37 protein-coding genes are annotated in these 45477 nt (G+C 72.3%); 19 read left to right on the top strand and 18 right to left on the bottom strand.

The features are described 5' to 3' along the window. Positions 1–37 precede the first annotated feature (37 nt). Both IG88_RS0133265 and IG88_RS0133260 read right to left on the bottom strand, forming a co-directional pair. Positions 38–1525 carry an NCS1 family nucleobase:cation symporter-1 gene (locus tag IG88_RS0133265; RefSeq protein WP_031049347.1) on the bottom strand — a complete coding sequence of 496 codons (1488 nt, stop codon included), beginning with the start codon at positions 1523–1525 and terminating at the stop codon, positions 38–40. Positions 1526–1756: 231 nt separating this feature from the next. Then, positions 1757–2800, bottom strand: a complete 1044-nt coding sequence (locus tag IG88_RS0133260; RefSeq protein ID WP_031049345.1) for a LacI family DNA-binding transcriptional regulator — start codon at positions 2798–2800, stop codon at positions 1757–1759. Positions 2801–2954: 154 nt separating this feature from the next. On the opposite strand from IG88_RS0133260, the gene IG88_RS0133255 reads away from it, so the two are divergent. The 4 genes from IG88_RS0133255 to IG88_RS0133240 all read left to right on the top strand — a co-directional run bounded on the left by IG88_RS0133255 (position 2955) and on the right by IG88_RS0133240 (position 8083). Beyond that, positions 2955–4328: an extracellular solute-binding protein gene (locus tag IG88_RS0133255; protein ID WP_031049343.1), complete on the top strand. Its 1374-nt coding sequence runs from the start codon at positions 2955–2957 to the stop codon at positions 4326–4328. Positions 4329–4349: 21 nt separating this feature from the next. After that, positions 4350–5291 carry a carbohydrate ABC transporter permease gene (locus tag IG88_RS0133250; protein WP_031049341.1) on the top strand — a complete coding sequence of 314 codons (942 nt, stop codon included), beginning with the start codon at positions 4350–4352 and terminating at the stop codon, positions 5289–5291. A 2-nt stretch (positions 5292–5293) separates the two neighbouring features. Then, positions 5294–6193, top strand: a complete 900-nt coding sequence (locus IG88_RS0133245) for a carbohydrate ABC transporter permease (RefSeq protein WP_031049340.1) — start codon at positions 5294–5296, stop codon at positions 6191–6193. Between the two features lie 66 nt (positions 6194–6259). After that, positions 6260–8083, top strand: a complete 1824-nt coding sequence (locus tag IG88_RS0133240; protein WP_031049338.1) for a glycoside hydrolase family 2 protein — start codon at positions 6260–6262, stop codon at positions 8081–8083. 64 nt (positions 8084–8147) lie between these two features. Here the strand turns inward: IG88_RS0133240 and IG88_RS0133235 are convergent, their stop codons facing one another. The 7 genes from IG88_RS0133235 to IG88_RS0133205 form a co-directional block, all read right to left on the bottom strand. Continuing rightward, complete coding sequence (locus tag IG88_RS0133235; RefSeq protein ID WP_031049336.1) at positions 8148–9086, bottom strand: TauD/TfdA dioxygenase family protein; 939 nt, start codon at positions 9084–9086, stop codon at positions 8148–8150. A 303-nt stretch (positions 9087–9389) separates the two neighbouring features. Beyond that, the gene (locus IG88_RS0133230; protein WP_031049334.1) at positions 9390–10223 is read right to left on the bottom strand and encodes a class II glutamine amidotransferase; all 834 of its coding nucleotides are present in this window, start codon (positions 10221–10223) and stop codon (positions 9390–9392) included. Between the two features lie 41 nt (positions 10224–10264). Then, entirely contained in the window at positions 10265–11743 is a 1479-nt protein-coding gene (locus IG88_RS0133225; protein ID WP_031049332.1) for a glutamate-cysteine ligase family protein, read from the bottom strand. Between the two features lie 149 nt (positions 11744–11892). Then, positions 11893–12390 carry a peptidylprolyl isomerase gene (locus IG88_RS0133220; protein WP_031049331.1) on the bottom strand — a complete coding sequence of 166 codons (498 nt, stop codon included), beginning with the start codon at positions 12388–12390 and terminating at the stop codon, positions 11893–11895. 49 nt (positions 12391–12439) lie between these two features. Then, positions 12440–13438: a type I glyceraldehyde-3-phosphate dehydrogenase gene (gene gap, locus IG88_RS0133215; RefSeq protein WP_031049330.1), complete on the bottom strand. Its 999-nt coding sequence runs from the start codon at positions 13436–13438 to the stop codon at positions 12440–12442. 123 nt (positions 13439–13561) lie between these two features. Then, on the bottom strand, positions 13562–14518 hold the full coding sequence (locus tag IG88_RS0133210) for a GlxA family transcriptional regulator (protein WP_031049328.1): 957 nt from the start codon (positions 14516–14518) through the stop codon (positions 13562–13564). Between the two features lie 30 nt (positions 14519–14548). Then, positions 14549–15424 (bottom strand): SGNH/GDSL hydrolase family protein, encoded by an 876-nt coding sequence (locus IG88_RS0133205; RefSeq protein WP_031049326.1) that lies wholly within the window; start codon positions 15422–15424, stop codon positions 14549–14551. Positions 15425–15661: 237 nt separating this feature from the next. Between IG88_RS0133205 and IG88_RS0133200 the strand changes: the two genes are divergently transcribed. The 3 genes from IG88_RS0133200 to IG88_RS0133185 all read left to right on the top strand — a co-directional run bounded on the left by IG88_RS0133200 (position 15662) and on the right by IG88_RS0133185 (position 19931). Next, positions 15662–16159, top strand: coding sequence for a DUF2975 domain-containing protein (locus IG88_RS0133200; protein WP_031049325.1), 498 nt, complete (start codon positions 15662–15664; stop codon positions 16157–16159). Positions 16160–16464: 305 nt separating this feature from the next. Further along, positions 16465–18378, top strand: a complete 1914-nt coding sequence (htpG, locus tag IG88_RS0133190; protein WP_031049324.1) for a molecular chaperone HtpG — start codon at positions 16465–16467, stop codon at positions 18376–18378. A 254-nt stretch (positions 18379–18632) separates the two neighbouring features. After that, positions 18633–19931, top strand: coding sequence for a YeeE/YedE family protein (locus IG88_RS0133185; protein WP_031049323.1), 1299 nt, complete (start codon positions 18633–18635; stop codon positions 19929–19931). A gap of 60 nt (positions 19932–19991) precedes the next feature. Here the strand turns inward: IG88_RS0133185 and IG88_RS0133180 are convergent, their stop codons facing one another. From IG88_RS0133180 to IG88_RS0133170, 3 genes are all read right to left on the bottom strand, one after another. Beyond that, positions 19992–20567, bottom strand: coding sequence for a TetR/AcrR family transcriptional regulator (locus IG88_RS0133180; protein WP_031049321.1), 576 nt, complete (start codon positions 20565–20567; stop codon positions 19992–19994). A 10-nt stretch (positions 20568–20577) separates the two neighbouring features. After that, on the bottom strand, positions 20578–21159 hold the full coding sequence (locus tag IG88_RS0133175) for a sugar O-acetyltransferase (protein ID WP_031049320.1): 582 nt from the start codon (positions 21157–21159) through the stop codon (positions 20578–20580). Between the two features lie 64 nt (positions 21160–21223). After that, positions 21224–22438 (bottom strand): MFS transporter, encoded by a 1215-nt coding sequence (locus IG88_RS0133170; protein WP_031049318.1) that lies wholly within the window; start codon positions 22436–22438, stop codon positions 21224–21226. Positions 22439–22569: 131 nt separating this feature from the next. Between IG88_RS0133170 and IG88_RS0133165 the strand changes: the two genes are divergently transcribed. From IG88_RS0133165 to IG88_RS0133145, 5 genes are all read left to right on the top strand, one after another. After that, the gene (locus IG88_RS0133165) at positions 22570–25083 is read left to right on the top strand and encodes an ATP-dependent Clp protease ATP-binding subunit (RefSeq protein WP_031049316.1); all 2514 of its coding nucleotides are present in this window, start codon (positions 22570–22572) and stop codon (positions 25081–25083) included. Further along, positions 25080–25598: an SRPBCC family protein gene (locus IG88_RS0133160; RefSeq protein WP_031049314.1), complete on the top strand. Its 519-nt coding sequence runs from the start codon at positions 25080–25082 to the stop codon at positions 25596–25598. The genes IG88_RS0133165 and IG88_RS0133160 overlap by 4 nt, the downstream gene beginning before the upstream one ends. 59 nt (positions 25599–25657) lie before the next feature. Further along, positions 25658–27952: an FdhF/YdeP family oxidoreductase gene (locus IG88_RS0133155; protein ID WP_031049313.1), complete on the top strand. Its 2295-nt coding sequence runs from the start codon at positions 25658–25660 to the stop codon at positions 27950–27952. Between the two features lie 99 nt (positions 27953–28051). Then, the gene (locus IG88_RS0133150; RefSeq protein ID WP_031049312.1) at positions 28052–29260 is read left to right on the top strand and encodes a Cmx/CmrA family chloramphenicol efflux MFS transporter; all 1209 of its coding nucleotides are present in this window, start codon (positions 28052–28054) and stop codon (positions 29258–29260) included. A 164-nt stretch (positions 29261–29424) separates the two neighbouring features. Next, the gene (locus IG88_RS0133145; RefSeq protein ID WP_234332419.1) at positions 29425–30552 is read left to right on the top strand and encodes a winged helix DNA-binding domain-containing protein; all 1128 of its coding nucleotides are present in this window, start codon (positions 29425–29427) and stop codon (positions 30550–30552) included. A gap of 36 nt (positions 30553–30588) precedes the next feature. Here IG88_RS0133145 and IG88_RS0133140 read toward each other — a convergent pair whose 3' ends face one another. Both IG88_RS0133140 and IG88_RS0133135 read right to left on the bottom strand, forming a co-directional pair. Then, a complete protein-coding gene (locus IG88_RS0133140) occupies positions 30589–31665 on the bottom strand; it encodes a MerR family transcriptional regulator (protein ID WP_031049308.1) in 1077 nt (358 codons plus the stop codon). Positions 31666–31880: 215 nt separating this feature from the next. Next, positions 31881–33194, bottom strand: a complete 1314-nt coding sequence (locus IG88_RS0133135; protein WP_031049306.1) for an aspartate aminotransferase family protein — start codon at positions 33192–33194, stop codon at positions 31881–31883. A 106-nt stretch (positions 33195–33300) separates the two neighbouring features. On the opposite strand from IG88_RS0133135, the gene IG88_RS0133130 reads away from it, so the two are divergent. Then, positions 33301–34260, top strand: coding sequence for a LysR family transcriptional regulator (locus tag IG88_RS0133130; protein WP_031049304.1), 960 nt, complete (start codon positions 33301–33303; stop codon positions 34258–34260). An 8-nt stretch (positions 34261–34268) separates the two neighbouring features. Here the strand turns inward: IG88_RS0133130 and IG88_RS0133125 are convergent, their stop codons facing one another. The 3 genes from IG88_RS0133125 to IG88_RS0133115 all read right to left on the bottom strand — a co-directional run bounded on the left by IG88_RS0133125 (position 34269) and on the right by IG88_RS0133115 (position 38585). After that, complete coding sequence (locus IG88_RS0133125; RefSeq protein ID WP_031049302.1) at positions 34269–34940, bottom strand: CBS domain-containing protein; 672 nt, start codon at positions 34938–34940, stop codon at positions 34269–34271. Next, positions 34937–37093, bottom strand: coding sequence for a SpoIIE family protein phosphatase (locus IG88_RS0133120; RefSeq protein WP_031049300.1), 2157 nt, complete (start codon positions 37091–37093; stop codon positions 34937–34939). The genes IG88_RS0133125 and IG88_RS0133120 overlap by 4 nt, the downstream gene beginning before the upstream one ends. A 142-nt stretch (positions 37094–37235) precedes the next feature. Beyond that, positions 37236–38585, bottom strand: a complete 1350-nt coding sequence (locus IG88_RS0133115; RefSeq protein ID WP_031049298.1) for a family 43 glycosylhydrolase — start codon at positions 38583–38585, stop codon at positions 37236–37238. Positions 38586–38821: 236 nt separating this feature from the next. Here IG88_RS0133115 and IG88_RS0133110 point away from each other — a divergent pair, with 236 nt between their 5' ends. The 6 genes from IG88_RS0133110 (at position 38822) to IG88_RS0133085 (ending at position 45384) form a co-directional block, all read left to right on the top strand. Continuing rightward, on the top strand, positions 38822–40087 hold the full coding sequence (locus IG88_RS0133110) for an ROK family transcriptional regulator (RefSeq protein ID WP_031049296.1): 1266 nt from the start codon (positions 38822–38824) through the stop codon (positions 40085–40087). Then, complete coding sequence (locus IG88_RS0133105) at positions 40074–40958, top strand: ABC transporter permease (protein WP_031049294.1); 885 nt, start codon at positions 40074–40076, stop codon at positions 40956–40958. Before IG88_RS0133110 ends, IG88_RS0133105 begins: the two co-directional genes overlap by 14 nt. After that, positions 40955–41767 (top strand): ABC transporter ATP-binding protein, encoded by an 813-nt coding sequence (locus tag IG88_RS0133100; RefSeq protein WP_037837253.1) that lies wholly within the window; start codon positions 40955–40957, stop codon positions 41765–41767. The genes IG88_RS0133105 and IG88_RS0133100 overlap by 4 nt, the downstream gene beginning before the upstream one ends. After that, a complete protein-coding gene (locus IG88_RS0133095) occupies positions 41764–42804 on the top strand; it encodes an aliphatic sulfonate ABC transporter substrate-binding protein (RefSeq protein WP_107452378.1) in 1041 nt (346 codons plus the stop codon). Before IG88_RS0133100 ends, IG88_RS0133095 begins: the two co-directional genes overlap by 4 nt. A gap of 83 nt (positions 42805–42887) precedes the next feature. Continuing rightward, positions 42888–44366, top strand: a complete 1479-nt coding sequence (locus IG88_RS0133090) for a sulfatase-like hydrolase/transferase (protein ID WP_267884678.1) — start codon at positions 42888–42890, stop codon at positions 44364–44366. Positions 44367–44406: 40 nt separating this feature from the next. Continuing rightward, the gene (locus IG88_RS0133085; protein ID WP_037837251.1) at positions 44407–45384 is read left to right on the top strand and encodes a formylglycine-generating enzyme family protein; all 978 of its coding nucleotides are present in this window, start codon (positions 44407–44409) and stop codon (positions 45382–45384) included. Here the strand turns inward: IG88_RS0133085 and IG88_RS42015 are convergent. Then, the coding region (locus IG88_RS42015; protein WP_267884677.1) for a glycerophosphodiester phosphodiesterase family protein at positions 45371–45477 on the bottom strand (107 nt) is incomplete at its 5' end. The two genes, IG88_RS0133085 and IG88_RS42015, sit on opposite strands and share 14 nt — an antisense overlap.

The raw sequence follows: 45477 nt of genomic DNA, 5'->3' as shown, positions 1-45477 counted from the left end.
GGGGTGGGGTGGGGGTGGGGTGAGGTGACGTGCGGGACTACTCCGCGGCGACGGCGATCGACTCGCCGTCCACGTCGCGGAAGACGGAGGCACGGTCGGCGATCAGCGCGTACAGCACGGCGGCGGTGACCGCTCCGACGAACCAGGAGAACCCGGCCGCGGCGTGGAAGAAGGGGACGAGGGCGACGACGACGGCGATCGCGGCGCTCGGGACGAAGGCGGCGACGGCACGCGGGTTGTAGCCGCGCCGGTAGTGGTACTCGGCGCCCGCGTCCTCCGTGTAGAGGGCCGGCACGTTCACGCGCGACCTCCGCAGCAGCCAGTAGTCCGCCATGATCACCCCGAACAGGGGTCCGAGCAGCGCACCGAGTCCGCCGAGGAAGTAGTTCACGACGACCGGACTGTTGTAGAGGTTCCAGGGCGTGATCACCAGGCCGAGGACCGCGCTCACCAGTCCCGCGCGGCGGAAGTCGAGCCGGTGCGGGAAGAGGTTGACCAGGGCGTAGATGGGCGCGACGAAATTGGCCAGCAGGTTGACCGCCACCGTGAGGGCGATCAGACAGAGCGAGGCGACGGCGAGCAGGAACATGTTGGGGACGGTCCTGACGATGTCCGTCGGACTGGTGATCACGTGCCCGTCGAGGGTGAACTGGGCTCCGCTGAGGACCGCCACGATCACGGCGAAGAAGAGCATGTTCACCGGGATGCCGATCACGTTGCCGCGCACGATGGAGCCGCGGCTGCGCGCCGACCGGGTGAAGTCGCAGAAGTTCAGGACGAACGTCCCGTAGATGACCACCCAGAGCGCGGCGGCCTGGAGCACCTGCAGCCACATCGCGCCGCCGGTGAGCGGGTCGTCGACCGACACGGAGACCGAGCCGTCCGCGCGGACGAACATCCACACCGCGAGGGCGCACATCGTCAGCAGCGTCGTGGGCGCGGCGAAGGCCATGTACCGGCGGATCATCTGCATCCCGTAGCTGACGATGAGCACCTGGAGCGCCCACAGCGCCAGGAAGGTGATCCAGCCGAGTGTCGACTGGCCGAGCAGGGAGTTGGTGTCCAGGGAGGTCAGGGACGGGAACATGGCCACCAGGAGTGTGCTCAGTACGGCGGCGGCCAGGTAGGTCTGGATACCAAACCAGGCAATGGCCACGGCGCCCCGGACGGCCGCCGGAATCTTCGCTCCCCGGATGCCGAACGCAATGCGGCTCATGACGGGGAACGGCACGCCCGTCTTGTGGCCCATGAAGCCGGACAGGGTGAGCAGGAGGAAGAGCAGGACCGAGGCGAGCGCGAAGGCGGCGAGGATGCCCCACACGTTCAGACCGAGGGCGAACAGTCCGATGGCGAAGGCGTAATTGCCCAGGCTGTGCACGTCGTTGGCCCACAGCGTGAAGACGTTGTAGGCGCCCCAGCGACGCCCCTCCCGCTTGGTCGGGGCCAGGTCGTACGTGTAGAGGCCGGTGCTGGTGGCGGTGCCGTCGGTCCGGCCGGACGAACGGCGGTCTTCCAGGGCAGTCATACGGGACTCCTGGGATCAGGTGCGGGGAGTGGGAGGCTTCCATGAAGCGGAAGCGGCTTTCCGGTGCCCAGAACGTAGTTTTCGCCAAACCGCACCGTCAAGGGGTCTGCGGCAAATGGAATACCATTTTTGAGCCCATGGGCAGTCCGGTCGCAAACCCGGTCGCGGAAAAACGGAGCCGGCGCGGGGAGAGGCTCCCGGATGCCTCCCTCCGTGCCGGCCGGTGACCCGTCAGTGCCGCTCGCGGCCCTCCGTGCTCTCCCGCAGGACGAGCCGGTGGTCCACGACGAGATCCCGGGGCGCCTGCGCCTGCGACCCGGTGCCGTCCGGTGCCGTCGCCTCCTCGATGCGGTGCTGGAGCAACCGCACGGCGACCCGGGCCACCGCCGCCTTGTCCGGAGCCACCGTGCTCAGCGTCGGGATGCTGAACCGGCCGCCCTCCACGTCGTCGAAACCGATGACGGCCACGTCCTCCGGCACCCTGACCCCGTGCTCGTGCAGGGCGCGCAACGCACCCAGCGCGAGCTGGTCGTTGAGGCAGAGCAGGGCGTCGGGCCGGGCCCCCCGGGCGAGCGCCCGCGCCACCGCCCGCGCGCCGTCGGGCATCCGGAAGGAGTCGACCGGCAGCAGGGCGGCCGGATCGTGGGCGATGCCCGCCTCCGCCAGGGCGACCCGGTAACCCCGGGTGCGGGCCTGGGCCGTCCCCATGCCGGGGTCGTCGTGCCCGCCGACGGCGAGGATCGTGCGGCGCCCGAGCCCGATCAGGTGACGGGTCGCCTCGCGCGCGGCGCCCTCGTTGTCGATGGCCACGTGGTCGGCGCCCTCCTCGAGGAGTTCCCCGAGCAGCACCGTGGGCGGGAAACCCGCGCGGTCCCGCAGGTCGTCGGCGGTCAGGGCGAGCGGGCTGAGGATGATCCCGTCGACGAAGGCGGAGCCGAACCCGGCCAGCGCCGCCAGCTCGTGGGCGCGGTCCGCGCCGGACTGATGGATGAGGACGGTCAGGGACCGCTCCTCGGCCTCGCGGACGACGTGCCGGGCCAGCTCGGCGAAGTACGGCACGTCCAGCTCCGGAACGACGAGCGCGATGATGCCGGTTCTGCCCTTGCGCAGATGACGGCCGGCCAGATTCACCCGGTAGCCGAGGTGTTCGATCGCCTCGCGCACCACCTGCCTGGTCCGGTCCGAGACATGGGCGTAGTCGTTGATGACATTCGACACCGTCTTCTCCGAAACGCCCGCGTGACGTGCGACGTCCTTGATCCTGGGCCGTGCCACCGAGACCTCCCTGCCTCTTTTGCGCTGCCCGAGTCTATGTCCCGGCAGGGCGGGGCTTCGGTGGGGTCCGCGGCCGCCCAGCTCTTTACAGTCGATGTACATCGATGTAAAAACTAGCCACCGCATGAGCGATCCGGCCGTCGAAAGGTCCGCGATGAGTTCCCGTTTGCCTGCCCAGGGGGTGCCGGCCGTGACCGACCCGGTCCGCCGCCCCAGCCGCCGCCGGTTGCTGCGCAACGCCCTGGGCGGGGCCGGAGCTCTGCTCGCCGCGGGCCCGCTGTCCGGCTGCGCCTCACCGGCCTCGGCCTCCGGGGCCTCCTCGCTGAGCGTCTGGGACCTCTTCCAGGGCGGCGACGGCATGCTGATGGACGACATGATCGAGGCCGTCTCCAAGGGGGCCGGGGGAGCCGAGGGCTTCGACGTCGACCGGACCATCCTGGACTGGGGCCCGTCGTACTACACGAAGCTCGCCATGTCCGCGGCCGGCGGACGGGCCTCCGACGTCGCCGCCATGCACCTGTCCCGGCTCGCGGGCTACGCACCCGGCGGCCTGGTGGACGCCTTCGACCTGGACCTGCTCGCCGAGTACGGCGTCACCGACCAGGACTTCGCCCCGGCCGTGTGGTCGCGCACCCAGCACGAGGGGACCGTCTACGCGATCCCGCTGGACGTCCACCCCTTCATCGTGTTCTACGACAAGAAGGCCGCCGAGAAGGCCGGACTCCTGGACACCTCCGGCGAACTGGCCCCCATGGGCTCGCCCGAAGCCCTGCTGGAGGCGGGCAGGGCCCTGGCCGAGGCGACCGGGGCGGCGGGCATCCTCTTCGGCCACGTCACCGACACGGCACAGACCTGGCGCCTGTTCGCCGGGCTCTACGCGCAGACCGGGGCCGAGTTCACCCTGCCGGACGGCGGCCCCGCGGAGATCGACATCGATGCGGCCGTACGCGTGGTCACCTTCATGACCCGGCTCTTCGACGGCCGGACCAACCCCAACAACCTCGACTACTACGGTTCGGTGGCCGCCTTCACCAACGGCCGCGGCGGCATGGCCATGCTCGGCGAGTGGGAGCTGCCGACACTCAAGAAGTCCCGCATCGACCTGGGCGCCGCACCCTTCCCGCAGGTCTTCGACAAGCCGGCCGTCTACACGGACAGCCACAGCTTCATCCTCCCGCACCAGGACAGCCCCGACCCGGCCCGGCGCCGAGAGGCCCACCGCTACGTCGCGCAGATCCTCAAGCAGAGCCTCACCTGGGCGAGCGCCGGCCACATCCCCGCCTACCGGCCCGTCCTCGCGGAGCCGGGGTACGCGGCGCTCGACCCCCAGTCCTCCTACGCCGACGCCGCGAAGGTGGCGGTGCTCGACCCGCCCAACTGGTTCGCGGGCGCCGGTTCGAACTTCCAGAACCGGATGTGCCAGCCGCTCCAGTCGGCCCTGCTGGGCAACACCACCCCCGAGAAGGCGGTGCGGCAGATGGTCCGCGAGGCGGACACGCTGCTGCGGCAGCCCAACCCGGTGGCCTGACCAGCGAAAGGAGTGACCGACGTGACCACCACCGCACCCCTCGGCACCGAGGACCGGACCCAGTCGCCCGCCGTCCCCGCGAGCAGCCGCCGTACCGCCCTGGGCCGCATACGCACCGGCAAGGGACTCGTGTTCGTCCTGCCGTTCCTGCTCGTGTTCGCCCTCTTCATGGTCTGGCCGATCGTGCAGGGGATCTGGATGAGCTTCACCGACAGCTCACTCGCCCTGCGCGACACGCACTTCGTCGGCCTCGACAACTACACCGAGGCGTTCGGCGACCCGGACGTGTGGAGCAGCCTCGGCAACACCGTCTTCTTCACCGTCGTCTCCAGCGTCCCGCTCGTGGTGGTCGCGCTCGCGATGGCCCTGCTGGTACACAGCGGACTCGCCGGGCAGTGGGCGTGGCGCCTGTCCTTCTTCGCGCCCTACCTGCTGCCCGTGACCGTCGTGACCATGATCTGGACCTGGCTCTACCAGCCCGAACTGGGCATGGCCAACCAACTCCTCGACACCTTCGGCATCGCTCCGGTCGGCTGGCTGTCCGACGAGTCCGTCGCCATGTGGTCCGTGGCCGCGCTCACCGTGTGGTGGACGGTCGGCTTCAACTTCCTCCTCTACCTCGCCGCGCTCCAGTCCCTGCCCACGACCTTCGACGAGGCCGCGGCACTCGACGGTGCCGGGGCCTGGCGCCGCCTGTGGTCCATCACCCTGCCCCAACTGCGCAGGACCACCGGCCTGGTGGCCATGCTCCAGGTGCTGGCCTCGCTCAAGGTCTTCGACCAGATCTACATCCTCACCAAGGGCGGGCCCAACGGCTCCACCCGGCCGGTCCTGGAGTACGTCTACGACGTGGGCTTCACCGGCTACCGCCTCGGCTACGCCTCCGCCGTCTCCTACCTGTTCTTCGCCCTGATCGTCCTCGTCTCGCTCGTGCAGCTCCGTCTCTTCCGCCGGGAGGACTGACCGTGTCCGCAACCGCCACGCCCCTGCGCACCCGGCGCCGCCCACCCCGCGAGACGGCCGGCTCCCCCCTGCTCCTCGGCCACGGCCGGCTGCCCCGCGTCCTGGCCGGGACCGCGCTCGTCGTCCTCGCCGTCGTCTGGCTGCTGCCGTTCGTGTGGGCCGTCCTGACCTCGGTGCAGAGCGAGGAGGACATCAACACCCCCGGACTGTCCCCGCTCAAGGGCGCCTTCACCCTGGACGCCTACCAGCGGATACTGGAACGCGGCAACGTCACCGTCTGGGCCTTCAACAGCCTGCTGATCTCCGCCCTGGTCACGCTCGTCACCGTCGTGGTCTCCACCCTCGCGGCGTACGGCTTCTCCCGCGGCACCTTCCGCGGCCGCCGTGCGCTGCTGGCCGTCACCGTGGCCGCCATCATGGTCCCGCCGCAGTTGCTCGTCGTGCCGCTGTTCGACCAGATGACCCTGTTCAACCTGGTCGACACCTACGCGGCCGTCATCCTGCCCCAAGTCGTCGCGCCGATGATGGTGTTCATCCTCAAGCGGTTCTTCGACGCCATCCCCAAGGAGCTGGAGGAGGCGGCCCGCATCGACGGCGCCTCCGAGTTCCGGGTCTTCCGGTCGGTCGTCCTGCCGTTGTCACGGCCGATCGTGGCCGCGGTCGCGATCTTCGTCTTCATCGGCGCCTGGAACAACTTCATGTGGCCGTTCATCGTCACCAACGACCCGGACCTGATGACCCTCCCGGTGGGCCTGGCCACCGTGAAGGACGCCTACGGCATCCAGTACGCGCAGTCCATGGCCTCCGCGCTGCTGGCCGCGCTGCCGCTGATCGTGGTCTTCCTCCTCTTCCAGCGCCGCATCGTCAACTCCGTCGCCACCACCGGCCTCGGCGGTTCCTGAACCTGTACAGCCGCACCCACGGGCCCGGCGCTCGCGCGTCCGGCCCACCGATCGACTGGAGCATGTGTGCCCACTCACTCCGTACCGCGCCCGGAGTACCCGCGTCCGCAGTTCGTGCGCCGCGACTGGCTCAACCTGAACGGCGCCTGGCAGTTCGAGACCGACCGGGGGGACAGCGGCCTCGAACGCGGTCTGCTCGACCGCGAGCTGCGCGGGGAGATCCTCGTCCCCTTCCCGCCCGAGTCCGAGCTGTCCGGCATCGGCGACACCGACTTCCTGGAGGCCGTCTGGTACCGGCGGGCCGTCACCCTGCCCGCCGCCTGGTCCGGACGGCGCGTCCTGCTGCACTTCGGCGCCGTCGACCACGACACCACCGTGTGGGCGAACGGCGAGGAGGTCGCCCGGCACCGCGGCGGCTTCACCCCCTTCACCGCCGACCTCGGCGACATCGCCGGCGCGGGGGAGGAGGTCGTGATCACCGTCCGGGCCCGCGACCCCAAGTCCGGCCCGCAGGCGCGCGGCAAGCAGGCGATCCAGTACGCCAACCACGACTGCAACTACACGCGCGTCACCGGCATCTGGCAGACCGTCTGGCTGGAGCCCGTCCCCGACACGCACCTGCGCCGTCCCCGGATCACCCCGGACCTCGCCGGTTCCGCCTTCCACCTCGAACTGCCCCTGTCCGGCAACCGCCCCGGGCACCGGGTGCGCGCCGTCCTCAGCGACGCCGACGGCGAGGTGAGCCGCGCCGAGGCCCGCGCCGACCTCGACCTCGCCCCGCGCCTGCACCTGCCGGTGCCGGACGACCGGCGGCGCGCATGGGGCCCGGGGGACCCGCACCTGTACGACCTGCGCCTCGAACTCCTCGACGCCGCCGGGCAGGTGGTCGACAGCGCCGGGAGCTACGCCGGTCTGCGCGCCGTGGGCCTGCGCGGCAAGGCCGTCCTGCTCAACGGCCGCCCCGTCTTCCAGCGCCTCGTCCTCGACCAGGGCTGGTACCCGGACGGCCTGATGACCGCCCCCACCGACGAGGCCCTGGCCAAGGACATCGAGCTGGCCATGGCGGCCGGGTTCAACGGCGCCCGGCTGCACCAGAAGGTCTTCGAGGAGCGCTTCCTTTACCACGCCGACCGCCTCGGCTACCTGGTCTGGGGCGAGTTCGGCGACTGGGGCTGCGAGACCGGCGGCTCCTCGGGCGACAACCAGAAGCCCGACGCCTCCTACGTCGCCCAGTGGCTGGAGGCGCTGGAGCGCGACTACTCGCACCCCTCGGTCATCGGCTGGTGCCCGCTCAACGAGACCTACCAGAAGCTGCACGACCGGATCACCCAGCTCGACGACGTGACCCGCGCGATGTTCCTGGCCACCAAAGCCATGGACACCACCCGTCCGGTCGTGGACGCCTCCGGCTACGCCCACCGCGTCGCCGAGACCGACGTCTACGACTCCCACAACTACGAGCAGGACCCCGCCGCCTTCCGGGAGCTGATGTCCGGCCTCGCCGAGGACGCGCCGTTCGTCAACGCCCACGAGAGCGGCGCCCCCTACTCCCGGCCCTACCGGGGACAGCCGTACTTCGTCAGCGAGTTCGGCGGCATCTGGTGGGACCCGGAGGCCGCGGCCGACCTCTCCGGCGAGGACCGCACCGTCTCCTGGGGCTACGGGGAACGGGTGCGCAACGAGGACGAGTTCCACGAGCGGTTCAGCGGCCTGACCGGGGTCCTGCTCGGCGACCGGCACATGTTCGGCTACTGCTACACGCAACTGACCGACGTCTTCCAGGAGCAGAACGGCGTCTACCGCTTCGACCGGAGCGAGAAGCTGGACGTCTCGCGCATCCGCGCCGCGCAACTGCGCCCCGCGGCCATCGAGGAGGCGCAGGAACAGTAAACCGGTGCGGGGCCGGAGGGGGGAGGCCCCGCCTCCGGCCCCGTGGCCCGCGACCGGCCCCGGCTCAGAAGGGCCGGTCGCCCGCGACGGCGACGCGTTCGGCGACCCGCCGCCCGGAGCCGTAGTCACCGACGGCGTAGTGCTGGGTGGCGCGGTTGTCCCAGAAGGCGACGTCGCCGGCCTGCCAGCGCCAGCGCACCTGGTACTCGGGCACGTGCGCCTGCTGGAAGAGGAAGCGCAGCAGGCGGTCGCTCTCCTCGCGGTCCATGCCGATGATGTGCGTGGTGAAGGACGTGTTGACGAACAGCATGCGCCGACCCGTCTCCGGATGCGTGCGCACGACCGGGTGCTCCACCGGCGGGAACAGGTCCTGGTACGGCAGCAGCCGCTCGGGTCCGTAGAACCGCGCGAAGCCCGGGATGAAGTCGTGCACCGCGCGGGCGCCGTCGACGCGGTCCTTCACCTCGCGGGGCAGGTTGTCGTAGGCCGCGGCCATGTCCGCCCACAGGGTGTCCCCGCCGAACGGCGGCACCTCCCGGAGCTGGAGCACCGCGCCGAGCGCGGGCCGCTCGCGGAAGGTGACGTCGGTGTGCCACACGTTCTCGTACGTGGGTGCGGCCCCGGCACCCTTGTCGAACCGGACGACGTCGTCGCTCGAACCCGCGGCGAGCAGGGGATTGGTCTCCAGCTCCCCCCAGTTGCGGGCGAAGTCGCGCTGCTGAGCGGAGGTGAGGTGCTGGGCCCGGAAGAACAGCACCTTCCACTCCAGCAGGGCGCGGTTCAGCTCCTCCCGCAGCGCGGGAGCGAGCGGACGGGAGAGGTCGACGCCGCGGATCTCGGCGCCGATGGTGCGCGTCTGCGGGACCACCTCGAAACGGGTGCAGGGCCGCTCCTCCCACCCCTCGGGCAGGCGGCGCAGGACGCGCCGGCCCTCGTACAGCCCGTCCCCCGGGATACGTGCTTCGCGCAGGACGGTGCTCGGGCCGGTGGCCGTGACGGTCATGGGAGTCCTCTCCTCGGGTGACGGGTACGCGTGGAAGTCCGGCGGGCGGGGCGGCGCGCGAGGCGCCACCGGCCGGCCGGTGACATGGGGGGTGTGACGGATGCTCCGGGCGGTGGGCCGCGGAGGGGGCCGACGGGCTACGACGCGACGGGGCGTCGGGCGGTCGGTGGAAAGAGGGCCGTCAGAGGCCGGAACGCTCACATCCGGTGCGCTCGGGCACGCGGGGACACTCCGCGATGGTGCCGAACCGGTATGTGGTCATGGGACCGATTGTGTGATCTTCTCCCGTCCCTGTCAACGGGGTCAGGGACGGCGGGGAACGAAGGGGCGCAGCTCGTCGCCCTCCGGCTGGACCACCCCGTAGCTGCTCTCGGGCACCTTGTTCCACGCGCCGGGCAGGTCGCCCAGCGGTTCCGAGACGATGAGGCGGCTGTCGTCGGAGGCGTCCTTCAGGAAGGGCAGGTCCGGGTGGAGCGCGCGCAGGCTCTCCACCCGGCTGCTGTAGTAGAGCGAGCGCGACCGGCCCTGGCTGGAGTAGCGGAAGGCCCACAGCCGCCGGCCGTCGGTCACGGCGACGGTCATCTGCAGCGGGAACCCCACGCCGTGCTCGTGGCCGATCTCCTCCACCAGGCCCGCCATGCGGGCCACGGCCGAGGGCGGGTCCTCCTCCAGACCGAGGGTGAGCGCCAGGTAGAACATCATCTCGGAGTCCGTCGAGCCCTCGATGTCGAGGTAGAGCTGCGGGTCGACGGCCAGGGCGAGGTCCCGGCGCAGCCGGTGGAACCCGTCGATCGCGCCGTTGTGCATCCACATCCAGCGGCCGTGGCGGAAGGGATGGCAGTTGGTCTGCTGCACCGCACTGCCCGTGGAGGCCCGTATGTGCGCGAAGAACAGCGGGGAGCGGACATGGCTCGCGATCTCCCGCAGGTTGCGGTTGCTCCAGGCCGGCCCGATCTCCCGGACGATCGCGGGGGTGGCCATTTCCGGTCCGAACCAGCCGACGCCGAACCCGTCCCCGTTCGTCGTCTCGACGCCCATGCGGGCGTGCAGGCTCTGGTCGATGAGTGAGTGTTCGGGCTGGTACAGCAGGGACTCCAGCAGGACCGGCGTCCCCGAGTAGGCGAGCCATCGGCACATCGCTCCGTCCGCCTCCCCAGTGGTCTGCGGCGCCCCGGACGTCAGTCGACCGGCCAGGTGTGGACCGGGGCGTTGAGGTGCATGTAGTCCATGTACTGCTGGGTCATCCGGCGCAGCGCCTCGTGGCGGCCGGGCCGGGCCCCGGCGTCGATGTGGTGGAACATCTCCTTCTGCCAGACCGCGCCGTTGCGGCCGGTGACGCAGCGCTGCTCGATGATGCCGAGCAGGGGCTCGCGCCAGGCGGAGTCCATGCCCGACAGCTCCAGGCCCCGGTGCGCCAGCGGCAGCAGCCGGCGCAGGACCAGTTCGGGCACGGTCACCTCGCCCGCGCCGGGCCAGTACAGGTGGGCCTCCATGCCGTGCCGGGCGGCGGTGTGCAGGTTGTCCTCGGCGACCGAGAAGGACATCCGGGACCACACCGGCCGCTCCTCCTCCACCAGGGCCCGGGTGAGTCCGTAGTAGAAGGCGCCGTTGGCGAGGGTGTCGGCGACGGTCGGGCCGGCCGGCAGGACCCGGTTCTCCACGCGGACGTGCGGCTTGTCGTGGGCGACGGCGTAGACGGGCCGGTTCCAGCGGTAGATGGTGCCGTTGTGGAGGGTGAGCTCGCCCAGTTCCGGGACGTCCCCGCGGTCGAGGGTCTCGGCGGGGTCCTGCTCGTCGCACAGCGGCAGCAGCGCCGGGAAGTAGCGCAGGTTCTCCTCGAACAGGTCGAAGACGCTGTTGATCCACCGCTCACCGAACCAGACCCGCGGCCTGACCCCCTGGGCCTTGATCTCCTGCGGCCGGGTGTCGGTGGCCTGCTCGAACAGGGGGATGCGGCTCTCGTGCCACAGCTCCTTGCCGAGCAGGAAGGGGGAGTTGGCCGCGAGGGCGACCTGGACACCGGCGACGGCCTGTGCGGCGTTCCAGTAGTCGGGGAACTCCTCCGGCGCGACCTGGAGGTGGAACTGCGTGCTCGTGCAGGCGGCCTCGGGCGTGATGGTGTCCGCGTAGGTCCGCAGGCGGTCGACGCCGTCCACCTCGATGTGCAGGTCCTCGCCCCGGGCTGCGAACACCTGGTCGTTGAGCAGCCGGTAGCGCGGGTTCTCCGACAGGGCGGCCTCGCCCACGTCCGACTGGCGCAGGGTGGGCAGGGTGCCGACCATGATCAGGTGGGCGCCGACCGACGCGGCACGGTCCTCGGCGTGGTTGAGGGCGGCCCGGATCTCGGTCTCCCAGGCGTCGGGGCCGCCCGCCGTGAGCTGCCGGGGAGGGATGTTGATCTCCAGGTTGAAGCGGCCCAGCTCGGTGGACCAGGCCGGGTCCGCGATCGCTTCGAGGGCGTCGCTGTTGCGCATGGCCGGTTCGCCCCGGTCGTCGACCAGGTTCAGTTCGATCTCCAGGCCGACCTGGGGACGCTCGGTCTCGAAGCGGGACTCGCGCAGCATCTGCGCGAAGGCGTCGAGGCACTCCTGCATCTTGATGCGGTACCGGCGGCGGTCCTCGCGGGTGAAGACCAGCGCCGGGACGTCCCGTCCCATGGGTCCTCCCGGGGTTGCCTTCCTCGGACGCTCCTCCACCCCAGCGTCGCACCACCCGGCGCACCCCACCAGACGAAACGGAAGGGGGCCCGCCGCACCGTGTGCGGCGGGCCCCCTGTCCTCAGGTCCTGGCGGGGCCGACCCGCGCTTTACAGCTTGCCGGAGGCGCGCACCGTGATCTTCGCGGAGGTCTTGCCCGTCGGCGAGGAGCCGTAGCCCTCGACCTTGTCGACGACGTCCGTGCCCTCGACGACCTTGCCGAAGACGACGTGCTTGCCGTCCAGCCACGGGGTGGCCACCGTGGTGATGAAGAACTGCGAGCCGTTGGTGTTCGGCCCCGCGTTGGCCATCGAGAGCAGGTACGGGCCGGTGTGCTTGAGCTGGAAGTTCTCGTCCTCGAACTTCGCGCCGTAGATGCTCTTGCCCCCGGTGCCGTTGCCCTCGGTGAAGTCGCCGCCCTGGAGCATGAACTGCGGGATCACGCGGTGGAACGGAGAACCGGCGTAGCCGAAGCCGTGCTCGCCGGTCGCCAGCTCGATGAAGTTCTTGGCGGTCTTGGGGGTGACGTCCTCGAAGAGTTCGAAGACGATGCGGCCCGCATCCTGGCCGTCGATGTCGATGTCGAAGTAAACCTTGGAATTGCTCATCGCACCATTGTGACGTGTGACCCCCGGTGATGCCGAACCGGCTTCCCGTTCAGCGCGCGGCGAGCAGCGCGAGGGTGTCGATCACGCGGTTGGAGAAGCCCCACTCGTTGTCGTACCAGGCGACCACCTTGACGTGCCGGCCGTCGACGCGGGTCAGGGCCGAGTCGAAGATCGACGAGGCCGGGTTGCCCGTGATGTCGGAGGAGACCAGCGGGTCCTCCGAGTACTCCAGCACCCCGGCGAGCGGCCCGTCGGCGGCGGCACGGTAGGCGGCGAGCACGTCCTCGCGCGTCACGTCGCGGGCGACGGTGGTGTTCAGCTCGACGATCGAGCCCACCGGGACCGGCACGCGGATCGAGTCGCCCGAAAGCTTGCCGTCGAGACCCGGCAGGACGAGGCCGATCGCCTTGGCGGCGCCCGTGGTGGTCGGCACGATGTTCACGCCGGCGGCGCGGGCGCGGCGCGCGTCGCGGTGCGGGCCGTCCTGGAGGTTCTGCTCCTGCGTGTAGGCGTGCACCGTCGTCATGAACCCGTGCTCGATGCCGGCCAGCTCGTCCAGCACCGCGGCCAGCGGCGCGAGGGCGTTGGTGGTGCAGGAGGCGTTGGAGACGATCGTGTGGGCCGCCGGGTCGTAGGCGTCGGTGTTCACGCCGTAGGCGAGCGTCACGTCGGCACCGCTCGACGGGGCGCTGACCAGGACCTTGCGCGCGCCCGCGGTGAGGTGGGCGCGGGCCGCGTCGGCCGACGTGAAGCGGCCGGTCGACTCCAGCACGAGGTCGACGCCCAGCTCGGCCCAGGGAAGCCGGGCAGGATCGCGCTCGGCGAGGACCTTGATGCGCTGCCCGTCGACGACCAGGGTGTCGCCGTCGACGGTCACCGGGCGGCCGAGCCGGCCGGCCGTGGAGTCGAAGGCGAGCAGGCGGGCCAGGGTGGCGGGCTCCGTGAGGTCGTTGACGGCGACGACCTCCAGTTTCGTGTCGCGCTCCAGCAGCGCGCGCAGCACGTTGCGCCCGATGCGGCCGAAACCGTTGATGCCGATGCGAGTCATGAGTGGTGTGTCCCTTCGTTCGCCACCATGTCCTTCGTCACCAGGCTCGCGCACGCCGTCCGGGGTCGGCAGCGGCGCGAGTGCCACGGTTCGCAAGGATCACGCCACACGGGCGGCGCGCGTCTACTCGCCGCGGGCGAAGGTGCGCCGGTACTCGCTGGGGGTGGTGCCGAGGATGCGCTGGAAGTGCATCCGCAGGTTGGCGCCGGTGCCGAGCCCCACGTCGGCGGCGATCTGCTCGACGCCGCGCTCCGAGCGTTCGAGCAGCTCGCGGGCCATGTCGATGCGGGCCCGCATGATCCACTGCATCGGGGTGTACCCGGTGTCCTCCACGAAGCGCCGGGAGAGGGTGCGCGGGGAGACGGCCGCGTGCCGGGCCAGGGTCTCCAGGGTGAGTGGCTCCCCGAGCCGGCGCAGTGCCCACTCGCGGGTGGCGGCGAAGCGCTCGCCCAGGGGCTCGGGCACGCTGCGCGGCACGTACTGGGCCTGGCCGCCGCTGCGGTAGGGGGCCGCCACCAGGCGCCGGGCCGCGTGGTTCGACGCGGCCACCCCGAGGTCGCCGCGCAGGATGTGCAGGCACAGGTCGATGCCGGAGGCGGCGCCCGCGGAGGTGAGGACGCTGCCCTCGTCCACGAACAGCACGTTCTCGTCGACCCGTACGCGCGGGTGCTTCGCCGCGAGGGCCCGCGTGTAGTGCCAGTGGGTGGTGGCCCGCCTGCCGTCGAGCAGGCCGGTGGCGGCCAGCGCGAAGGCCCCGGTGGAGATGGCGGCGAGGCGGGCGCCGCCGTCGTGGGCCGCCCTGAGCGCGTCGACGACGGCCGGTGGCGGATCGTCGACGTCGGGCGCGCGGTAACCGGGCAGGAAGACCACGTCGGCCCAGGCCAGGGCGCCGAGGCCGTGGGCGACGTGGTACGACAGGCCGTCGCCGCCGGTCACCAGGCCCTCAGCCGCGCCGCACACCCGGACCTCGTACGGCATGCTGGCGCGCGTCGTGAATACCTGCGCCGGGATGCCGACGTCGAGAGGTTTCGCGCCCTCGAGCACGAGGACGGCGACGCGGCGCAGGCGGGAGGACGGCACGGGACGAGCGTACGCGTGGGAGTGCCGGGGTCAGCCCAGGCCCAGGACGCTCATCGTGTGCTCGGCCATGCGCCGCTCGCCCAGGGCGTTGGGGTGGACGGGCACGAGGTTGCTCCCGAACAGCAGCGGTTCGATCCAACGGGTGCCGGGGGCCGCGCAGGCGTCGTGCCCGTCGGAGGCTTCGGAGAAGTCGACGTACGTGGCGCCGGTCTCCTCGGCCGCCCGCCGGACCGCGTCGTTCAGGTGCGTCTGGATGGCGCGCAGGTAGGGCACGTCACCGGCGGCGAGGGGCAGCTTCACGAAGCAGGACGGGTCGGCGGCGGCCGGGGTGATCCACGGGTAGCCGAGGGCCGCCACCCGGGCCTCCGGCGCCTTGGCGCGCACCGCCCGCAGGGCAGCCTTGAGCGCGGGATAGGTGTTGGCCTCGATCTCGTCGTCGAAGGACGTGCCGTGCTTGTCCTTGCAGGGGCTGCCCTTGCCGCCGCTGAGGACGCCCGCCGTGCCGCAGGCCGTGATGGCGTTGATGAACGTGCCGTTGTCGTTGCCGCCGATGGTGAGCGTGACCAGGTCCGTGCCGGCGCCGAGCGCGTCCAACTGCGGGGGCGTGCCCGGGTACTGGGCCTGCGTGAAGTCGGTGGTCCGGGCGCCGCCGCAGGTGACGTCCTTGAGGCGGGCGCCGGTCGCCTTCGCGACGACGTGGGGGTAGTTGGCCGTCGAGCGCAGACAGAGCGGGCTGGTGAGGTCGACGGGCAGAACACCCGATCCGGCGCTGTAACTGTCGCCGAGGGCCACGTAGTCGAGGGTGGCGGGCGCGGCGTGGGCGGTGGCGTCCGTGAGACCGAGGGCGAGTGCGCCGACAGCGGTGATTGTCGCGGTCATGACACGGCGAAGGGCGTGCTTCGGCATGTGCTCTCTCTTCTTCGGGAGGGCGGCGGTCTGCGGGAGGGGTGTGGCGGGGTGGTCGAACGGGTGCGGCGGGGTTACCGGACGGTTCTACTTTTAAGTAATGTGCAGGGCCGCTGACTCGGCGTCAACGGTGGTGACGGAACTTCTCGCGGACGCCGGGCCGTCCCGGTCGCCGGAGGCGCCCTCTCTTCGGCCGAGCCGATTGATTCCCGGCCGGCTCCCGTCGAAGATCGACGCATGCACCGTTTGATCATCGCCGCACTCAGGGTCGGCGCAGCCTCGGCGATCCTGCTCGGACTCTTCGGCCAGTTCGTCGTCATCCCCTCGACGGCGGCGGACGAGGTCGACCGCTTCCCGCCCTACGAGCCCTTCGCCGTGCCCTATGCGGCGGTCGCGATCGCCGGGGTCGCCTGCGTCCAGGTCGTGCTCGGCGCGGTGTGGATGCTGCTCGGCATGGTCGAGCGGGACGCCGTCTTCACCCGCCGGGCCTTCCGCTGGGTCGACGTCGTCATCGCGGCCACGGTCGTGGCCACGCTGCTGGCGCTCGGCACCGCCGTGCACCTGGCCGTGGCGGAGATCCCTTCCCCCGACGACGGCATGCAGGCGCTCGGCGCGCTCGGTGCCGCGGTCACCTGCGTCGGGGCCGGAGCCGCGTTCGCCATGCTCACCGTCGTCATGCGCGGCCTGCTGCAGAAGGCGACCGCGATGCGCGCCGAACTCGCCGAGGCGGCCTGACGGCTCCCTCCCTCCGCCCGTCCGCCCGGTCGGCCGTGGCCCTGGCGGCGGAGTCGGAGCGGCAGGGGTGCACGCCCCTCGACCCGAAGTGGTCGTACGCCGACTCCCCGTTCAGGTGCCGTCCGGGGCGGGCAACGACGAGCGCGCGCTGCGGGTGAACCCGCCCGGGGCCCCGACGCAACGGCGGGCAGAGGCCGCCGGGCTCCGGGTCGAGGGCGCGGACGACCACTGCAGCGGTGCCCCGGGGCTGTTCTAAAGTGGCTCCCGCCCAGTCGTACGACGGACCTGTGAGGTACTCACCAGCCATGACGACCGAAACGTTTGAGTTCCAGGTAGAGGCGCGTCAGCTTCTCAAGCTGATGATTCACTCCGTCTACTCGAACAAGGATGTCTTCCTGCGCGAGCTCGTCTCCAACGCCTCCGACGCGCTGGACAAGCTGCGCCTCGCCGCCCTGCGCGGCGACGTGCCCGACGCCGACGTGAGCGACCTGCACATCGAGCTGGAGGTCGACAAGGACGCCCGCACCCTGACCGTGCGGGACAACGGCATCGGCATGTCGTACGACGAGGTCACCCGCCTGATCGGCACGATCGCCAACTCGGGCACCGCCAAGTTCCTGCAGGAACTGCGCGAGGCCCAGGACGGGGCCGGGGCCGGGGCCGACGGGCTCATCGGCCAGTTCGGCGTCGGCTTCTACTCGGGCTTCATGGTCGCGGACGAGGTCACCCTGGTCACCCGGCACGCCGGCGAGAGCGAGGGCACCCGCTGGACCTCCAAGGGCGAGGGGACCTACACCCTCGAACGGGTCGACGGCCTCCCGCAGGGGACCGCCGTCACCCTGCACCTCAAGCCCGCCGACGCCGAGAACCAGCTCCACGACTACACCTCCGCCTGGAAGATCAAGGAGATCGTCAAGCGGTACTCGGACTTCATCACCTGGCCGGTCCGCCTGCTGCCCGAGCCCGGCGAGGAGGGCGACGGCGCGGAGGCCCGCGAGGCCGAGACGCTCAACTCGATGAAGGCCCTGTGGGCGCGCCCGCGCGACGAGGTGTCCGACGACGAGTACCACGAGCTGTACAAGCACATCGGCCACGACTGGCGCGACCCGCTGGAGACCATCCGGCTCCAGGCGGAGGGCACCTTCGAGTACCAGGCGCTGCTCTTCGTGCCCTCGCACGCCCCGCACGACCTGTTCACCCAGGGCTACCGGCGCGGGGTCCAGCTCTACGTGAAGCGCGTCTTCATCATGGACGACTGCGAGGAACTGCTGCCGCCCTACCTCCGCTTCGTCAAGGGCGTGGTCGACGCACAGGACCTCTCGCTCAACGTCTCCCGCGAGATCCTCCAGCAGGACCGCCACATCCGTATGATCCAGCGCCGCCTGACCAAGAAGGTCCTCTCCACGGTCAAGGACCTCAGGACGTCGGCGCCGGAGCGCTACGCCACGTTCTGGCGCGAGTTCGGCGCGGTGCTGAAGGAAGGCCTGGTGACCGACTCCGAGAACCAGGACGCGATCCTCGCCGCCTGCTCGTTCGCCTCCACCCACGACGCCGACGAGCCGACCTCGCTCAAGGACTACGTGGAGCGGATGAAGGAGGGGCAGGACGACATCTACTACATGACGGGCGAGTCCCGCGCCGCCATCGAGAACTCCCCGCACATGGAGGCGTTCCGGGCCAAGGGCGTCGAGGTCCTCCTGCTCACCGACGCCGTCGACGAGGTCTGGGTCGACGCGGTAGGGGAGTACGAGGGCAAGACGCTGCGCTCGGTGGCCAAGGGCGAGATCGACCTCTCCGGCACCGAGGACGACAAGAGCGACGCCGAGAAGGAGAAGCAGGGCGAGGAGTACGCCGGGCTGCTCGGCTGGATGAGCGAGCACCTGGGCGAGGACGTCAAGGAGGTCCGCCTCTCCCACCGCCTGACCGTCTCCCCGGCCTGCGTCGTCTCCGACGCGGGTGAGCTGACACCGGCCCTGGAGAACATGTACCGGGCGATGGGGCAGGAGGTTCCCAGCGCCAAGCGCATCCTCGAACTCAACCCCGAGCACCAGTTGGTCAAGACCCTGAACCGGGCCTGGACCGACCGGCAGGACCGCGCGGAACTCACCGAGACCGCCGAACTGCTGCACGCCCTCGCGGTGCTCGCCGAGGGCGGGCGGCCCAAGGAGCCCGCACGCTTCGTGCAGCTGATGGCCGACCGCCTGGAGCGCACCCTCTGACCGGCCTGTGGACACGGACCCCACGCCGTCCCGCCATCCGCATGGCGAGACGGCGTGGCATCCGGAGCAGCCTCCTCCGTATATTCGCACGCATGTATGCATCGGCTCCGCTGCTGTGCCTCGCGCTCTTCGCGACCTCGGCGTGGTGCGTCGACGACGGCCTCTGTCGCCGCTGAACACCGGCCGGCCGAGCGCCCCGCGCCGCCGGTCCGCCAGCGTCCGCCGCCCGTGCACACCACCCCGGAGACTGTTCCGTGACCACCGCACCCCCCGCCGGGTCGTCCCCGGCCGCGCCGCCGCGCGCCTCCGCCCTCCTGTTCGCTCCCTCGCCCACCTCCTCGGAGCGTCCCGAGGCGCCGCCCCTGCCCCCGGTACGGCGGACCCCGCTCGTCGTCTCCGGGCTGCTCGCCGTCGCCCTCACCGCCCACGTGTGGTCCGCGCACGGCGCCAAGCCCGGCGTGCTGCTCCTGCTCGGCCTCGGCCTGGGCGTCGCCCTCTTCCACTCCCGGTTCGGCTTCACCTCCGCCTGGCGGCAGCTCGTCGCCGTCGGCAACGGCACCGGGCTGCGGGCGCACGCCCTGCTCCTCGGCACCACGGCCACCCTGTTCGCGCTGCTCATCGGCACCGGGACCGGCCTGTTCGGCGCCCAGCCCGCGCCGTCGGCCGGACCGATCGGCGTCGGGCTGTTCGCCGGTTCCGCGCTCTTCGCCGTCGGCATGCAGCTCGGCGGCGCCTGCGCCTCGGGCACCCTCTTCGCGGTCGGCTCGGGGCAGACCTCGATCGTGCTGACGCTCGGCGGCTTCGTCGCGGGGGCCACCCTCGCCGCCTGGCAGTACGACCTGTGGAAGGACCTCCCGGCCTGGGAGCCCGTCGTGCTGTCCGAGCACATCGGGTGGCTCGGCTCCTGGGGCGTGACCGTCGCCGCGCTGCTCCTCGTGGTGCTGGTCAGCCGCCGTGTGCAGGCCCGCCGCAACCCGCCGCCACTGGGCGCCGTACCCTCCGCGCGCCGGGCCGCCGTCCGGGCCGTGCGCGGTTCCTGGCCGCTGGCCGCCGGCGCCCTGGCGCTGGCCCTGCTCGGCGCGGGCGTCCTGCTGGTCTCCGGCGGCGCCTGGGGCGTCACCAGCGCCTTCAGTCTCTGGGGGTCGGAGCTGGTCGGCGCGCTCGGCGGCCACCCCGAGAACTGGTCCTGGTGGCAGCGGCCCGGCAACGCGGAGATGCTGGCCGGTCCCGTGCTCGCCGACAAGACCAGCCTCACCGACATCGGCATCATGATCGGCGCGGCCGTCGCCGCCTCGCTGGGCGGCACCTGGGCGCTGCACCGGGGCATTCCCTGGCGCACCGCGCTCGCGGCGGTGCTCGGCGGCGTACTGATGGGAATCGGCGCCCGGCTGGCCGGCGGCTGCAACATCGGCGCCTACCTGGCGGGCATCGCGTCGGGCAGCCTCAGCGGCTGGCTGTGGGGCGCCTTCGCGCTGGCCGGCACCTGGGTGGGCCTCAGGCTGCGCCCGCTGTTCGGCCTGGGCAACCCCAAGCCGGGCGACGGCGTCTGCTGACGAGGGTGCCCGTGCGGCACAGGGGTCAGGACCGTGCCGCACGGGCCGCCGAAGGGTCCGCTACGGGGTGACGCCACCCCGCGGTGCGGACCGGTCGGTGGCGGTGACCCGGGCGACGGCCTCCGCGGTGAGTGCCCGCCCGTGCGGTTCCCGGGCCAGGGCGCGGTGCAGGGTGAGGCCCTCGATGAGGGCGTCGAGCTGGCGGGCCGTGTCCGGGTCGAAGTGCTTCTCCAGGTGGACGCGGCTGCGGCGCATCCACTCGTGGGTCAGCTCCCGGTAGGCGGGCTGGCGTGCGGCGAGCGTGTACAGCTCCTGGGTGAGCACCAGATCGCGCTGGCTGTCCTCGGACAGCTCGTGCACGAGGTCGGCCACCGCCTCACGGGCCTGGTCGCGGTCGGCGGCGGCGCCGAGATGTGCGTCGAACACCGCGACGATGTGGTCGGTGAACCGGCCGAACGCCTCCCGCAGCAGGTGGTCGATGCCGCTGAAGTGGTACGTCATCGAGCCGAGCGGAACCCCCGCGCGGGCGGCGATCTTCCGGTGGGAGACCCGGGCGATGCCCTCCTCGGCGATCAGGTCGAGGGTGGCGTCGAGGATGCGCTCCCGCCGCTGCGGATCGGTGTGTCCGGTTGCCATGGGAGCGGTCCTACAGGTTCCGCACCGGGCGGGCGGGGTTGCCGACGGCCACCACGCCGGCCGGCACGTCCTTCGTGACGACCGCGCCCGCGCCGATCACGGAGTCGTCCCCGACGGTCACGCCCGGCAGCACGATCGCACCCCCGCCGAGCCAGACGTTGTCGCCGATGACGATGGGCCGGGCGGCCTCCAGCTTGTCCCGGCGGGGCCCGGGCTCCAGGGGGTGCGTGGGGGTGAGCAACTGGACGTTCGGTCCGATCTGGCAGTCCTCGCCGATGGTGATCGCCGCGACGTCCAGTGCCGTCAGGTTGTAGTTGACGAAGGTGCGCGCCCCGACGGTGATGTTGCTGCCGTAATCGACGTACAGCGGCGGCCGGACGTGGGCCTCGGCGCCCAGCGAGCCGAGCAGCTCGGCGAGGAGGGGGCGTGCGGCCTCCGCGTCCTCCGCGTACGCCGCCTGGTAGCGGGCGGCGAGCCGCACGGCCCGCTGCTGCCTGCGGGCGATCTCCGGATCGTCGGCGATGTAGAGGTCGCCCGCCAGCATGCGTTCGAGGTTCGTGCGGGAGTCGCCCGCGAAGTGGTCCGTCGGCATGCGCCCGATCGTACCCCGCGAAGCGTACGAACGTACATTCCCGGTGTGTCGCCCACCCTTCGGCTCAGTGCCGCCGGGGCTGGAGCACTCCGCCGCACACGAGGACGACCAGTCCCGCGAGCGGCACCACCAGCAGCCCGGCCCTGAGGCTCGTTGCGTCGGCGACCAGACCCACCACCGGCGGGGAGAGCAGGAAGCCGAGCCGCATCAGCCAGGAGACCAGGGTCAGCCCCGTTCCGGGCCTGAGGCCCGGCAGTTCGTCGGCGTCGTGCATCGCCGCCGGCACCAGCGTCGCCACCCCGAACCCGGCCGCGGCGAACCCGAGGACCGTGCCGGGCACCGTCGGCACGGCCAGCGCCAGGCCCATGCCGACCCCGGCGATCAGTGCGCCCGAGCGGGCCACCGCGCGCTGGCCGAAGCGGTCCACGAGCCGGTCGCCGACGATGCGGCCGACGAACTGCGCGCCGACCAGGGCGACATACCCGGAGGCGGCCAGCGCCGCGGTCGCGTGCAGCGAGTCGGCGAGGTAGAGGGTGGCCCAGGACATGCCCGCGTCCTCGACGAGGGTGCCGGCCGTGGCGACGAGGACGAGCGCGGCCAGCACCCAGCCGGTGCGCAGCCCCCTCGCCGGTGCCCGGGCCGGCGACGGCGCGCGGTCCTCGGTGCCCGCCTCCCCGGCGGATTCGCTCGCGCCCTCGGGGCCCGGCAGGCAGTAGCGCAGCGCGACGCAGGCCGCGACCGCGAACACCGCGGCGGAGAACAGCAGGTGCGGCCCGCGCGGGACACCCAGCGCGATCGCGGCGGCGGCCATCGAGCCGCCGGTGACGGCACCGATGGACCAGACGGCGTGGAAGGAGTTGATGACGGACCGTCCGTAACGGCGCTGCACCCGCAGCCCGTGGGCGTTCTGCGCGACGTCGGTGAACGCGTCCATCGCCCCGGCCAGGAACAGCGCCCCCGCGAACACCGCCACCGTGGGCGCGAGCCCGGCGGCGAGGATGCCCGCACCGGTCAGCAGCGTGCCGCCGACCGCCACCCGCGCCGAGCCGAACCGCCGGACCAGGATTCCCGCCCCGAGCCCGGCCGCGATGGCGCCGGCCGGGAACGCCGCCACGGCAAGCCCGTAGGCCGCGTTGTCGATGCCCAGGTCCGCCTTGATCTGGGGATACCTCGGCAACAGGTTGGCGAACAGGGCCCCGTTGGTGAAGAACAGCACGGCGACGGCCACGCGAGCCCGCCGGTCGGCCGGGGCGGGCCGGCGCAGTACGTCCACAGTCATGCGCGGGAGCCTACCGCCGGTGCGTACGAACGTACACTCCCTGGCTCCGCGCACGGCGCCTCCGCTCCGCTTGCGCAGGCGCCCGCGCGGGGTTTCGGTGGAAGCGACTCCCCACCGCTCCTGGAGCTGTCATGTCGATGTCGTCGTTCGGATTCGGCCCGTCCGACCCGTTCAGCGAACTGCTGAACCGCTTCTTCGGTACGTCACCGTCCTCCTCGCCCCCGGCGGTGCAGCGGGTGCCGATCGGCCGGATGCTGACCGAGTCCGCGCAGGAACTCCTCACCCTGGCCGCACGGCGGGCGCAGGACGACGGGACCTCCGACCTGGACACGGAACACCTGCTGTGGGCGGCCACGAAGGTGGAGCCCTCGCGCGGACTGCTCGCCCGGGCCGGGGCCGACCCCGACACGCTCGCCTCCCGGGTCGCCGAGGTGCTGCCCCGCGAGGCGGGCGAGCCCTCCGCCGAGCCCGGCCTCACCCCGGCCGCCAAACGCACCCTCGCCACCGCCTACGCCCGCTCCCGCGCGGCCGGTGCCTCCTACATCGGCCCCGAGCACGTCCTGGGCGCCCTCCTGGCGGACGGCGACACGGGCGCGGCCCGGCTGCTGGGCGCGCAGGGACAGGACACCGGCAGGCTGGAGGGCCTCACCGAACAGGCCGGACGGGCCAACGGGCGCCCCGGCGACGCGGACGGCGCACCGGCCACGACGCTGGACGAGTACGGACGCGACCTGACCGAGGAGGCGAAGGCCGGGAAGCTCGACCCCGTGGTCGGCCGGGCCGAGGAGATCGAGCAGACCGTCGAGATCCTCTCCCGGCGCTCCAAGAACAACCCGGTGCTGATCGGCGAGCCCGGCGTCGGCAAGACCGCCATCGTGGAGGGACTGGCCCAGCGGATCGTGGCCGGAGAGGTCCCCAACACGCTGAAGGACAAGCGAGTCGTCGCCCTCGACCTGTCCGCGATGGTCGCGGGCGCGCAGTACCGGGGACAGTTCGAGGAACGGCTCAAGAAGGTCATCGAGGACGTCCAGCAGGCCCGCGGCGAGATCGTCCTGTTCATCGACGAACTGCACACCGTCGTCGGCGCCGGGGCCACCGGAGAGGGCTCCATGGACGCCGGGAACATGCTCAAGCCCGCCCTCGCCCGCGGCGAGCTGCACGTGGTGGGCGCGACGACCATCGACGAGTACCGCAAGTACGTCGAGAAGGACGCGGCCCTCGAACGCCGCTTCCAGCCCGTGATGGTCCCCGAGCCCACCGTCGAGGAGACGGTGCAGATCCTGGAGGGCCTGCGCGACGCCTACGAGGCGCACCACCAGGTCCGTTTCGCCGACGGCGCCCTGACCGCGGCGGCGGAGCTGTCCGACCGCTACGTCAGCGACCGGTTCCTGCCCGACAAGGCGATCGACGTCATGGACCAGGCGGGCGCACGGGTTCGGCTGCGCAGCGCCGGCCGCTCCACCGAGGTCGTCAGCCGCGAGGACCGCATCGCGCGGCTGCGCCGGGAGCAGGAGCAGGCAGTCGCCGCCGAGGACTACGACCGGGCGGGCGAGCTGAAACGCGAGATCGCCGAGGCGGAGGGCGAGCTCGCGGGCATCGAGGAGCGCCGCGAGGGCGTCGTCTCCGTCACCGCCGACGACATCGCGGACGTGATCTCCCGCCGCACCGGCATCCCGGTGTCCCAGCTGACGGCCGGGGAGAAGGAGCGGCTGCTCAGGCTCGAGGAGGAGATGCACGCCCGGATCGTCGGCCAGGACGAGGCGGTCACCGCCGTCTCGCGGGCCGTGCGCCGCAACCGGGCCGGCATGGGCGACCCCGACCGTCCCGTGGGCTCCTTCCTCTTCCTCGGGCCCACCGGCGTCGGCAAGACCGAGCTGGCCAAGACCCTCGCCGAGCTGCTGTTCGGCGAGGAGAACCGCATGATCCGGTTCGACATGAGCGAGTTCCAGGAGAAGCACACCGTCGCGCGTCTGGTCGGCGCGCCCCCGGGATACGTCGGCTACGAGGAGGCCGGCCAGCTCACCGAGAAGGTCCGCCGCCAGCCCTACAGCGTGGTCCTGTTCGACGAGGTGGAGAAGGCCCACCCCGACGTCTTCAACACGCTGCTGCAGATCCTCGACGACGGCCGCCTCACCGACGGACAGGGGCGCACTGTCGACTTCCGGCACTGCGTGGTCATCATGACGTCCAACATCGGCGCCCACCGCATCCTCGACCACAAGGGCGACGTGTCCGACCTCAAGGACGAGCTGATGGAGGAGCTGCGGGGCCGGTTCCTGCCGGAGTTCCTCAACCGCATCGACGAGATCATCGTCTTCCACGGGCTCACCCAGGACGACCTCTCGCGGATCGTGGACCACCTGCTGGCGCAGAGCGAACGACGGGTGCACGCCCAGGGGCTGACCCTGAAGGTCACGGAGGCGGCCAAGAAGCTGCTGATCGCCCACGGCCACCAGCCGGAGTTCGGCGCCCGCCCGCTGCGGCGCACCATCCAGAGCGAACTGGACAACCGCGTCGCCGACCTGCTGCTGGGCGGCGAGGCGGACCCCGGCGACACCATCGTCGCCGACGTCGTCGAGGACTCCCTGCACTGCACGGTCGAGAAGGCCGGCCCGGTCCCGTCCACGGAGGCGAGCGGAGCATGAACACCGTCGAGGAGACCGTCGAGATCGACGTACCGGTGCGCACCGCCTACGACCAGTGGACCCAGTTCGCGTGCTTCCCGCGGTTCATGACGAGCGTGAAGCGGGTCGAACAGCTCAGGCCCACCGTGACGCTGTGGGTCGTCGGCATCGGCCCCCTGCGCCGGGAGTTCGTGACCGAGATCGTGGACCAGGTGCCCGACTCGCACCTGACCTGGCGCACCCTCGGACGGCGCCACGGCCACCGGGGCGAGGTGACCTTCCGGTCCACCGGGTCGGGCGGCACGGCGGTGACCGTGCGGATGTCGGCCGGGCCCCGCGGGCTCGCCGCCGCGCTCACCGCGGTCCCGGGAGCGGCCGGCCGCGTCCTGCGACGCGAACTCGCGCACTTCAAGGCGTACATCGAACGGCGAGGTGAGGCCGGCGGCGGCTGGCGCGGGACCGTCCGGGGCGGTCAGGTGCGGCCGGCGGAGGCGGAACCGCCGCGCAGCCGGGTGCCGGTCTGGCCCGTCGGCTGAGCGGCGCCCGACAGCACGACGAACGGCAGAGCACACACCGAAGGAGAGGCGATCCCCCCATGAAGAAGCCGCCCGCGGACGAACCCCGGGACGACCTGACCGTCACCCCGCCCAAGACCTGGGCCGCGGGCGTGCCCGCCGTGGTGCACGCACTGGAGTACTCCCTGGCGCAGACGTCCCCGAAGGACACCGCGGTGGACCTGCTGACCATGAACCAGGTGGACGGGATCGACTGCCCGGGCTGCGCCTGGGCGGACCCCGCACCCGGGCACCGGCACCGCAACGAGTACTGCGAGAACGGCGCCAAGCACATCAACGACGAGGCGACGACCCGGCGCGTCACCGCGGGCTTCTTCCGCGAGCACCCGGTCTCCGAACTGGCCCGCCGCTCCGACCTGTGGCTGAACCAGCAGGGCCGCCTCACCGAACCGATGGTGAAGCGCCCCGGCTCCGACCACTACGAACCCATCGGCTGGCGCGAGGCCCTGGAACTGCTCGCCGGGGAACTCAAGGCCCTGGACAGTCCCGACGAGGCGGTCTTCTACACCTCGGGCCGGGTCAGCAACGAAGCCGCCTTCGTCCTGCAGCTGTTCGCCCGGGCCTACGGCACCAACAACCTGCCCGACTGCAGCAACATGTGCCACGAGTCGAGCGGCTTCGCCCTGCACGAGACCCTGGGCACCGGCAAGGGAACGGTCAGCCTCCAGGACCTCCACGACGCCGACCTGATCTTCCTGGTGGGACAGAACCCCGGCACCAACCACCCGCGGCAGTTGTCCGCACTGGAGGAGGCCAAGCTCAACGGCGCCCGCATCGTCGCCGTCAACCCGCTGCCGGAGGCGGGACTGATGCGGTTCAAGAACCCGCAGAAGCCCCGCGGGGTGATCGGACAGGGCGTCCGCATCGCCGACCGCTTCCTGCACATCCGGCCCGGCGGCGACCTCGCCCTCTTCCAGGCCCTCAACCGGCTGCTGCTGGAGGCCGAGGACGCCCGGCCCGGCCACGTGCTGGACCACTCGTTCATCCGCGACAGCACCAGCGGCTTCGAGGAGTTCGCCGCGCACGCCCGGCAGGCCTCCTGGGACGACGTGCTCACCGCCACCGGCCTGAGCCGCGCGGAGATCGAGGACGTGCGCGACGAGGTCCTGCGGAGCAGCCGGGTCGTCGTCTGCTGGGCGATGGGCATCACCCAGCACAAGCACGGCGTCCCCACCATCCGTGAGATCGTCAACTTCCTGCTGCTGCGCGGCAACCTCGGCAGGGCGGGCACCGGCGCCTGCCCGGTGCGCGGCCACAGCAACGTCCAGGGCGACCGCACGATGGGCATCTGGGAGCAGATGCCCGACTCCTTCCTGGACGCCCTGCGCGACGAGTTCGGCTTCGAGCCGCCGCGCGCCCACGGCCTCGACTCCGTCGACTCCATCAAGGCGATGCGCGAGGGCCGGATCAAGTTCTTCCTCGGCGTCGCCGGCAACTTCGTCCGGGCCGCCCCCGACAGCGCGGTCACCGAGGACGCCATGCGCACCTGCCGCCTGACCGCCCACATCTCCACGAAGCTGAACCGTTCCCACACCGTCTGCGGCCGGACCGCGCTCATCCTGCCCACCCTCGGCCGCACGGAACGCGACCACCAGGCGGGCGGCGAACAGTTCGTCACGGTGGAGAACTCGATGAGCGAGGTGCACACCTCCCGGGGACGGCTCAAGCCCGCCTCCCCCCACCTGCTCAGCGAGGTCGCCATCCTGTGCCGGCTCGCCCGCCACACCCTCGGCCAGGGCCCGGGGAACATCCGCTGGGACGCGTTCGAGGCCGACTACCACACCATCCGCGACCGCATCTCCCGCATCGTGCCGGGCCTGCACGACTTCAACCGGCGGGTGGCCCGCCCCGGCGGCATCCGCCTGCCCAACCCCGTCAACGAGGGCGTCTACCGCACCGCCACCGGCAAGGCCCTGTTCACCCGCAACACCTGGCAGGCGGCCGACCTCCCCGAGGGCCACCTGCTGCTGCAGACCCTGCGCTCCCACGACCAGTGGAACACCGTGCCCTACACCCTCGACGACCGCTACCGGGGCATCCACGGCAGCCGCCGCGTGGTCATGGTCAACCCGGAGGACCTGGAGGCCCTGGCGCTGAGCGCGGGCGACCGGGTCGACGTCGTCGGCGTCTGGCACGACGACACCGAGCGCCGCGCCGAGGACTTCGAGGTGGTCCCGTACCCCACGGCGCGCGGTTCCGCCGCCGCCTACTACCCGGAGACACAGGTACTGGTACCGCTGGACAGCGTCGCCGACATCAGCAACCAGCCCACCTCCAAGAACATCCTCGTCCGGCTGGAACGTTCGGCACGGTAGCCGCATGGTGAGACGCGGCCCGCCCCGGGAATGGCGGGCCGCGGGGCTCCGTTGACACCTGTCATGCCCGACTCTTCCCCACGCTCCGCGGCCGGCCGTATGCCGCTCGCCGTCTACATCCTCGGCCTGTCCGTCTTCGCGCTCGGCACCAGCGAGTTCATGCTGTCCGGTCTGCTGCCGCCCATCGCCGACGACATGGACGTGTCGATCCCGCAAGCCGGGCTGCTGATATCGGCGTTCGCCATCGGCATGGTGGTCGGCGCGCCGCTGCTCGCCGTCGCCACCCTGCGGCTGCCCCGCAAGACCACGCTGGTCGCCCTGATCTCGGTGTTCGGCCTCGGCCAGGTCGCGGGCGCGCTCGCGACGAGCTACGAGGTCCTGTTCGTCTCACGGGTCGTGAGCGCGCTCGCCTGCGCCGGCTTCTGGGCCGTGGGCGCGGCCGTGGCCATCGCCATGGTGCCGGTCACCGCTCGGGCCCGCGCGATGGCCGTGATGATCGGCGGACTGTCCATCGCCAACGTCCTGGGTGTCCCCGCGGGCGCCTTCCTCGGCGAGCACCTGGGCTGGCGGTCCGCGTTCTGGGCCGTGGGCGGCGCGTCCGCCGTCGCGCTCGTCGGTGTGGTCACACTGATCCCGCGCATCCCGCTGCCCGAGCGACGGCCCCGGCTGCGGGGCGAGCTGGCGATCTACCGGGACCGCCAGGTCTGGCTGTCCATCGTCGTGACCGCACTCGCCGCAGGCGGCGTGTTCTGCGCCTTCTCCTACCTCGCGCCGCTCCTCACCGACGTGGCCGGACTGGCGGACGGCTGGGTCCCGACCGTGCTGGCGCTGTTCGGCGTCGGCGCGCTGATCGGCACCACCATCGGCGGCCGGGTCGCCGACGCGCACCTGTTCGGGGTGCTGCTGTCCGGCATCACCGCCTCGACGGTGCTGCTGGCCGCCCTCGCGCTGTTCGCCTCCAGCCCGGCCGCCGTGATCGTCCTCTCGCTGCTGCTGGGCGTCTCCGCCTTCTACACGGCGCCCGCGCTCAACGCGCGCATGTTCAACGTCGCGGGCGCCGCGCCCACCCTCGCCGGTGCGACGACGACCGCCGCGTTCAACCTGGGCAACACGGGCGGCCCCTGGCTCGGCGGCACGGTGATCGACGCGGACTTCGGATACGCCGCCACGGCCTGGGCGGGCGGGGCGATGACCCTGGTCGCGATCGTCTTCGTCGTCGTCTCCCTGCGGCTGCACGGCCGGTCGCACGTCGTGATGGGCGCCATGGCCGCCGAACCCGCGGGCGCGGACCGGCCGCAACGGGTGTGACACCCGACCCGGCCGCGGCCCGGCGCCCACCACGTCCCGGGCCGCCGGACGGGCCAGGCGGACAGAATCTGACCTCGATCCGGGGCAGCGTGGGCCCGGCGGCTCCCCTCCCGCGGGACGGGAGCCGCCGTTTCCCGCACGTTCCGTGAGGCAAGGAGCCCGTCGTGACCGCCAAAGCCGTGACCCACCCCGAGGGCGTGCTCGACGCCCGGTCGCTGAACCGGGCGGCGCTCGCACGGCAGTTGCTGCTCGACCGCGCGGACCTCCCGGTCCCGGACGCCGTCGCGCACCTCGGCGGCCTGCAGGCGCAGGAGCCGCAGGAACCGTTCGTCGGACTGTGGTCGCGGCTGCGCGACTTCACCCCGCGCGCGCTCGACGACCCGCTCACCGAACGCCGCCTGGTGCGCACCCACCTGATGCGCCGCACCGTCCACCTCGTCACCGCCGAGGACGTCCTGGCCTGGCGCTCCCGCCACGACGCCATGCTGCGCGGACGCGTCCTCGGCACCTACCGCCGCGAACTGGCGGGGATCGACCTCGACGAACTCGCGGCGGCGGGCCGGGCGGTCCTGGCGGACGGCGAGCCCCGCTCGATGACCGAACTGGCCCGGGCCGTGGCGGGGCGGTGGCCCGAGGCGGGACCGCGGCCGCTGGGGGAGATGCTGGTCGCCGGGCTGATCCCGATGGCGCAACTGCCGCCGCGCGGACTGTGGCGCACGAGGGCCGGGGCGCGCTACGTCCCGGTCGCCTCCTGGCTGGGCCGCGAGGTCGACCCGCCGGCCCCGCCGGGCACCGACCCGGCCGGGGCGGCCCTGGTACGGCGCTACCTCGCCGCGTTCGGACCGGCCGCCTCGGCGGACCTGCGCGCCTGGTGCGGGCTGGCCGGACTGCCCGCCGCGGTCGCCGCCGTACGCGGGGAACTGGTCGCCTTCCGCGACGAGCGCGGCCGGGAACTCCTCGACCTGCCCGACGCGCCCCGGCCCGACCCCGCCACCCCCGCCCCGGCACGGTTCCTGCCGGCGTTCGACAACGCGGTCCTCGGCTACCAGGACCGAGGCCGCGTCATCGACGACGAGCACCGCGGTCTGTCGGTCACCGGCGCCCGTTTCGTCCTCGTCGACGGCCGGGTCGGCGCGACCTGGACCGTCGAGGACGGCACCGTGGCCGTCACGCCGCTGCGCCGGCTCACCCGGTCCGAGCGGGCCGAGGTCACCGAGGAGGGGCGGGCCCTCGCGTCCTTCCTCTCCGACGGCGACAGCGACCGGATCGTGATCGGAACGGCGTCGCCCTGAGCCGGCGGGCGGCGCGGAACGGCCGCCCCGGCGCGGTCAGGCGACCGCGACGACGTCGGCGACGACGCAACTGACGTTGTCGGGTCCGCCGGCCGCGTTGGCGAGGGCGATCAGTTCACGCACGGCCCGTTCGGGCTCCCCGGCACCCGCGAGCACCCGCCGGATCTCCGCGTCCGGCACGACCGCGGGCAGTCCGTCGGAGCACAGCAGGTAGCGGTCCCCGGCCACGGCGTCGTGCAGGCGCAGGTCGGCGGTGGCGTCGGCGCCCGGGCCCAGAGCCCGTACCAGCATCGACCGCTGGGGATGGGACACTGCCTCCTCGGCGCTGATGCGCCCCTCGTCGACCATCGTCTGCACCACGGTGTGGTCGTGCGTGATCCGGAACAGTTCACCGTCGCGCAGGAGATGGGCGCGGCAGTCGCCGATGTGGACGAGGGCGAGCCGGGACCCGGTCCAGAGCATCGCGGTGAGCGTCGTCCCGGCGTCCCCGGCGGCGGCACCGGTTTGGACCGCGCCGTCCACCGCCCGTTCGGCCTGCTCGACGGCGTCCGCCAGGACGTCGAGGAGCTGCCCCGCCGGAATGCCGTCCGTCTCCAGGTACTTGAGCGCGTCGACGGCGGCGGCACTCGCCGGTGCGCCGCCCGCGCCGAACCCGTCGGCCACGGCGAGCAGACGGGAACCGGCGTAGGCGGTGTCCTGGTTGGCCGCGCGGACCAGGCCGGCGTCGGAGCCGGCGGCGTAACGGATGCCCAGAGGGCTCACGGTGGCTGTCATGGCGGGGTCCTCCCGTTCCAGGTGACCGACGAGGAAGGCGACCAGGTCCCGCCGTGCGGCGAAGTCGGCCTCGGCGCGCGCCCAGAAGACGCGGATCTCCCGGGCCGCGGCCGCCGCGTCCAGCGAGCACACGTGCCGGATGCGGACCAGCGGCATCCCCAGCCGCCGCAGCCAGGCGACGAGCCGGGCCCGCTCCACCTGGTCCGGCGCGTAACGGCGGTAGCCGGTGACCGGGTCGACGTGGGCGGGCGGGAGCAGCCCCAGCTCGTCGTAGAGGCGCAGCGCCTTCGGCGACAGCCGGGACGCCTTCGCGAACGCCCCGATGGTCAGCAGTCCCATGCCCGATCCCTCCTCGTACCGGGCGGGCCGCCCGGTGACACCGATGCTGCGGCCTGCCCCAAGGTGAAGGTCAACCACCGTCGGTCCCGCCACCGCACGGCACCGGCCGCCCACGGCGACGCCGGGCTCCAGCGGGAACCCGGCGACACCGCCGCGCCCCCGGAGCCCGCCCGCGAGCCGGAGGCCGCCGGGGCCCGACGACCCGCCAACTTCCGCTACAGGTCCCCGGCCGCGTCGGCGAGCGCCTGGTCGAGGACGGCCACGCCGCGGGCGATCTCGTCGTCGCTCGCGGTCAGCGGCGGAGCGATGCGGAAGATCCCGCCCATGCCCGGGAGCTGGACGATGTTCATGTGCAGCCCCAGCTCGAAGCAGCGCCGGGTGACGGCGGCGCCGAGCCGGTCGGCGCCACCCTCGCCCAGGACCTCGTCCCCGACCAGTTCCATGCCCAGCAGCAGCCCGCGGCCGCGGACGTCGCCGACGACGGCGTGGCGTGCGGCGAGCTTGTCCAGGCCCTCCCGCAGCGCCCGGCCCAGCACCCGGGCGCGCTCGTCCAGCCGGTCGCGGACCAGGACGTCCAGGACGGTGTTGCCCACGGCGGCCGGCAACGGGTCGTTGACGTGGGTGGTGAAGAACAGGAAACCCCGCTCGTGCGCCCGCTGTTCGATCTCCGGGCCGGTCAGCACCGCGGCCAGCGGCAGCCCCGCGCCGAGCGTCTTGGACAGCACGAGGATGTCCGGGACGACGCCCTCGTGCTGGAAGGCGTACCAGTCGCCCGTGCGGCACAGCCCCGTCTGCGCCTCGTCGAGGATCAGCAGCATCCCCCGCTCGCGGCACTTGTCCGCCAGGGCGGCGAGATAGCCGGGAGGCAGCTCGACCACGCCGCCCGACGACAGGATCGGCTCGACCAGGCACGCGGCCAGGCTGCCGACCGACTGCGCGTCGATCATCTCGAAGCCGAGGTCCAACTGGCGGCGCCAGTCCAGCTCGCCGTCCGGGCCGACGACCGAGGGACGGTGGCGGTCCGGCACCGGCAGCGCGAAGTTGCCCGGTGCGGCCGGGCCGTAGCCCTTGCGCCCCGCGCTGTACGTGGCGTTCGCGGCGGCCTGCGTCATGCCGTGCCAGGACCGGGCGAAGGAGACGATCTCGTGGCGGCCGGTGACCAGCTTCGCCATCCGGACCGCCGCCTCGTTCGCCTCCGCCCCGGTGGTCAGCAGCAGCACCTTCTCCAGCGGCTCGGGCACGGTGCCCGCCAGCCGCCGGGCCAGCTCGACCACCGGTCGGCTGAGCATGCCGCTGTGCAGGTGGTCGAGGTGGGCGACCTGCTCGCGCACCGTCGAGACGATCGCCGGATGGGAGTGGCCCAGGATGGCGCTCATCTGGCCGGACGTGAAGTCCAGCAGCTCACGGCCGCTCTCGGTGAACACCGAGGTGCCCGCCGCGCGGACGACGACCTCCGGCGAGAAGGGCGCGTGGCCGGAGTAGCGGATCAGGTGGCGCCCCGGATCGGCGCTCGAAGTCTCGGAAGGCATGGCACCGACGGTAGGGAGCAGGCGCTGCACGTGTCCATCGCACATGTCCGACGCCTCTGTGCGGCAAAACCGTACAGTCGGGCGGGAACCGTCGTACCATCGCCGCGTGCTCAACTCCGGACGGCTCCACCTGCTCAGCCAGCTCGACACACTCGGCACCGTCCGCGCGGTCGCCGACACACTGCACCTGAGTGCCTCGACGGTCTCCCAGCAACTGGCGGTGCTCGAGACCGAGACCCGGTGCCGGCTGATCGAGCGGACGGGGCGGCGGGTGCGGCTGACCCCGGCCGGGCTCCTGCTGGCCCGCCGGGGCCGCGAGATCCTCGACCGGATGGCCGACGTCGAGGCCGAACTGCGCGCGCTGAACGACGAACCCATCGGCACCGTCCGGCTCGGCGTGTTCCAGAGCGCGATCTACAGCCTCGCCGTCCCCGCGGCCGACCGCCTGGCCACCACCCACCCGCACCTGCGCCTGGAACTGGCCGAGATGGAGCCGCACGAGAGCGGCCCCGCCCTGCGCTCGGGCGACGCGGACGTCATCGTCACCACCACCGACTACACGGGACTGACCCGGGGCGACGACCTGGAGGTCGTCTCGCTGGGCAGCGACCCCGTCCTGCTGGTGCTGCCGCACGGTCACCCGCTGTCCTCCCGCGGCGCGGTGGACCTCGCGGCGTGCAAGGGGGAGACCTGGGCCTGCGACCGGCCCCGGTCGTACATGGCGGACCTGACCGTACGGCTGTGCCGCGAAGCCGGGTTCGAACCCCGGGTGGCCTGCCGGTTCAGCAACTACCTCATGCTGCTGCGGCACGTCGAGACGACCGGGTCGGTGGCCCTGCTGCCCGCCCTCGCCGTCACCGCCGACCACGCCGTCGTCACCCGGAAACTGAGCCCGCCGGTGCACCGCAACGTCGCCGTGGTGGTCAGGCGCGGCTCCCCGCGGCGCGCCGCGGTGAACGCGGTCGTCGGCGCACTGCGCGACCACCCGGAGATCGAGGCCCTGGCCGCCCCGGAGCCCTCCCGAGCCCAGGGGGACGACGGCGGTCCGGGCCGGGCCCGGGGCTGATCCGGGGGTCAGGAACCGACGGCCGCGGAGCCCTCGGCGCCGGACTCGCCCGCCGGTCTGAACTCCACGGCCACGACCCCGTCCACGCTCCGGCAGTGCTCCTCCAGGAGCGGGGCGGACACGTGGTCCGGGAGCCGCCCGCTGAGGACGACATGGCCGTGCGCCACGTCCACCTGCACCGACGAGGGCGCCAGGCCCAGTGCCTTCACCAGGGCCTCCTCGATGATCTCGGTGCGGATGGCGCGGTCCGTACGCAGGAAGACCCGCAGCAGGTCGCTCCTGCTGACGACCCCGGCCAGCCGCCCCTCCTCGTCGACGACCAGCAGCCGCTTGATGCGGTGCCGCGCCATGACCCGGGCGGCGTCCACGACGCTCCAGCTCTCGCGGGCGCACACGGCGGGCGAGGTCATGAGCCCGGCCGCGTCCGTGGCGTCCGCCTTGCCGGCCGAGGCCCGGGACCACTCGGTGTGCTCGGGGGAGCCGTCGGGCTCCCCGCCCCACATCTTCTGCAGCAGGTCCGCCTCCGACACCACTCCCACGGGACGGTTCTCCCCGTCGACGACCGGCACGGCCGTGATGTCGTACTCCAGCAGCAGGTGGGCGATCTCCTTGAACGGTGTGCCACGCTGCACGCGCACCACGGCGTCGCTCATCAGATCGCGCACCCTCTGGTGTTTCATCGAGCGTCTTCCCCTCCGCTGCCGGTCCGTGTGGACCGGCGGTCGTCCTTCTTGTCCCTGAAAACGATCGATCGGCCCCGGGAGTGCCCCGCCGCCGCGCGGGGACCGACCAGGAGCAGGGCGATGTCGTCGCCCGGGCTGGGCGCGTGCCGGACGAGGGTGTCGGCCATGGCGTCGAGGTCGTCCGGGTCGCCGTGCTCCAGGAGCCCGGCGAGAGCCGCGGTCGCGTCGTCCAGGTCGACTCCGGGCGCTTCGACCAGCCCGTCGGTGTAGAGGGCGAGCACACTGCCGGGCGGCAGCGGGAACTCCAGCGACGGGTACACCGTGTCCGGCTCGATGCCGAGCAGCAGGCCGGGCGGCACCAGCAACGGCTCCACGCGCCCGTCGACGTGGCGGAGCAGGGGAGGGGGGTGCCCGGCCAGGGCCACGCAGGCGCGATGGCTGGCGAGGTCGAGGTGGACGTAGGCGCAACTGGTGAACAGGCCCGGGTCCAGGTCGGTGAGGAGGCGGTTGGTGCGGGCCAGGACGTCGCCGGGGGGCGCGCCCACGGTCGCGTGCGCGTGCACGGCGGTGCGGACCTGCCCCATGAGGGCCGCCGCGTCGACGTTGTGGCCCTGCACGTCCCCGATCGCGACGGCGGCCGTGTGCTCGTCCAGCCGGATCACGTCGTAGAAGTCGCCGCCGATGCCCAGTCCCCGGGCGGCCGGCAGGTAGCAGGCGGCGACGTCCAGACCGGGCACGCGCGGGAGCGTGTGGGGCAGCAGCGCGGACTGCAGCCGGTGGGCGAGGTGGTGCTTGGCGTCGTAGAGCCGGGCGCGGTCCAGGGCCTGCCCCACCAGACCGGCCAGCGACGTCAGGGCGGCCCGTTCCCCGGGCGGGAAGACATGGGGCCGCCGGTAGGCGAGGAGGAGGGACCCGACGGGACGGCCGGAGGCGATCAGCGGCAGCACGGCCCAGGCGGCCATCCCGTCCTCGTGCGGCATGGCGGGGTAGGCCGCCCGGAGTTCCCCGTACGTCGGCCAGAACCCGGGGACCCCCGTGGCCATCACGTCGGCGCCGGGAACGGCCGAGGACAGGGGCATGCCGTCGAAGTGATCGAGGAGCTCCGGCCGGTATCCGCGCTGCCCGACGATCTTCAGGCGCCCGTCCTCGGGGACCATCACCACCATGCCCTGCGCGCCCAGCGCGGGCATCAACTGGTCGGCGGTCTGCTCGACCACGTCCGGCACGCTGACGGCCTCGGTCAGGGTGGAGGCCAGGTGCATCAGGTGGTACAGCACCGTGGCCCGGCTGGGCCCCGAGGCCGCCACCGACCGGGCCGGGAGCATGTCGGTGTCCTGGCTGCCGGGGAGGATGCGGACGCTCAGCCCGGTGGCGTCCGGGTACAGCTCGAAGGTCAGCCACGTGTCCGGCGGGCGCAGCACCGTGAACGCCTGCGGTCTGCGGCTGACCAGCGCGGCCCGGTAGCGGTCCTCCACGTGCGGCACGTCCATCCAGGGCAGCGCCTCCCACGGCAGCGCGCCCACCAGCAGCGACCGGTCGACACCGAGCAGTTCGGCCGCCTTCGGGGTGACGAAGGTCAGGCGTCCGTCCAGTCCCAGCGCGCAGGAGCCGCCGGGCAGGCGGTCGGCGAACGCGGACAGCACGGCCGCGTCGGCGTGCGAGTCCGGGCGGGGGGCCGGCGGCGGCAGGGTCCGGGGGCGGTCGGGCGCCGGCGACTCGCCGTGCTCCAGGGCCCGCTCCAGGCTGTCGTACAGGCGCTCGCAGCCGGCCCGGACGGCCTCCTGTTCGCCGCGGGCCAGCCGGGCCGGGTGGTCGCCCGCCCACAGCAGGATCAGCCCGCCCCGGACGACCGGGCCCGAGGCCAGCGGCGCGGCCGCCAGCCCGAACTCGTAGGGCAGGACGAGCGCCACCCGCGGGTACTGGCGCGCCATCTCCTCCCGCCCGCCGGCCCACACCAGGCGCCGTTCGCGGACCGCGTCCGCGACGGGCATCGGATCCTTCAGCCCGACCCGCCGCCAGGGAGCGGCCATCTCCTGCGGGACGCCCATGACCAGTACCTGCCACATGGCGTCCTCGCCCGGCGGCAGTGCGTACACGATCCCGCCGTACGCACCGCTCGCCCGTACGACCGCGGCCATCGCGGAGTCCATCAGCCGGCCGCCCGTCTCCACGCCGGCAGGGCCGTCCGACGCCGGCCACCCCGAACCTCACCCATATCTGGACACTACGCCCGTCCCGCCGCCACGGCACGCGAAGCCCCGGCGGGCGGGACGGGACCGGCGCGGGCGCCGCTCAGTCCCGCTTGCCGTGCCCCCCGGACCTGCGCTTCACGTACAGCCGGCCGTCCGACGGTCCGGTCCACTCCAGCCGTACGACACCGGGCACGGCGGCCTCGGCGACGCGGGAGGCGTGGGACCAGTAGCCGGCGGCGGGGTTGAGGAAGTACGTCGACCACGGGTCGCCGCGGTGGTCGACGAAGAAGTTGTTGTGCCCGGCCCCGACCCCCGCGGTGTAGCGCTTGGCGTACGGCCCCTCGAACCGGTCGGCCACGGCGACGACCGCGTCGTACTGGTACTGCACCCGGCCGGTGGCGGCCACGTCGTACGCCTGGCGGACGGTGCCGTCGGCGTTGACGGAGGTCCGGTCCCAGACGGAGTGCACGAGGTGGTACTTGCCGCGGTACTTGAACACGTACGCGCCCTCCAGGTACGGCTCGGGGGAGTACGGGGTCTGGCGGAACCTCGGCAGGTCCGTGGTGGTGACGATGTCCTCCATGTCGTCCCGGAACTTCGCGTACAGGTCGTTGTGCAGCACGAGCCACGCGTCGTCGCCCTCGGTGAACAGGCCGCCGTCGATGTGGTGGTAGGCGCCGGGCTCGATGAACGAGGGTCCCCCGACGAACGAGTCGCCGAAGGGCTTGTCCAGGTTCCCCTCGACCAGCCGGTACGGGCCCTCGACACCGCCCTCGCTCACCAGCATGAACGAGCCGACCTTGCGGGAGTGGTCGCCCATGCACGCCACGATGTACCAGGTGCCGCGGAAGTGGTGCAGCTCCGGCGCCCAGGCCTGGCCGCGCTTGCCGAACCGCTCGTCGTGCCAGTACTCCTGCCAGGGCGCGACGACCGTGCGGCCGGGCCGGTTCTCGCCCACGAACTCGGGCGACCACACCTTGCCCCGCTCCGCCCCGGGCCGGATGCCGGTGGTGTCGGCCAGCCGCCACGGGCCCTTGAGGGAGGGGGCCAGCCACACGAAGATGCCGTCGTTCCAGGGGGCGGCTATGTCGAGTCCGGGCACCCGCGTGGTGCCGGTGGCGACGTACAGCGGGCGGCCGTCGACGACGAAGCAGTTGACGTAGGTGTCGCGCATCCACACCGTGCCGCGCTCCTCGTCACGGGGGCGCAGTTCCAGCGGGAGGACGAACGAGTTGTCCTCCCGCGGCCACAGGTCCGCCCGGGTGTCCGCGACGCCGTAGGTCTCGGGGTCGGGCCAGTTCTCCGGGTGGCGGCGGGACGCACCGGCCGCCGGGGGAGCCGTCGCGGGAGCCGCCTGCGCGGCGCTCGCGGGCAGGGCGAACGCCGCCCCCACGCCGGCGGCGCCGGCCAGCAGGGATCGTCGGTGGAGGCCGTACTCGGCATCGGTCATCAGTCGCGTTCTCCTTCGTGGTCCCCGTCCGGGAACCGAGGGGCGGCACGCCGGCCGCACGACGGGGGCATGGCGCACAGCATGCGAACGGCCGCGCATTTACGTCAACGGGCCGGACGAATAATCCGCTCCGGGCCGCCCACCCGCAGACCGTGCCACCAGGCATTGTGAACGCTTCATTGCATCTTTCTGCCGGAGTGTTGACGGAATAATCGAGCCTCCCTACGTTGACCGGCATGCAGATGCCCAGCGGAGTGCACGCACTGGTCCGGCGGACCCACGAGGAGCGCGTGATGCGTGCCCTGCAGGAGAACGGCGCCATGAGCCGCGGCGAGATCGCCCGGGTCGTGGGCCTGTCGCGCACCACCCTGTCCGAGATCACCGGCAACCTCCTGCAACGGGGCGCCATCGTGGTCGTGGACACCGACGCCTCCCGGCGCGAGGGCAGCGGGCGGCCGGCCGAACGGCTGGCGCTGGACCCGGCCTCCGCGCAGTTCATGGGTGTCGACTTCGGGCACCGGCGGGTCCACGTCGTCGTCGCGGACGCCTCGCACGAGATCATGGTCTCGGGCTCCGTCCGCTACGAGGACACCGCGACCTGGCAGACCCGGACCGAACTGGCCCTGGGACTCGTCGACCGGCTCAGCGGCGAGGCGGGCGTCCACTACGGGGCGCTGCAGGGCATCGGCATCGGCGTACCCGGCCCCTACCCGGCGCCGGAGGGCGCGGCCTGGCCCCGCGCGACGGCGGGCACCACCGTGCTCCGTCCGGCACCCGAAGGCGTCGACGTGGCCTTCGCCGAGCGTTTCGACGCACCGGTGATCGTCGACAACAACACCCGCCTGGCCGCCCTGGCCGAGGCGATCAGCGGCGCCGACAGCGTCGCCGACCTGGTGTACGTACGCCTCTCGGACGGCGTCGGCGGCGGCCTCGTCGTCGGCGGCCAGTTGGTGACGGGCTCCTCCGGGCTGGCCGGTGAGCTGGGACACGTGACCGTCGAACCGGCGGGCCGGCCGTGCCGGTGCGGCAAGCGGGGCTGTCTGGAGACCGTGGCCTCCGTACCCGGAATCCTCGCCGCCTGCTGGGAGTTCGGCCTGCGCCTGGAGAACCTCGACGACCTCGCCGCCGCCGTGCGCCGGGCCCACCCCGTGGTGGACCGGGTCCTGCGGGAGGCCGCGGGGGCGCTGGGGCGGGTGGTCGGCGCCGCGACCATGATGCTGAACCCGGCGAAGGTGGTCGTCGGCGGCGAGATCACCCGCCTGGCACCGGTCCTCGTGGAACAGGTCGCCGCCACCCTGGCCGCCGAGATCTTCCCGACCGCCTCGGCCGGTCCCGTCGTCGCCGCGGCCCGCCTCTCCGACGACGACGGCGCCCTCGGTGCCCTCGCCGCGGTCTTCCACAGCTCACCCCTCCTGGCGAGGTATCCCGAAACCGCCGACGTGAAGGGCCGTTCCGATGCCTCCGACCCCGCCCCCGAAGGAGCCGCCCATGTCCGTCCTTGACAAGCGGAGCGCCGGCCGGCGGCAACCGCGGCCCGGTGCCTCGCCCGACACCGGGACGGGAGCCGCCGCGACGGAAGACAGCCCGGCGGGCACCGCCAAGTCCGCCCCCGGGCACGGGCGTCCGGGACGGCGCGGGCTGCCCCTCGCGCTCAACACCGTCTCCGTGGCGCTGGGCATCGCCCTGTGGTGGGCACTGGCCGCCGCCGGGTTCAAGCTGCCGACACCGCCCGAGGTGGTGTCCCGGGCCGGGACCCTGATCGGCGACGGGACGCTCGCCGACGACGCCCTGGCCAGCCTGACCCGGGTCCTGGCCGGCTTCGCCCTCGGCACGGCCGTGGCCGTACCGGTGGGCTTCCTCATGGGCTGGTACGGCATCCTGCGCGGACTGATCGAACCCTGGATCCAGTTCTTCCGCACCATCCCGCCGCTGGCGATCATTCCGCTGGCCGTCGTCGCCATGGGCATCGACGAGACACCGAAGATCTTCGTCATCTTCCTCGCCGCGTTCCTGGCCTGCGTGATCTCCACCTTCCAGGGCGTGGTGAACGTCGACCGCACCCTGATCGACGCCGCCCGGGTCCTCGGTGCGGGCGACGCCACGATCTTCGCCCGCGTGGTGGTGCCGGCCTCCACGCCCTTCATCCTCGTCGGCATGCGGGTCGGTCTCGGCTCCGCCTGGGCCACGCTGGTCGCCGCGGAACTGATCGCCGCCCAGGAGGGCCTCGGCTACCGCATGCAGAACGCCCAGCTCTACTACGACCTCCCGACCATCTTCGTCGGGCTCATCTCGATCGGGATCCTCGGTCTGCTCATGGACCGCGTCCTCCTCCTCGCCGAACGCAGGCTCACCCGATGGCAGGAACGCCGATGACCAGCACCCCCGCCAAGATATCCGTCCAGCACGTCACCAAGACCTTCTCGCTGGGCCGGGAGACCTTCACCGCCCTCGACGACGTCAGCCTCGACATCGCCAACCACGAGTTCGTCACCGTCGTCGGCCCCTCGGGCTGCGGCAAGAGCACTTTGATGAACATCCTCGCCGGGCTGGAGACACCCACGGCCGGCCGCGCCCTGGTGGACGGCGCCCCCGTCTCGGGCCCCGGACCCGAACGCGGCGTCATCTTCCAGCAGTACGCGCTCTTCCCGTGGCTGACCGTACGTCAGAACGTCGAGTTCGGTCTCCGTACCACGGGCGTGCCCAAGCGTGAACGGCGTTCCAGGGCCGAGCACTTCATCGAACTGGTCGGCCTGGAACGCTTCGCCGACGCCCTCCCCAAGACCCTCTCCGGAGGCATGCGCCAGCGCTGCGCCATCGCCCGCGCCTACGCCGTCGACCCCTCGATCCTGCTGATGGACGAACCCTTCGGCGCCCTCGACGCGCTCACCCGGGTCAAGCTCCAGGAGCAGCTCCTGAAGACCTGGAGCCAGGACCGGCGCACCGTCCTGTTCATCACCCACGACGTCGACGAGGCCGTGTTCCTGGCCAACCGGGTCGTCGTGATGGCCGCCCGCCCCGGACGCGTCTACGACGTCGTCGAGGTCGACCCCGCCTTCCGGCGCGACGAGGCCTTCCGGCTCAGCCCCGAGTTCGCCGCGCTGCGCAACCGCGTGTGGCACTCCGTCTACCACCAGGAAGGCCGCACCGCCGCCCCTTCCGGTTCCCACTCCTCCACGTCATGACCCGGAAGGGACCCACCGCCATGTCACCCGCCGCCATGTCACCCGTCCTCACCCGCAGAAGCCTCACCAGCGCCCTCGCCGGCGCGGCCGCCCTGGCGCTGCTCGCCGCGTGCGGCGGCGGATCGTCCTCCGGCGACTCCTCGGACAAGGTCCGCTTCGGCTACATCAACGACTTCAACGGCGCCAGCCTGATCGCCGTCGCCGAGTCCAGGGGACTGTGGAAGAAGCACGGTCTGTCGGCCGAAGCCAAGGTCTTCACCAACGGTCCGCTCCAGATCCAGGCCCTGGGCACGGACAACCTCGACTTCGGCTACATAGGCCCCGGCGCCATGTGGCTCCCCGCCTCCGGCCAGGCCAAGGTCGTCGCCATCAACACCCTCGGCAACTCCGACCGCGTCCTCGCCCAGCCGGGCATCACCTCGATGCGGCAGCTCAAGGGCAAGACCGTCGCCGTGCCCGAGGGCACCTCCGGCGACATGATCCTCACCCTCGCGCTGCGCAAGGCCGGGATGACCAAGGAGGACGTGAAGGCCGTCCCCATGGACCCCTCCACCATCGTCTCCGCCTTCTCCTCCCGGCAGGTCGACGGCGCGGGCTTCTGGTACCCGGCCGCGGCGACGATCAAGAAGCAGGTCCCCGGCCTCGTCGAACTCGCCAAGAACGCCGACTTCGAGCAGGACGTCTCCTTCCCCACCGCGTTCGTCGCCGGCAACAAGGTGGTGGCCGACCAGCCGGAGAAGACCAAGAAGGTCCTCGCCGTGCTGCGGGAGGCCATGGCGTTCCGCTCCGAGCACACCGACGAGACGATCGAACTCACCGCCGCCAAGCTGAAGCTCCCCGTCGACCAGGTGAAGGCGGACGCCGCGAACAACAAGGTGCTCGGCGTCGACGAACTCGACAGGCTGACCGAGGACGGCACCGTCGTCAAATGGCTGAAGGGCATGAACGACTACTTCGTCGACGCCGGCAAGCTGAAGAAGCCTGCCGACCCGAAGACCTACTACACCGGTGACCTCTTCACGGGGGCGGGCAAGTGACGCGAGCGAACCAGCCCGGCGCCGAGCCCGGTGCTCAGCCCGGCGGCCGTCCCGACGCCCGGTCCGCGGCGTCCAGGAAGAACATCCTCTTCCTGATGACCGACCAGCACCGCACCGACACCCTCGGCGCCTACGGCAACCCCCTGGCGCACACCCCCGCTCTCGACGAACTGGCCGCCACGGGAACCCGCTTCGACCGCTGGTACACCCCCACCGCCATCTGCACCCCGGCCCGCGCGAGCCTCCTGACCGGCCAGGCCCCCTTCCGCCACAAGCTCCTCGCCAACCACGAACGCAACGTCGGCTACCTGGAGGACCTGGCCGAGGACCAGTTCGCCTTCTCCCGCGCACTGCGCGAGAACGGTTACAACTGCGGCCTGTTCGGCAAGTGGCACACCGGCACCCTGCGCACCGCGGCCGACTACGGCTTCGACGGCCCCCACCTGCCCGGCTGGCACAACCCCGTCGACCACCCGGACTACCTCGCCCACCTGGCCGAGCACGGACTGCCCCCGTACCGGATCAGCGACCGGATTCGCGGCACGCTGCCCAACGGCGGCCCCGGCAACCTGCTCGCCGCCCGGCTGCACCAGCCGGTCGAGGCCACCTTCGAGCACTACCTGGCCACCCGCGCCATCGAGCAGTTGGAGCGGTACGCCGCCGACGCCCACGAGCGCCAGCGGCCGTTCTTCCTGGCCCTGCACTTCTTCGGACCGCACCTGCCGTACATCCTGCCCGACGAGTACTTCGACCTGATCGACCCGGCCGACGTACCCCTGCCGCGGTCGGTGTCGGAGACCTTCGAGGGCAAGCCCCCGGTCCAGCGCAACTACAGCGCGCACTGGACCTTCGACACCATGCCCATCGAGACCACCCGCAAGCTCATCGCGGTGTACTGGGGCTACGTCGCCCTCATCGACCGGCAGATCGGACGGGTCACGGCGGCCATGGAGCGGCTCGGCCTGACCGACGACACGGCGGTGTTCTTCACCTGCGACCACGGGGAGTTCACCGGTTCGCACCGGCTGCACGACAAAGGCCCCGCCATGTACGAGGACATCTACCGCACCCCCGGCCTGCTGCGCGTCCCCGGCGCCCCCGGCGGTCAGGTGCGCGACGAGTTCGTCAGCCTCCTCGACTGCACCGCCACCATCCTCGACCTGGCGGGCCTGGACCCGGCACCCGCCGTCGACTCGCGCAGCCTGCTGCCCCTCGTACGGGGCGAGACGGTGGAGTGGGACGAGGACATCGTCTGCGAGTTCCACGGCCACCACTTCCCCTACCCGCAGCGCATGCTGCGCGAGGACCGGTACAAACTCGTCGTCAACCCCGACTCGGTCAACGAGCTGTACGACCTGCACACCGACCCGGACGAGCTGCAGAACGTCTACACCCATCCCGAGCACGCGGAGGTCGTCGGCCGCATGATGCGCCGGCTGTACGACGTCCTGCGCGAGCGCGGCGACAACTTCTACCACTGGATGACCTCGATGTACGACGTCGGCGAGGTGGGGCACGACCCGACCCTGAGCGGGCTCGACGAGTCCACCTACAAGCCGTGAGACCGCCCCGACCCGCCCGCGCCCCGATGCGAGAGGACCCATGACCCGCCCCCACCGCCCGTGCTGCGCCCCCGCCACAGCGCCCGGCGCCACGGACACCACGTCACCAACGGCACCGCCGCCCGCCGCCCGGCCGCGCTCCACCCGGGGGCAAGCGAGCCTGCCCGGAGGCGAGTTCGCGATGGGGGACGCCTTCGGAGAGGGGTATCCGGCCGACGGGGAGACACCCGTGCACACGGTGCGGCTGCGGCCCTTCCACATCGACGAGACCGCCGTCACCAACGCCCAGTTCGCCGCGTTCGTCAAGGCGACGGGACACGTGACGGACGCCGAACGCTTCGGCTCCTCGGCGGTCTTCCACCTGGTCGTCGCCGCCCCCGACGCCGACGTCCTCGGCAACGCGGCCGGCGCCCCTTGGTGGATCAACGTCCGGGGCGCCCACTGGCGCCGCCCCGAGGGCGCCCGCTCCGACATCACCGGGCGGCAGAACCACCCGGTGGTCCACGTCTCCTGGAACGACGCCGCCGCCTACGCCCGATGGGCCGGCAAGCGCCTGCCGACCGAGGCCGAGTGGGAGTACGCCGCCCGCGGGGGCCTGGCCGGACGCCGCTACGCCTGGGGCGACGAACTCACCCCGGGCGGCCGGTGGCGCTGCAACATCTGGCAGGGCCGCTTCCCCCACGTCAACACCGCCGAGGACGGTCACCTGACCACCGCGCCCGTCAAGTCCTACCGTCCCAACGGCCACGGCCTGTGGAACACCGCCGGGAACGTGTGGGAGTGGTGCGCCGACTGGTTCTCGCCGTCGTACTACGCCGAATCCCCGGCCGCCGACCCGCACGGCCCCGCGTCCGGCACGGCGCGGGTCCTGCGCGGGGGCTCGTACCTGTGCCACGACTCCTACTGCAACCGCTACCGGGTCGCCGCCCGCTCCTCCAACACCCCCGACTCCTCGTCCGGCAACCTCGGCTTCCGCTGTGCCAACGACGGGGACGGCACCGGACTCAGCGCCGGGTGAGGGTTTGGGGGTAGTCGGTGATGATGCCGTCGACGCCGAGTTGTGCCATGGTGCGGATGGCGCCGGGTTCGTCGACGGTCCAGACGTTGACGG

Origin of the sequence: Streptomyces sp. NRRL F-5650 (assembly GCF_000721365.1) — a bacterium.
Classification (GTDB): Bacteria; Actinomycetota; Actinomycetes; order Streptomycetales; family Streptomycetaceae; genus Streptomyces; species Streptomyces ardesiacus.
The sequence above is the reverse complement of the archived record's forward strand: the minus strand, read 5'-3'. Positions and strand labels throughout refer to the sequence as shown.

What these genes read in the sequence shown, in the direction of transcription:
- IG88_RS0133265 (WP_031049347.1), bottom strand. Translation starts at nt 1,525, where the DNA reads ATGACTGCCCTGGAAGACCGCCGTTCGTCCGGCCGGACCGACGGCACC.
- IG88_RS0133255 (WP_031049343.1), top strand. Translation starts at nt 2,955, where the DNA reads ATGAGTTCCCGTTTGCCTGCCCAGGGGGTGCCGGCCGTGACCGACCCG.
- IG88_RS0133235 (WP_031049336.1), bottom strand. Translation starts at nt 9,086, where the DNA reads ATGACCGTCACGGCCACCGGCCCGAGCACCGTCCTGCGCGAAGCACGT.
- IG88_RS0133230 (WP_031049334.1), bottom strand. Translation starts at nt 10,223, where the DNA reads ATGTGCCGATGGCTCGCCTACTCGGGGACGCCGGTCCTGCTGGAGTCC.
- IG88_RS0133225 (WP_031049332.1), bottom strand. Translation starts at nt 11,743, where the DNA reads ATGGGACGGGACGTCCCGGCGCTGGTCTTCACCCGCGAGGACCGCCGC.
- IG88_RS0133220 (WP_031049331.1), bottom strand. Translation starts at nt 12,390, where the DNA reads ATGAGCAATTCCAAGGTTTACTTCGACATCGACATCGACGGCCAGGAT.
- gap (WP_031049330.1), bottom strand. Translation starts at nt 13,438, where the DNA reads ATGACTCGCATCGGCATCAACGGTTTCGGCCGCATCGGGCGCAACGTG.
- IG88_RS0133205 (WP_031049326.1), bottom strand. Translation starts at nt 15,424, where the DNA reads ATGCCGAAGCACGCCCTTCGCCGTGTCATGACCGCGACAATCACCGCT.
- IG88_RS0133200 (WP_031049325.1), top strand. Translation starts at nt 15,662, where the DNA reads ATGCACCGTTTGATCATCGCCGCACTCAGGGTCGGCGCAGCCTCGGCG.
- htpG (WP_031049324.1), top strand. Translation starts at nt 16,465, where the DNA reads ATGACGACCGAAACGTTTGAGTTCCAGGTAGAGGCGCGTCAGCTTCTC.
- IG88_RS0133180 (WP_031049321.1), bottom strand. Translation starts at nt 20,567, where the DNA reads ATGGCAACCGGACACACCGATCCGCAGCGGCGGGAGCGCATCCTCGAC.
- IG88_RS0133175 (WP_031049320.1), bottom strand. Translation starts at nt 21,159, where the DNA reads ATGCCGACGGACCACTTCGCGGGCGACTCCCGCACGAACCTCGAACGC.
- IG88_RS0133170 (WP_031049318.1), bottom strand. Translation starts at nt 22,438, where the DNA reads ATGACTGTGGACGTACTGCGCCGGCCCGCCCCGGCCGACCGGCGGGCT.
- IG88_RS0133165 (WP_031049316.1), top strand. Translation starts at nt 22,570, where the DNA reads ATGTCGATGTCGTCGTTCGGATTCGGCCCGTCCGACCCGTTCAGCGAA.
- IG88_RS0133160 (WP_031049314.1), top strand. Translation starts at nt 25,080, where the DNA reads ATGAACACCGTCGAGGAGACCGTCGAGATCGACGTACCGGTGCGCACC.
- IG88_RS0133155 (WP_031049313.1), top strand. Translation starts at nt 25,658, where the DNA reads ATGAAGAAGCCGCCCGCGGACGAACCCCGGGACGACCTGACCGTCACC.
- IG88_RS0133150 (WP_031049312.1), top strand. Translation starts at nt 28,052, where the DNA reads ATGCCGCTCGCCGTCTACATCCTCGGCCTGTCCGTCTTCGCGCTCGGC.
- IG88_RS0133140 (WP_031049308.1), bottom strand. Translation starts at nt 31,665, where the DNA reads ATGGGACTGCTGACCATCGGGGCGTTCGCGAAGGCGTCCCGGCTGTCG.
- IG88_RS0133135 (WP_031049306.1), bottom strand. Translation starts at nt 33,194, where the DNA reads ATGCCTTCCGAGACTTCGAGCGCCGATCCGGGGCGCCACCTGATCCGC.
- IG88_RS0133125 (WP_031049302.1), bottom strand. Translation starts at nt 34,940, where the DNA reads ATGAAACACCAGAGGGTGCGCGATCTGATGAGCGACGCCGTGGTGCGC.
- IG88_RS0133120 (WP_031049300.1), bottom strand. Translation starts at nt 37,093, where the DNA reads ATGGACTCCGCGATGGCCGCGGTCGTACGGGCGAGCGGTGCGTACGGC.
- IG88_RS0133115 (WP_031049298.1), bottom strand. Translation starts at nt 38,585, where the DNA reads ATGACCGATGCCGAGTACGGCCTCCACCGACGATCCCTGCTGGCCGGC.
- IG88_RS0133110 (WP_031049296.1), top strand. Translation starts at nt 38,822, where the DNA reads ATGCAGATGCCCAGCGGAGTGCACGCACTGGTCCGGCGGACCCACGAG.
- IG88_RS0133105 (WP_031049294.1), top strand. Translation starts at nt 40,074, where the DNA reads ATGTCCGTCCTTGACAAGCGGAGCGCCGGCCGGCGGCAACCGCGGCCC.
- IG88_RS0133100 (WP_037837253.1), top strand. Translation starts at nt 40,955, where the DNA reads ATGACCAGCACCCCCGCCAAGATATCCGTCCAGCACGTCACCAAGACC.
- IG88_RS0133095 (WP_107452378.1), top strand. Translation starts at nt 41,764, where the DNA reads ATGACCCGGAAGGGACCCACCGCCATGTCACCCGCCGCCATGTCACCC.
- IG88_RS0133085 (WP_037837251.1), top strand. Translation starts at nt 44,407, where the DNA reads ATGACCCGCCCCCACCGCCCGTGCTGCGCCCCCGCCACAGCGCCCGGC.